Origin of the sequence: Cyanobium sp. Candia 9D4 (assembly GCF_024346155.1) — a bacterium.
GTDB lineage: Bacteria > Cyanobacteriota > Cyanobacteriia > PCC-6307 > Cyanobiaceae > Cyanobium > Cyanobium minutissimum.
On sequence record NZ_JAGQCK010000004.1, the window covers coordinates 162,456 to 207,513 of the forward strand.

The 45,058-nt window shown below is 64.0% G+C and carries 31 protein-coding genes (1 of these 31 running past the window's edge); 21 read left to right on the plus strand and 10 right to left on the minus strand.

The genetic code is table 11. From position 1 onward, the window contains the following. Positions 1-2,077, minus strand: the 5' portion of a protein-coding gene (locus KBZ08_RS11045) for a transglycosylase domain-containing protein (protein ID WP_254972933.1). Its footprint begins 266 nt before the window's first position; only the first 2,077 of its 2,343 coding nucleotides appear in the window; the start codon lies at positions 2,075-2,077; the stop codon falls past the left edge of the window. 59 nt (positions 2,078-2,136) lie between these two features. On the opposite strand from KBZ08_RS11045, the gene KBZ08_RS11050 reads away from it, so the two are divergent. From KBZ08_RS11050 to KBZ08_RS11075, 6 genes are read left to right on the plus strand one after another with little or no spacing between them, the layout of a single operon-like run. Beyond that, positions 2,137-2,421: a hypothetical protein gene (locus tag KBZ08_RS11050; protein WP_254972935.1), complete on the plus strand. Its 285-nt coding sequence runs from the start codon at positions 2,137-2,139 to the stop codon at positions 2,419-2,421. Continuing rightward, positions 2,418-3,161, plus strand: a complete 744-nt coding sequence (locus tag KBZ08_RS11055; protein ID WP_254972937.1) for an FHA domain-containing protein — start codon at positions 2,418-2,420, stop codon at positions 3,159-3,161. Before KBZ08_RS11050 ends, KBZ08_RS11055 begins: the two co-directional genes overlap by 4 nt. Further along, the gene (locus KBZ08_RS11060) at positions 3,158-4,513 is read left to right on the plus strand and encodes a protein kinase domain-containing protein (RefSeq protein WP_254972939.1); all 1,356 of its coding nucleotides are present in this window, start codon (positions 3,158-3,160) and stop codon (positions 4,511-4,513) included. Before KBZ08_RS11055 ends, KBZ08_RS11060 begins: the two co-directional genes overlap by 4 nt. A 3-nt stretch (positions 4,514-4,516) precedes the next feature. Further along, on the plus strand, positions 4,517-5,254 hold the full coding sequence (locus tag KBZ08_RS11065; protein ID WP_254972941.1) for a VWA domain-containing protein: 738 nt from the start codon (positions 4,517-4,519) through the stop codon (positions 5,252-5,254). Beyond that, a complete protein-coding gene (locus KBZ08_RS11070; protein WP_254972943.1) occupies positions 5,248-6,648 on the plus strand; it encodes a protein phosphatase 2C domain-containing protein in 1,401 nt (466 codons plus the stop codon). Before KBZ08_RS11065 ends, KBZ08_RS11070 begins: the two co-directional genes overlap by 7 nt. Before the next feature lie 5 nt (positions 6,649-6,653). Then, entirely contained in the window at positions 6,654-7,316 is a 663-nt protein-coding gene (locus KBZ08_RS11075) for a transaldolase family protein (protein ID WP_254972944.1), read from the plus strand. An 11-nt stretch (positions 7,317-7,327) separates the two neighbouring features. On the opposite strand, the gene KBZ08_RS11080 is transcribed toward KBZ08_RS11075, so the two are convergent. Further along, the gene (locus tag KBZ08_RS11080) at positions 7,328-7,810 is read right to left on the minus strand and encodes a 30S ribosomal protein PSRP-3 (RefSeq protein WP_094585638.1); all 483 of its coding nucleotides are present in this window, start codon (positions 7,808-7,810) and stop codon (positions 7,328-7,330) included. Between the two features lie 48 nt (positions 7,811-7,858). On the opposite strand from KBZ08_RS11080, the gene KBZ08_RS11085 reads away from it, so the two are divergent. After that, complete coding sequence (locus tag KBZ08_RS11085; protein WP_254973001.1) at positions 7,859-8,656, plus strand: TIGR01548 family HAD-type hydrolase; 798 nt, start codon at positions 7,859-7,861, stop codon at positions 8,654-8,656. Here the strand turns inward: KBZ08_RS11085 and KBZ08_RS11090 are convergent. Beyond that, positions 8,628-9,959, minus strand: coding sequence for an aminopeptidase P N-terminal domain-containing protein (locus tag KBZ08_RS11090; RefSeq protein WP_106220371.1), 1,332 nt, complete (start codon positions 9,957-9,959; stop codon positions 8,628-8,630). The genes KBZ08_RS11085 and KBZ08_RS11090 overlap by 29 nt on opposite strands. Positions 9,960-10,062: 103 nt before the next feature. Here KBZ08_RS11090 and KBZ08_RS11095 point away from each other — a divergent pair, with 103 nt between their 5' ends. From KBZ08_RS11095 to ald, 5 genes are read left to right on the plus strand one after another with little or no spacing between them, the layout of a single operon-like run. Further along, positions 10,063-11,076 (plus strand): CNNM domain-containing protein, encoded by a 1,014-nt coding sequence (locus tag KBZ08_RS11095; protein WP_254972947.1) that lies wholly within the window; start codon positions 10,063-10,065, stop codon positions 11,074-11,076. After that, positions 11,073-12,410: a DUF697 domain-containing protein gene (locus tag KBZ08_RS11100; protein ID WP_254972949.1), complete on the plus strand. Its 1,338-nt coding sequence runs from the start codon at positions 11,073-11,075 to the stop codon at positions 12,408-12,410. Before KBZ08_RS11095 ends, KBZ08_RS11100 begins: the two co-directional genes overlap by 4 nt. After that, positions 12,407-13,003 (plus strand): nicotinate-nucleotide adenylyltransferase, encoded by a 597-nt coding sequence (locus KBZ08_RS11105; protein ID WP_254972951.1) that lies wholly within the window; start codon positions 12,407-12,409, stop codon positions 13,001-13,003. Before KBZ08_RS11100 ends, KBZ08_RS11105 begins: the two co-directional genes overlap by 4 nt. Next, positions 13,003-14,706 (plus strand): NAD+ synthase, encoded by a 1,704-nt coding sequence (locus KBZ08_RS11110; RefSeq protein WP_254972953.1) that lies wholly within the window; start codon positions 13,003-13,005, stop codon positions 14,704-14,706. Before KBZ08_RS11105 ends, KBZ08_RS11110 begins: the two co-directional genes overlap by 1 nt. Positions 14,707-14,749: 43 nt before the next feature. Beyond that, positions 14,750-15,898, plus strand: coding sequence for an alanine dehydrogenase (gene ald, locus KBZ08_RS11115; protein WP_254972955.1), 1,149 nt, complete (start codon positions 14,750-14,752; stop codon positions 15,896-15,898). A gap of 48 nt (positions 15,899-15,946) precedes the next feature. On the opposite strand, the gene KBZ08_RS11120 is transcribed toward ald, so the two are convergent. Continuing rightward, positions 15,947-16,675, minus strand: a complete 729-nt coding sequence (locus KBZ08_RS11120; protein ID WP_254972957.1) for a bifunctional 2-polyprenyl-6-hydroxyphenol methylase/3-demethylubiquinol 3-O-methyltransferase UbiG — start codon at positions 16,673-16,675, stop codon at positions 15,947-15,949. Between the two features lie 408 nt (positions 16,676-17,083). Then, a complete protein-coding gene (locus KBZ08_RS11125; RefSeq protein WP_254972958.1) occupies positions 17,084-17,815 on the minus strand; it encodes a YdcF family protein in 732 nt (243 codons plus the stop codon). 902 nt (positions 17,816-18,717) lie between these two features. Between KBZ08_RS11125 and KBZ08_RS11130 the strand changes: the two genes are divergently transcribed. The 6 genes from KBZ08_RS11130 (at position 18,718) to KBZ08_RS11155 (ending at position 33,241) form a co-directional block, all read left to right on the plus strand. Continuing rightward, the gene (locus tag KBZ08_RS11130; protein WP_254972960.1) at positions 18,718-19,896 is read left to right on the plus strand and encodes a glycosyltransferase family 2 protein; all 1,179 of its coding nucleotides are present in this window, start codon (positions 18,718-18,720) and stop codon (positions 19,894-19,896) included. Then, complete coding sequence (locus KBZ08_RS11135) at positions 19,883-22,915, plus strand: trifunctional glycosyltransferase/class I SAM-dependent methyltransferase/polysaccharide deacetylase (protein ID WP_254972962.1); 3,033 nt, start codon at positions 19,883-19,885, stop codon at positions 22,913-22,915. The genes KBZ08_RS11130 and KBZ08_RS11135 overlap by 14 nt, the downstream gene beginning before the upstream one ends. Next, a complete protein-coding gene (locus tag KBZ08_RS11140; RefSeq protein WP_254972965.1) occupies positions 22,912-23,904 on the plus strand; it encodes a glycosyltransferase family 2 protein in 993 nt (330 codons plus the stop codon). The genes KBZ08_RS11135 and KBZ08_RS11140 overlap by 4 nt, the downstream gene beginning before the upstream one ends. A 27-nt stretch (positions 23,905-23,931) precedes the next feature. Continuing rightward, positions 23,932-25,671, plus strand: coding sequence for an ABC transporter ATP-binding protein (locus tag KBZ08_RS11145; RefSeq protein ID WP_254972967.1), 1,740 nt, complete (start codon positions 23,932-23,934; stop codon positions 25,669-25,671). Between the two features lie 956 nt (positions 25,672-26,627). Continuing rightward, positions 26,628-27,293 (plus strand): hypothetical protein, encoded by a 666-nt coding sequence (locus tag KBZ08_RS11150; protein ID WP_254972968.1) that lies wholly within the window; start codon positions 26,628-26,630, stop codon positions 27,291-27,293. A gap of 704 nt (positions 27,294-27,997) precedes the next feature. Next, on the plus strand, positions 27,998-33,241 hold the full coding sequence (locus tag KBZ08_RS11155; protein ID WP_254972970.1) for an NPCBM/NEW2 domain-containing protein: 5,244 nt from the start codon (positions 27,998-28,000) through the stop codon (positions 33,239-33,241). 1,146 nt (positions 33,242-34,387) lie between these two features. Here the strand turns inward: KBZ08_RS11155 and KBZ08_RS16655 are convergent. Then, entirely contained in the window at positions 34,388-35,308 is a 921-nt protein-coding gene (locus tag KBZ08_RS16655) for a DUF6492 family protein (protein ID WP_396122410.1), read from the minus strand. Positions 35,309-36,166: 858 nt separating this feature from the next. Next, the gene (locus KBZ08_RS11160; protein ID WP_254972971.1) at positions 36,167-37,915 is read right to left on the minus strand and encodes a glycosyltransferase family 2 protein; all 1,749 of its coding nucleotides are present in this window, start codon (positions 37,913-37,915) and stop codon (positions 36,167-36,169) included. A 343-nt stretch (positions 37,916-38,258) separates the two neighbouring features. On the opposite strand from KBZ08_RS11160, the gene KBZ08_RS11165 reads away from it, so the two are divergent. Further along, entirely contained in the window at positions 38,259-39,059 is an 801-nt protein-coding gene (locus tag KBZ08_RS11165) for a WecB/TagA/CpsF family glycosyltransferase (protein ID WP_254972973.1), read from the plus strand. A 52-nt stretch (positions 39,060-39,111) separates the two neighbouring features. On the opposite strand, the gene KBZ08_RS11170 is transcribed toward KBZ08_RS11165, so the two are convergent. The 3 genes from KBZ08_RS11170 to KBZ08_RS11180 all read right to left on the minus strand — a co-directional run bounded on the left by KBZ08_RS11170 (position 39,112) and on the right by KBZ08_RS11180 (position 42,727). Continuing rightward, positions 39,112-40,221 carry a glycosyltransferase gene (locus KBZ08_RS11170; RefSeq protein WP_254972975.1) on the minus strand — a complete coding sequence of 370 codons (1,110 nt, stop codon included), beginning with the start codon at positions 40,219-40,221 and terminating at the stop codon, positions 39,112-39,114. Between the two features lie 273 nt (positions 40,222-40,494). Continuing rightward, a complete protein-coding gene (locus KBZ08_RS11175) occupies positions 40,495-41,748 on the minus strand; it encodes an O-antigen ligase (protein WP_254972976.1) in 1,254 nt (417 codons plus the stop codon). Between the two features lie 592 nt (positions 41,749-42,340). Then, positions 42,341-42,727, minus strand: coding sequence for a hypothetical protein (locus KBZ08_RS11180; RefSeq protein WP_254972978.1), 387 nt, complete (start codon positions 42,725-42,727; stop codon positions 42,341-42,343). 485 nt (positions 42,728-43,212) lie between these two features. On the opposite strand from KBZ08_RS11180, the gene KBZ08_RS11185 reads away from it, so the two are divergent. Together KBZ08_RS11185 and KBZ08_RS16660 are read left to right on the plus strand one after the other, a co-directional pair. After that, positions 43,213-44,346: a DegT/DnrJ/EryC1/StrS family aminotransferase gene (locus KBZ08_RS11185; RefSeq protein ID WP_315861257.1), complete on the plus strand. Its 1,134-nt coding sequence runs from the start codon at positions 43,213-43,215 to the stop codon at positions 44,344-44,346. A gap of 555 nt (positions 44,347-44,901) precedes the next feature. Beyond that, positions 44,902-45,058 (plus strand): NPCBM/NEW2 domain-containing protein (locus KBZ08_RS16660; protein ID WP_396122414.1); only part of this gene is annotated, 157 nt, incomplete at its 3' end.

The following is a 45,058-nucleotide window of genomic DNA, read 5'->3' on the forward strand; positions in this document are numbered from 1 at the left end:
GGTCGATCAGCTGCTGGGGCTTCTCGCCGATCGGCGTGGTGACGCCGGCGGCCGGACAGCTGGCCAGGGAGCGCACCGAGCCGCAGATGCCCAGGTCGTAGATGCGCGTCACCCCGTGCAGGGGCACCGAGCGGCCGCCGTTGGCCACCACGGCGTAGGCCCGGGCCAGCTCGTAGAGGAAGGTCTCCTTGCCGCCCAGCACCATCGAGAAGCTCTCCTCCATCGGCGTGCTGATGCCGAGCTGGCGCGCCTTGGCCACCACCTTGTTCAGGCCGGCCTGCTGGGCCAGCCGCAGGGCCACCACGTTCTCGGAGCTGGCAAAGCCCGCCGCCACGCTGGTGCTGCCACCCCCGCTCCGGCAGCCGGCCACGTAGGAGAGGGGGGCGCAGGAGACGGCATCGCCGGGCTTCGCCCCGGCCTCCAGGGCCGCGAGGAAGGCGAACAACTTGAAGGTGGATCCGGGCTGACGCAGGGCCTGCACCCGATCGAAGCTTGAGCGGCTGTAGTCGCCGCCGCCGACGTAGGCCAGGATCACGCCGGTAGCGTAGTCGATCGAAATCAGGGCGCCCTGGGTGAGCCCGGCCCTCGCCCCCGGCCCCTCGAGGAACGCCTTCAGCTGTTTCTGGGCGATGGCCTGCAGGCGCGGATCGATGCTGCTGATCACCGCGTAGTTGCCCCGAGCCTCCGGACTGCTGAGGTCGAGGGCGAAGCGCCGACCCTCCAGCTCGCCGATCACGTAGTCGCTGAAGAAGGGGTAGCTGGAATAGGTGGATGCGCGGCAGGCGGAGGGGTCGATGTTGAGCGGCCGGCGGCGGGCGTCGATCAACGCCTGGTCGGAGAGGTAGCCCTCGGCGTGCATCCGCCCGAGCACCAGGTCGCGGCGTTCGCGGCCCCAGGTGGGGTTCTCCCGGTTGCAGGGGCTGTAGCTGTTGGGGCTCGGCAGCAGGCCCACCAGGAAGGCCGATTCCGCCACGTCGAGGGCGCTGGCCGACTTGCGGAAATACAGCTGGGCCGCCTGCTCGAAGCCCTCCGCCCCCAGCCCCAGGTAGGCCCGGTCGAGGTACATCTTGAGGATGCGGTTCTTGCTGAACCCCGCCTCCAGCTGCCAGGCCACCCACAGCTCCCGCAGCTTGCGGGCCACCGACACGTCGGTGCCCACGGCCGGGTAGACCATGCGGGCCACCTGCTGGGTGAGGCCGCTGCCGCCGCCGGTGCCCTGCACCAGGGAGCGCAGGGTGCCGAACAGGTCGATGCCGCTGTTCCAGCCGAAGCGCGAATCCTCCGAGGCGATCAGGGCCTGGCGCAGGTGCAGGGGGTAGTCGGCCAGGGTCGGCAGGGCCGTCGAGGAGCCCTCGGCCGCATCGATCTGGCGGCCGTCGGTGGAGAACACCTTCACCGGTCCGCTCACCGAGCGGATCGAGGAGCCGCCGGCGACGGTGGTGGCCAGCAGCAGGCCCCCCAGGGCGACGCCCGAGCCCACCAGGGCGCCGATGGCACCCCAGTGCACCCATTGCCCCAGGGGGCTGCGGGGATGGCGGTACACCAGGGTGGGCGCCTCGCCCTTGAGCGGCGAGCCGAGCTGGAGCCGGTCCCCGTCCCGCAGGCGGATGGTGCGGATGCGGCGATCCCGGTGGAACAGGCCATTGGCGGAGCCGAAGTCCTCGCCCATATAGTCCCGGTCACCGGGCCTCTCCTGCTCGACGATGGCGTGCACCCGGCTGACGCCCGTGGCGTCGGCCTGCAGCTCGCAGAGGGGATCCCGGCCGATGCGGTAGCGGCCCCCCTCCAGCGCCAGCCGCCGGCGGCACTGGCCGCCGATCCAGAGTTCCAGCCAGGCGTCGTGGTGCCTCAGCCCCCCCAGGGCTGCCGCCAGGTCCCGGCGGCGGCCGCCCGCCGAGGGGGCTCTCAGGGCCCGCCAGAGGCCGGCCCAGCCGGCGGGTCCGGCCGGTGCGCCGGGGGATTGGGAGGCCGGTGAGGCCTCAGCAGAGGTGGCAGGGGCGGTGCTGGCTGCGGTGCTGGATGCGGTACTGGCTGGGGTACTGGCGCCAGCCGACGCCTGCTCCGTCGTCCCCCCCATCCCCGGCCCGTCCGCCTTGCTCCCATACGCTACCCGCAGCGATCGGAGCGGCCGGCCAGGTGGAGCAACGGCGGGATCCATGGGCACCCTTCCGCATCTGGACCGCCCTGACCATCGGGGTGTACGCGGTGCGGGCCAGCTTCGCTGCCACCTGGGTGGGGGCGATCCCTGGCTGGGTGCTGCTGCTCCTGCTGCTGGTGGCCCTGGCCCTGGCCACCTGGGCGCTCCTCTTCCCCGGGCGGATCGTCCCCTTCCGGGAGGGGGAACCGGTGGGCTGGTGGGGTCGGTTCCTGGCCGATCGCCGTCTCGGCCGCCGCGGCGGTGCGCTGGACGATCCGCCATGAGCGCCCTGCCCCGCCTGGTGCTGCGGGACGATCCCGGCCGGAGCGTGCCGCTGGATCCCCGCACGCCCCTCTCCATCGGCCGCGATCCGGCCTGTGGCCTCTGCCTGGCCGAGGCCCGGGGCGTTTCCCGCCACCATGCCGTGGTGCGGATGTCCCGCACCCGGCCGGGCCAGTGGCTCCTCTGCGACACGGGCAGCGCCAACGGCACCTATCTCGAGGGGGCCCGACTCAAGGACTGCCGCCCCCTCTCCGACGGCGATGAGATCCGCCTCGGCCTGAACGGGCCGGTGCTCCAGTTCCGCGCTGACGGCAGCCCGCCCCCCAGCGCCCCCCCCGCCGCCACGGCCGCCGCCACCCGCGGCCGACCGGCACCGGCGCCGGTGCCGACGGCGGTGGCTGGCCGGCTGGATTTCGCCGGCCGTTCCCTGCCCCTCGATCGGATCCGCTCGGCCTACGTGCGTAGCCGCCGGCGCCACCCCCAGGCCTTCAGCTGGTGGCTGCTGCTCTGCCTGGGCGGGCTGCTGCTGCTCCCCTTTCCCTGGCTGTTCTGGCCGCTGCAGGTGGGGGCGCTGGCGGGCTGGATCGTGCTGGGCTCCCGCTGGGAGCATCTGCTGGAGGTGACGCTCCAGGACGGCCTGGCCTACCGGCACCGCTTCGACAGCCTGGCGACGGCCCTGGCCCACCGCAACGGCATCCGCCGGGCGATGGCGGCGGCTGCCCCGGCCGGGAGGCGGCCATGACCTGGATCCTGCCGGAGGGGGCCAGCCTCGGTTTCGAGGGGCTGGCCGCCCCGCTGCGGATCGTGCGTGGCCTCGGGGGCGGCACCCAGGGCCAGGTGTACGAAGTGGAGCTGGAGGGGGAACGGCTGGCCCTGAAGTGGTACCTGCCGGCCTGCATCGCCCGCGACGCCGGCCTGGAGCGGCGCCTGGCGGCCAGCATCCGGGCGACGGCGCCGAACGACGCCTTCCTCTGGCCGATCGCCCTGCTGCGGGCCAGCTCCGCCAGCCGACCCCTGATCCGCATCCGCGAGGAGAGCTTCGGCTACCTGATGCCCCTGCGGCCCGCCGCCTACGTGGGCGCCAGCGAGCATGCCGCCGGCCGGCTGGCGATCGGCCTGCGCCAGGTGCTGCGGGCCTGCTTCGGTCTGGCTGACGCCTTCCACGCCCTGCACCTGGCGGGCCTCTGTTACAAGGACGTCTCCCTGGGCAACCTCTTCCTGGAGCCCGCCAGCGGCGGCATCCTCATCTGCGACAACGACAACGTCGCCGTGGACGGGGCCGACCAGGGCGCGGTGCTGGGCACCCCGGGCTTCATGGCCCCCGAGGTCCTGCTGGGGCAGGCCCGGCCGGGGGCCGACAGTGACCTCTTCTCCCTGGCGGTGCTGCTGTTCCGGCTGCTCACCCGCCACGACCCCCTCAAGGGCCAGATGGAGCTGGCGATCCGCTGCCTCGACGAGCCGGCCCGCCGGCGGCTCTACGGCGAGGACCCGGTGTTCATCTTCGATCCGGTGGACGTCCGCAACCGGCCCGACCCGATCGAGCACGCCGCTGCCCTGATCACCTGGCCCATCTATCCCCGCCCCCTCCAGGCCCTGTTCGAGCAGACCTTCTGCCGCGGCATGACGCAGCCCTCCCGCCGGACCCTCACCGGCCAGTGGAAGCAGGAGCTGGCCCGCACCCTCGATCAACGCAGCCTCTGCCCCGCCTGCGGCCAGGAGAACTTCCAGGCCGCCGGCGCGCCGGCGCTGTGCTGGAGCTGCGGCAGCCCCCTGCCGCAGCCGATCACGCTGGCCCTGCCCCGGGGCCCGCTGCTGGCCGCCCCGGACAACGAGCTGCACCCCCACCACTTCGATGCCCTGGTCGGGGAGGATCTGCGCCGGCCGCTCGCCCGGGTGGTGGCCCATCCCCGGGAGCCCCGTCGGCTGGGGCTGTGCAATCTCTCGGCCGCCGCCTGGAGCGCCGAGGCCGCCGATGGCCGCAGCTGGCCGGTGGGGCCTGGCGAGAGCTGTAGCCTCGCGGCACTCACCCGGATCCTCACCCCGGCGGGTCCGATCGCCGTGCAGCGCCCCCTCCCGCCAGCCCCCGCCGCCTGAGAGATGCCGTTCCCCGACGTCAAGCTGGCCAACCGGCCGCTCCATTTCCTCTACCTCTGCGACTGCTCCGGCTCCATGGCCGCCTCGGGCAAGATGCAGGCCCTCAACCAGGCCATCCGCCAGTCGCTGCCGGGCATGGCGGCGGTGGCCCGCGACAACCCGGAGGCCCGGGTGCTGGTGCGGGCCGTGAGTTTCGCTGACCGCGCCGCCTGGCACATCGCGACCCCCACGCCGGTGGAGCAGCTGGAGTGGCGGGATCTGCAGGCCGGTGGCATCACGGCCATGGGGGCCGCCCTGGAGCTGGTGGCGGCGGCGCTCCAGACCCCGCCGATGGAGGTGCGCGCCCTGCCGCCGGTGCTGGTGCTGATCTCCGACGGCCAGCCCACCGACGACTTCGCCGGCGGCCTCGAGGCCCTGCTGCGGGTGCCCTGGGCCCAGAAGGCGGTGCGGCTGGCGATCGCCCTCGGCCACGACGCCGACCTGGAGGTGCTGCAGCGCTTCATCGGCAGCGAGCCGGCGACGGCGGGCCGATCCCCCCGCCGTCCGCTGCAGGCGGGCAACGCCACCTCCCTGGCCCAGTACATCCAGTGGGCCTCCACGGCGGTGGTGGGGGCCGCCTCGATGCCCGCCAGCCGGGTGAGCGAGACGCCCCTGGAGCCCGCGGCGGGCAACATCCCCCTGCCGGACCTGCCCCCCACCGTGCTCGATCCCACCGACGACGTCGGTCCCGTGGTGTGGTGAACCGCTGGGTGGCGCCGATCGGTGCCAGCCGGACCGGGGCCGCCCACCGCCGCGCCGGCCGCCCCTGCCAGGACGCGGTGCTCTGCCGCGCGCTGCGGGGCCTGGAGGGCCAGCCGGTGATGGTGATGGCGGTGGCCGATGGCCATGGCGGCCGCCGCTACCGGCGCAGCGAGGTGGGCAGTCGCCTGGCCTGCGAAACGGCCCTGGCCGCCGTGCAGGGCGCCCTGGCCGCCAGGCCCCTGGACGGGGGAGAGGAGGGCTGGCGCCTTTGGCTGGAGCGGGAGCTGCCGGAGGCCATCCAGCAGGGCTGGCTGGAGGCGGTGGCGGCCCACTGGCAGAGCGACCCCGGGGAGGGCGGCTTCGAGGCCCTGCTCTACGGCAGCACCCTGGGGCTGGTGGTGATGACCCCCCGCTGGTGGGGGCACACCGGCCTGGGCGACTGGGATCTGGTGCGGGTGGAGGCGGACGGCCAGGCCCGGCTGCTGGAGGAGGAGAACGAGCCCACCGCCCTCGGGGAGGCCACCTGCAGCCTCTGCCAGCCCCGGGCGGCCTCCCTGTTCGCCCGCCGGTCGGGCCTGCATCGGCTCGATGGCGACGCCGGCGAGTTTGCCCTGGTGCTCTGCACCGACGGCATCCGCAAGTCCTGTGCCACCGATGGCGACTTCCTCACCCTGGCGGCCTGGCTGGCCCGCGGCGACGGCGAGGCAGACCCCGATTCGGCCGGCAGCCTGGCGGCGGCGCTGGACCGGATCAGCCGCGAGGGCAGCGGCGACGACGTGACCGTGGCGGTTGGCCGTGTCTGGAGTCCGGGCGGCGGGGTGCCGCCGACGCTCCCATCGGACCCGCCCGTCGCCGATGCTCCGCCGGCTCCCCAGGCCGCGCCACGCCCGCCGGCGCCCCCTGCACCGGGGCCCGCCCCGGCGACCCCTCCCCGGCGACGACGTCCGGCGATCGGCCGGGCGGTGGCGATCGGCCTGGCCCTGGCCGGGGTCGGCGGGAGCTGGCTGGCCCTGAACTGGCCCCGCCTCCCGCCAACCCCGGCGGCGACGCCCGGGTCCCCGGGGCTGCAGGCCGCCCTCAGTGAAGTGGAACGCCTCTGCGGCCAGCCGGCCGCCATTCCCCTGGAGCTGCGCCGCCGCCGTGAGCTGTTCGTCGCCCTGCGCCAGGGCCGGCGGGATCCCGCCCCGCTGAAGGCCGCGGCCGCCGGCGATCCCCTCGCTGCCCTGATCGCCGCCGATCTCCCGGCGCTCGATCAGGGCGGCGGGAAGCTCCCGGCGGCCCAGCCTGCTGCCGCCCGACCCCGCCGCCTCCTGCGGGCGCTGGGTGCCTGCCCCGCCCTGCTGGAGGCCCTCGACCGGCAGTGGGCCCTCACCCCGGCCTCCCCCACCCCCTGAATCCCATGGCCCTGCGTCTGCTGCTCGACTGCGCCGATCCCCTGGAGTGGGAGCGCTGGCTGCCCAGCGGCCTGTTCCAGGGCGTCACCACCAACCCGACCCTGCTGCGGCGGGCCGGCCAGCCCTGCACCCTCGACCACCTGGCCCAGCTGAGCGCGCGGGCGGCGGACCTCGGCTGCCGGGAGATCCATCTGCAGACCTGGGGCGGCGATGCCAAGCAGCAGCTGGCCAACGGCCGGGCCCTGGCCGCGATCGATCGCCAGCGGGTGTACGTGAAGGTGCCGATCACCCGCCAGGGGGCGGCGGTGGCGCGCGACCTGATCGCCGAGGGCGTGCCCGTCACCTTCACGGCCTGCTACGAGGTGGCCCAGGTGCTGGTGGCCGCCGCCCTCGGGGCCGATGGCATCGCCGCCTATCTGGGGCGGATCAGCGATCTGGGCCGTGATGGCCATGGCGAGCTGATCGCCATGCAGCGGGCTCTGGAGGGGGTGGGATCCGGCACGCGGCTGCTCGTGGCCAGCCTGCGCCAGCCGCAGGATCTGGCCCGGCTGGCCGCCGCAGGTCTGGCCCACCACACGATCAGTCCGGCGATCGCCGCGGCCCTCTTCGGCAGCCCGGACACGGCCGCGGCCGCCGAGGGCTTTGAGCGTGACGCGGCCGGGACCTGAGGCCCCGGGGATCAGGCGGTCCCGCAGAAGGTGACGTCGGGGAACTTGAGCTTGGCTTCCTCGAGGGATTTGCCGCGCCCTTCCTCCTGCCAGTAGTTGATCACCTCGGTGGCCTTGTTGAGGATCTCGACCCGCTCGTTGTCGGTGATCCAGCTCTTGGCCTCCAGCTCACCCTTGAGGGTTTCCCAGGCATCTTCCCGGGGCCAGAAGAAGTAGGCGGTGAGGGGGCTGGGCCCGCCACCGACGATCTGATCCACCGCCAGGGCGACGTTGTCGGGCAGCCAGAGGATCTTCACCAGGAAGCGGCCCTCATCGGCCTTGGGGGTGTAGCCCGAAGGCACCCCGTCCTCGTCGATGGTGGCGGTGGCCAGGGCGGCACTGCCGCCGCGCAGCACCGGACGCCCTTCGGTCGTGTCGGCTGCGATGGCCGCCGGGATGGCGCTCAGGGCAGCGGCCTCGGCACTCTCAGGGGCTGTCACGGTTTCGGCGCTCAAGGAGAAACGGCAATTGCCTAACCTACCAGCCGATTCGCAGCAACCCCACTGGCCGCCTCCGCCGCCCCCCGCGCCGTCCTGCTCTTCGACATCGACGGCGTGATCAGGGATGTGGCGGGCAGCTACCGGCGCGCCATCGTCGAGACCGTGCGCCATTTCAGCGGCTGGGTCCCGGAGAGCGCCGTGATCGACGCGCTCAAGGGGGAGGGCCGCTGGAACAACGACTGGCACGCCTCGATGGAGCTGCTGCGCCGCCACGGCACCGACCCCCTGCCCGCCTGGGACCGGCTGGTGGCGGTGTTCAGCGACAACTACTTCGGCGGCGATCCGGAGGGGGATCCCGCCCTCTGGCGCGGCTTCATCGGCAGCGAGCCCCTGCTGGTGGACACCCCCTTCTTCGCGGCCCTGAGCGCCCGGGGGATCGCCTGGGGCTTCGTCAGCGGCGCCGAGCCCCCCTCCGCCCGCTTCGTGCTGGAGCAGCGGCTGCAGCTGGTGGCGCCGCCCCTGGTGGCCATGGGCCAGGCCCCCGACAAGCCCGACCCCACCGGTCTGCTGGCCCTGGCGGCCACCCTGGCCCGCGTGCCACTGGGGGCCGGGGCCCCGCCCGTGGCCTACCTGGGCGACACCGTCGCTGACGTGGAGACCGTGCGCCGGGCCCGCTCCGAGGTACCCGGCCAGCGCTTCGAAGCCCTCGCCGTGGCGCCCCCCCACCTGCAGCAGGCCGGCCGGGAGACCGAGCGCCGGCGCTATGAGGACCAGCTGCGCCAGGCGGGGGCCGACCGCGTGCTGGATGCGACCCGCCAGGTGCTGGAGCTGTTCAGCGCTCCATCGCCGCCGGCGCCTTGAGGGCGGCGGCCGTGAGCACCTCATGGCCGTGGTCGGTCACCGCCACGTCATCCTCGATGCGGATGCCGATCCCCTTCCAGCGCTCCTCGATGGCGGGCTGGCCCTCCGGCACCGCCAGCCGGTCGCTGATGTACAGGCCGGGTTCCACCGTCAGCACCATGCCCGGCTCGAGGGCCACGTGGTGCTCCCCCAGCCGGTAGGCACCCACGTCGTGGACGTCGAGCCCCAGCCAGTGGCCGGTGCGGTGCATGTAGAGATGGCGATAGGCCCCCTGCTCGATCAGCCCGTCCACCGTGCCGTTCAGCAGGCCCAGCTCCACCAGCCCCTCCACCAGCACCCGCACGGCCGTGTCGTGGACCCCTTCGGCGGTCTGGCCCGGGGCCACCGCCGCCACCGCCGCCTCCTGGGCGGCCAGCACCAGCTCGTAGAGGGCCCGCTGCTCGCCGCTGAAGCGCCCGTTGACGGGGAAGGTGCGCGTGATGTCGCCGTTGTAGTAATCGCTGAGGCTGCAGCCCGCGTCGATCAGCAGCAGGTCACCGTCCCGCAGCCGGTCGCTGTTGGCGGTGTAGTGGAGGACGCAGGCGTTGTCGCCGCCGGCCACGATGGACCCATAGGCGGGCCCGCGCGCTCCCTGCTCAAGAAAGTGCTGCTCGATCACGGCCTGCACCTGCCGCTCGCTGAGGCCGGGCCGGGCCACCTGCCGGGCCAGCTCATGGGCTTCGGCGGAGATGCGGGCCGCCTCCCGCAGGCGGGCCAGTTCCTCCGGTTCCTTGCGCAGCCGCAGCTCGTGCAGCAGCGGGCAGGGGGCCACCAGCCCCAGGGCGGCCTTGCCGCTGCGGGGGGCCCGGTCCAGCTGGCGCCCCCAGGCGGCCAGCACTAGGGGCTCCACCCCGGGATGGCGGCCCACCCGGAAGGCGATCCCCTCGGCCCCCTCGAGGTACTCCGCCAGCCGTTCAGCCAGCTCGCCGCGGGGATGGGCCACATCGGCGCCGAAGTGGCTGACGGCCCCCTCACAGCCCCAGCGGAAGCCGTTCCAGACCTCGGCCCCCGGATCCTTGGCCTCGACGAACAGCACGAAGGGGGTCTCGGGCCGGTGGGGCAGGAACAGGGCCACGGCACCGGGCTCGTCGAAGCCGGTGAGGTACCAGAAATCGCTGTTCTGGCGGAAGCTGTGCTCCACGTCGGCGTGGTGGGTCACCAGCGCCGCCCCCGGGATCACCGCGGCCGCGCCGCCCAGCTGCTGCAGAAACCGCTGGCGACGGCGGGCCAGCAGGGCGGGGTCGATCGGGGGGGACGGGGGCATCGAAGCGAAGGGACGGACAGCGAGAAGATGGCACAGCCGATTAAATACACGTGATCCCCCCGAACCTGCCCGTGCCGATCCTGTCTGTCTCGATCAGCTGCGGATGAACGATCTCCTGCTCCTGGTGCTGGCGGTGGTCGGGATGCTGATGGGGTCCTTTCTGTGCTCGGGGGTGGAGGCGGCCCTGCTCACCGTCAATCCGGTGAAGGTTCAGGAACTGGCGAGCCGCCCCAGGCCGGTGGCGGGGGCCCGGCGGCTGGCGGCCCTGCGTCAGCGGCTCGGCCGCACCCTGGCGGTGCTGGTGATCGCCAACAACATCTTCAACATTTTCGGCAGCCTGATGGTGGGCGGCTTCGCCAGCGTCGTCTTCTCCCGCCTCGGCATCAGCGGCCCTGCCCTGCCCCTGTTCTCCGTCGTGCTCACGGTGCTGGTGATCCTGCTGGGGGAGATCCTGCCCAAGGCGATCGGCAGCAAGCTGGCCCTGCCGGTCGCCCTTGCCAGCGCCCCGGCCCTGGGCGTGTTCACCACGTTGATGCTGCCCCTGGTGCTGCTGCTGGAGCGGATCCTGCCGGCGATCACGGCCGAGAACGAGATCAGCACCGACGAGAACGAGATCCGCCTGCTGGCCCGGCTGGGGTCCCAGAAGGGCCAGATCGAGGCCGATGAGGCCGCCATGATCGCCAAGGTGTTCCAGCTCAACGACCTCACCGCCCGCGACCTGATGCTGCCCCGGGTGTCGGCCCCCACCCTGGCGGGCCACCAGAGCCTCGATGAGCAGCGCTCCACCCTGCTGCGCCACACCACCGCCTGGTGGGTGGTGCTGGGGGAGGAGGTGGACGAGGTGCTGGGGGTGGCCAGCCGCGAGCAGCTGCTCACCGCCCTGGTGGAGGGCCGCGGCGCCAGCCAGGCCGCCGACCTCTGCGAACCGGTGGAGTTCGTGCCGGAGATGATCCGGGCCGACCGCCTGCTCACCAGCTTCCGCCGCAACGGCTCCGGGGTGCGGGTGGTGGTGGACGAGTTCGGCGGCTTCGTGGGGGTGATCGGGCCTGAGGCGGTGCTGGCGGTGCTGGCGGGCTGGTGGCGCCGGCCCGCCTCCGCCGCGGAGAGCAGCCCGTGACGGCGTCGGCCCCGCCAGCGGCGATCGCCCCCCCCGCCGCAGAGCGCTGCCGCCAGCTGCTGGCCCGCTGGCGTGCGGGGCTGGTGCTCAGCGGCCGGGAGCAGGCGGCCCTGGCGCCGGAGCTGGCCAGCCTCGACCGCCAGCTGGAGCGCCTGCACCGCCGGCGGCCGCGGGTGGCGGTGTTCGGCCGGGTGGGGGTGGGCAAGTCGAGCCTGCTCAATGCCCTGCTCGGCGAGGACCACTTCGCCACCGACGTGGCCCATGGCTGCACCCGTCGCCAGCAGCAGCGGGCCTGGGGCCAGCCCGTGGCCGGCCTGGAGGGGGTCGACCTGGTGGACACCCCGGGCATCGATGAGATCGCCGCCGCCGCCCGCTCCCGCCTGGCGTCCCGGGTGGCGGTGGGCGCCGACCTGGTGCTGCTGGTGATCGACAGCGACCTCACGGTGATGGACGCCCAGGCCCTCGACGACCTGCTGGCCTCCGGCAAGCCCCTGTTGCTGGTGCTGAACCGCAGTGACTGCTGGCCGGAGGCCGAACGGGACGCCCTGCTCGCCAGCATCGGACGGCGCCTGCCGCCGGGGGCCCGACAGCTGCGGCCGCTGCCGGTGGCGGCCGCCCCCCGGACGGCCCGCCTGCGCCCCGATGGCCGGGTGCGCAGCGAGGCGGCTCCGCCCCGGGTGGAGCCCCTGCGCTGGGAGCTCACCGGCCTGCTGGAGCGCCACGGCGAGCTGCTGCTGGCCCTGAACGCCCTGCGGGCCGCCGACCGCTTCAGCCAGTCGCTGCACCGCTGCCGGCTGCGCCACGGCCGCCGCCAGGCCCAGGGCCTGATCGGCCGCTTCGCCGCCCTCAAGGCCACGGGCGTGGCGGCGAACCCATTGCTGCTGCTCGATCTGGCCGGTGGTCTGGCCTGCGACAGCGCCCTGGTGGTGCAGCTCTGCCAGCTCTACGGCCTGCCGATGACCCGCAGCGGTGCCCGCGCCCTGCTGGCCCGTCTGGGTGGCCACAACGCCCTGCTGGGGGGCGCCCAGCTGGGCCTGCAGCTGCTGCTGGGTGGCCTGCGCCAGCTGCTGCTGGTGGCGGCGCCCCTGAGCGGCGGCCTGAGCCTGGCGCCGGCGGCGCCGGTGGCCCTGGCCCAGGCGGCCCTGGCGGTGCACACCACCCGCCGCACGGGCCGGCTCGCCGCCGCCGAGCTGCTGCGCACCGCCACCGCCGCGGGCCAGCCGGGGGCCCTGCTGCGCCGGCTGGTGCGGCAGGATCCCGAGACCCGCCGCTGGCTGAGCGAATGGCAGCAGCAGGGGGGCCAGGGCAGCGCCGGCGGCGGTCTGCAGCCGTGACGACCGCCGGCACGGCCGCCCCGTTGACCCGTCTCGCCCTGTTCGGCACCAGCGCCGATCCCCCCACCCGTGGCCACCGGGCCCTGCTGGAGGGGCTGCTGGGCCTCTTCCCCCAGGTGCTCACCTGGGCCAGCGACAACCCGCTCAAGCAGCACGGCGCCCCCCTGGAGGTGCGCTCGGCCCTGCTGGCCGCCCTGGTGGCCGCCATCGGCGACCCCCGGCTCAGCCTGCAGCAGGAGCTCAGCAGCCCCTGGGCGGTGGAGACCCTGGAGCGGGCCCGGGCCAGCTGGCCCGACCGGGAGCTGGTCTTCGTGGTGGGCAGCGACCTGGCCGGCCAGATCCACCGCTGGCGGCGGGCCGAGGAGCTGCTGCGCGGCTGCCGGCTCGGCATCGCCCGCCGCCAGGGCTGGCCGCTGCAGCCGTCGGATCTGGAGCGGCTGCGGGGGCTGGGGGCCAGCCTCGACCTGCTGCCCCTGGCCATTCCCCCCAGCGCCAGCTCCCGGATCCGGGAGCGGCCCGATCCGGCCCAGGTACCGTCCGAACTCTGGCCGGTGCTGCTGCAGCACAATCTCTACGGCCTCTCCGAGCCCTGATGCGCCTCGCCCTGGCCCAGCTCAATCCCCTGGTGGGCGACCTGGAGGGCAACGGCCGCCGGATCCTGGCGGCCGCCGAGCGGGCCCGTGCCGGCGCGGCCGACCTGCTGCTCACCCCCGAGCTGTCCCTGTGGGGCTACCCGCCCCGGGACCTGCTGCTGCGGCCCGCCCTGATCCAGCGCCAGGAGGGGGTTCTCGAGACCCTGGCGGCGGCCTGCCCAGGCGGACTGGCCCTGCTGGTGGGGGTGGCCGAGCCGGTGGCCGGCCGGCGCCAGCCGGGGCTGCACAACGCCCTGGCCCTGGTGGAGCGGGGCGGCTGGCGGATCGTCTGCCGCAAGCGCCTGCTGCCCAGCTACGACGTCTTCGACGAACGCCGCTACTTCCTGCCCGGCGACGCCCCGGCGGTGCTGGAGCTGAAGGCGGGCGGCCGCCCCTGGCGCCTGGGGCTGACCATCTGCGAGGACCTCTGGGTGGAGGAGAACCTGCGCAGCCGCTGGCCGGATGCGGTGGATCCGATCGCCGACCTGGCACCGCAGCGGATCGACCTGCTGCTCAACCTCTCGGCCTCCCCCTTCGGCCGCGGCAAGGGGGAGGTGCGCCAGGGGCTGGCGGCCCGGGCGGCGGCCCGGCTGGGGGTGCCGGTGGTCTACCTCAACCAGGTGGGCGGCAACGACGAGCTGGTCTTCGACGGGGCCAGCTTCGTGGTGGACCGCACCGGCCGGCCCCTGCTGCGCCTGGCCTGCGCCGCCGAGGACCTGGCCGTCTGGCCGGCGGCCCCTGCGGATGCCCACGCGGAAGACCCCGCCCCCGCCCCGGCAGCGCCGCCGGACCCCTGGGAGCAGCTGCTGCGGGTGCTGGTGCTTGGGGTGCGCGACTACGCCGCCAAGTGCGGATTCCAGCGGGCCCTGCTGGGGCTGAGCGGCGGCATCGATTCGGCCCTGGTGGCGGTGATCGCCGCCGCGGCCCTCGGCCCCGACCGGGTGGAGGTGCTGCGCATGCCCTCCCCCTTCAGTTCGGCCGGTTCCCTCGACGATGCCGAGGGTCTCGCCCGCCGGCTCGGGCTGACCACCGCCACCCTGCCGATCGCGCCCCTGATGGAGGCCTTCGCCGCCACCCTTCCCCCCGCCCTGGGGGCGCCCCCGGCGGGGGTCACCGAAGAGAACCTGCAGTCGCGCATCCGGGGCACCCTGCTGATGGCGGTGGCCAACCAGAAGGGGGGGCTGCTGCTCTCCACCGGCAACAAATCGGAGCTGGCGGTGGGCTACTGCACCCTCTACGGCGACATGAACGGCGGACTGTCGGTGATCGGCGATCTCTACAAGACCACCGTCTTCGGCCTCTGCGAGTGGCTCGATGGCGAAGCCTCCGGCCCCTGCCGGGCCGCCCTGGGCCTGCCGCCGGCCGGTGAGCTGATCGGCGCGGCGATCCGCACCAAGCCCCCCAGCGCCGAGCTGCGTCCCGACCAGCGCGACAGCGATTCCCTGCCCGACTACGGGGTGCTCGACCCCCTGCTGAAGGCCTCGATCGAGGAGCTGCGCACCCCGGAACAACTGGTGGCCGGAGGGGCCGATCCGGCCCTGGTGGCCCGGGTGGCCGGCCTGCTGCGGCGGGCCGAGTTCAAGCGGCGCCAGGCGGCACCGGTGCTCAAGGTGAGCGACCGGGCCTTCGGCAGCGGCTGGCGGATGCCCATCGCCTCGGCCTAGGGTTCAGCGACGAACGCCTCCGGGCGGCAATCCTTCCTGCCCCATGCCAGCTCCCGGCCCGGCACCCCTGGCCTCTCCGATGGCGAGCATCGGTGTGCCCACGGAGATCAAGCGCGACGAACAGCGGGTGGCCCTCACCCCCGACGGCGTCCATGAACTGGTGTCCCAGGGCATGGAAGTGCGCGTCCAGGAGGGGGCGGGCCTGGGGGCCGGCATCAGCGACGACGACTACCGCGCCTCCGGGGCCCGCATCGTCAGCTGCGAGGAGGCCTGGGCGGCCCACCTCGTGGTGAAGGTGAAGGAACCGCAGCCGCAGGAGTTCGGCTTCCTGCGCAGCGACCTGGTGCTGTTCACCTACCTGCACCTGGCGGCCTACCCCGAGGTGGGCAAGGCCCTGCTGGAGGCGGGCACCACGGCGGTGGCCTACGAGACGGTGCAGCTCGAGGACGGCAGCCTGCCGCTGCTGGCCCCGATGAGCGAGGTGGCCGGCCGGCTGGCGGCCCAGGTGGGGGCCCATCTGCTGGAGAAGCCCCACGGTGGGCGGGGCGTGCTGATGGGGGGCTGCACCGGCGTGCGGCCGGCCCGGGTGGTGGTGCTGGGGGCCGGCACCGTGGGCTGGAATGCGGCCCGCATCGCCGCGGCCATGGATGCGGAGGTGTTCCTGCTCGACCGCTCTCCCCACCGCCTGCGGGGCCTGGAATCCGACCGCCGCGGCCGGATGACCAGCCTGGTGAGCAGCCGCAGCCTGATCGAGCGGCTGGTGCCGGGAACCGACCTGCTGATCGGCGCGGTGCTCCTGCCCGGCGGCCGTGCCCCCACCCTGGTGAGCGAGGACCTGGTGCAGCGCATGCGGCCCGGGTCGGTGATCGTGGATGTGGCCATCGACCAGGGCGGCTGCATCGCCACCAGCCGCGAGACCACCCACACCGATCCGGTGGTCACCATCCACGGGGTGCAGCACTACGCCGTGGGCAACATGCCCGGCGCCGTGCCCTTCACCTCCACCGAAGCCCTGGTGAGCGTCACCCTGCCCTACATCCTGGTGATGGCCGGACGGGGCCTGCTGGAAGCGGTCACCGACCGCCCCGAACTCCTCTCCGGCCTGAACACCGTGGATGGGGCCGTGTGCCACCCGGGCGTGGCCAAGGCCCTGGGGGTGTCGCCGCGCCATCCGATGGCCTGCCTGCGCTGAGCCGGCGGCCGGCGACGGGTCGGGCAGCGGTTCAGACGGTGGCCCGGCTCAAACGGTGGCGCGCAAGATCACTGAGGCGGGCTGGCCGCTGAGGGGATCAATCGGTTCGCGCAGTTCTCGTACGATCAGACCGTGGCTCTGGAACAGCCGCACCCAGGATTCCAGGGTCCGGAAGAACCAGGGCGCCGGCGTGCGGAAGGCCGGGGAGAAGCCGGCCCAGGAGCCTTCCCGCCAGCCGTCCTCGTAGGGATGGTCGGCGCAGGCCAGCAGTGGGTGCAGGGTCTGGACCAGCACGGATCCGCCGGGGGAGAGCAGCCCTGAGAAGGTGGTGAACAGCTCGTCAAGGCTGTGATCGCCGAGCAGGGAGAAGTTGGCCACCACCATGTCGAAACGCTGCTGGAGGGCACCGGCGGCGATTTGCTGGTAGGAGAGCGTACGGAAGCTAGCGCCGGCCGGGGCGCCCTCGGCGGCGATCGCGGTGAGATCGGCCACCGCGTCGATGCCGAGCACCACGATGCCCTGACGGGCGCAGTGGTGGGACAACCAGCCCTCGCCACAGCCCAGATCCAGCAGGGTGGCCGGAGCGCAGTCGGTGATCGCCTGCAGGATCGCCCCGTTGGTGACCCTTACGCGGCTGAGGATCTCGCCGCGGCGCACGGCCCGGGTCCAGGTGGCAGCATTGACGACCCAGGACGCCAGGATCTGCTCTTCCATGTACGGTGGCACGGCTCTTGGAAGGTAGGCCGTGCCATCGGCGGTGTCTTGGGGGAGGAGCATAGGAGAAGGTGAGGAATGGGACAGAGAAGGATCGGCCTCAGCCTTTCGAGGCGAAAGCAAGACACCCGGCTGTTGAGATCAGAACAGACCAGCAAATAGCGACATGTTGCGTCCGATTCTAGGGAGAGTTCCCCATGGTCTGGGAACGAGTCTGACATGGGAACCTCGGCAGACGGTGACGACCTCCCCGCCGATTGAGCCGGTCAAGAGAGGGTGGCCCCAGTCACATAGTGGAGCCACGAGACTCCCGAAGCGGCAACACTTCTGGCTGAATGGTCGGAAGTCACAGACCCATTACTCTTTGGATGCAGTGGTGTCTCGGCCACGACGCTATCGGCTGCATATTCACTTCATTTACGCAGCCGATGTTGACATGCGGCCATTCCAGCCCATTCTCCTGGCCAGCCTTCAGGTGCGCCGTTGCAATCGGTAGAGGAGGAGGGCGGCTGTTTCGCGCAGGGCAAGTCGGTTCTGGTCTCTGGCAGAGAGGTGATCGATGGGAGCGACCAGAGGCTTCACGGCAACACCTTGGCGCTGAAAGGCAAGGGCGGCCCGCGGCAGCTGCCAGGGGTCGGTGATCAGGGTGATGGCCGGGAGCGGGGCGCCAGGGTTTTCCTTTCGCAACCAGGCCGTGGTGAGCGTGGCGTTCTCCCAGGTGGTGCGAGCACAGGTGTCACCCGCCACATTCTCTGGGGGCACGCCTAGGGCGACGAGCCGCTCGGCGGTGGCCCGCCCATCCCCCGACACGTAAATCGTGTGAATGAGCCCCTGGCGCTCGAGATCAGCCGCCAGGGTGGTGGTGCTTTGGGAAATCTCGGCTCTGCGGCCGACCAAAACGGCCACGGATGACTGAGCCGTGTCTGGCTGGGGCACCTGAAAGAGGAGCCAGGAGCTGAGAAGTCGGGTGCTGAGAGGAGTATAGAGAAGAAAAACGCACACCAGTAAGGTCCCCAGCAGGCCGGCCCGCAGGGAACGGGTGATCGGCAGCAGGCCTGAGGCGATCCAGAGCAGACCCGCCGACAGCGGCAGGAGCAGCCAGGGGGTGGCAACGAGTTGGAAGACAACATCGCGTATGCCGAACCAGATCAGCGGACGCTGGGGGCAACTGGACCAACGGATCAGCGCGGAGGGGTCACTCAAGAGCGGGAAAGGCAAGTTTCGGTGCGTTCCATCCAACTGCCCAGACCTCGGCCTGTTCCACCACAAGGTCGGGACAAGAGGAGCGCAACGCCCCGACATTCCCCCGGGCCATGGGACGGCTGGGTCAGCGGCTGCACAAGCGTCATGGAACGAGCAGCTAGAAACCATTACGGTAAGGGCAGCTCATGCGCAAGGAGCGTTGACGGGATTGCTGGGGTGACAGGCCTGACACGCTGGCCCCTGCTTCGCAAGGAACAGAGCAAAGGGCGATTCCATTGCAGCGTATCCAAACGAACCGGCACGGTGGATGGATCGCTTCGGCTGAAGAGTCGTTGAAGCCCAGCCGTCACAGTATGACCGTCAGTCGCCAAGGCGGGCTGCAAATGGATCCAATGCAGCATCAGAACGTTAAACGCCTCCCAATGGAGTTGAAGAAAAAGATAACGGAACCAGAGATCGGAACGATGGTTGTCAAACTCCAGAGCTAAATTCTCGTTGAGCAAGGCACGAAGGTGCATGCGGAGCCTTCTCTCAAGGGCTCTTGCTCCATTCCTGCCCAACCTGCCTGCCCATCCAGGATAACCACCAATCGTTTCTTGCAGCGGTTCAACGTAGACTGTCTGGCAATCAGCTCGGCAGCAGCGTCATGCTTGCCAGGCTCAAGCGAGCCAGACATGGAGAAGGCCCTTCAGTTTGGCCGAGTCCCATACAGAGCGGCTCTGACCGGACAACTGGGATTCCTTTCCAGGGTCTTGGCGTGATCTGACCTTGTGGATCAGGGGCGTGAGATGCGTTAGCGCTGCGATTCAACGATTCGGTACCCCCGCCCGATTGAAGGCGAGCCATGGTTCATCGCTGTCGCTAAACTGCCTACCCCGGCGCCATGATCGTTGCCGAAACAGTTGGAGGAATCCAAGTCAGTGTCGACCGACACATGGCAAAACCAATCAGGCGTGTGTCATGTCGTGTTGGCCGATGACGGCAGCTATGCGCTGCCCGACACACCCAAGGGCTTGATCGTCTTCTGGTGGGATGGCCGGCCCGTCGCGCACCGCTGGTCGGTCGAGCCCGCACCGGCACCACTCATCGGCCAGGTTGATGCCCAAATGCTGGAGACCATTGCCGACGAAGAGCGGCGAGGCTTTTCTGCGCAGCTGGATGTGAGCGTCGTCATCTGCACTAGGGACCGTCCCCAAGAGCTGCAGCGCTGCCTTGCCACCTTGCCCCAACAGACCTATCCACCTCGCGAAATCATCGTTGTTGACAATGCCTCCAAGCATCAACGAACCCGAGCGGTAGCCATGGAAGCGGGAGTGATCTATCTTCGTGAAGATCGACCTGGACTCGACTTCGCTCGAAACACCGGCGCTAGCTACGCCACCTCGCAGATCGTGGCCTACACTGACGATGACGTTATATTGCATCCGAATTGGTTGGAAGGGTTGGTTTCGGCATTCGATGATCCGCGCATCGGGGCAGTGACTGGTCTAGTGCTCCCCGCTGAGCTGGCCACTGAAGCCCAACTTCATTTCGAGACCTACTGGAGCTTTGGTCAAGGATATAACCGGAAAGATTTTCACCCAAATGCTTTCGCGGCCTGTGATATCGAAATATTCCCCGCCTGGAAAGTCGGTGCAGGTGCCAGCATGGCGTTTCGGCGCGATATGTTTGATCGTGTTGGCTACTTTGACACGCGTTTAGACGCTGGCCAGGCTGGGTGTTCTGGGGACTCTGAGTTCTGGTATCGGCTCCTCGCCAAGGGCTTTTCCTGCCGCTATGAGCCAAGTTCAGTTGCCTTCCACTTCCATCGCAGGACTATGGAAGGGTTGTCCAGCCAGATCTTCCAATACATGCGGGGCCATGCAACTGCACTGCTCGTTCAATACGAACGTACCGGTATTGCTTCTAATCGATCTCAAGCATTTCTGCGAATGCCATGGTGGTACTGCCAAAGGATAGTGAAGCGTCTACGCGGGAGAGCATCAGCCCAGGATCGGTTTCTGAAGGAAGAAATACTAGGCTATCTTGCTGGAATAGTCTATTATTATCTTGCTGGAAAGAGTGACGATGAGCTCCGCTAGCCATCCACGGACATCAGTCATCATACCGGCCAGGAATGCCGGCAAGACTCTCGCAGAGACGCTGGACAGTCTGCTCGCGCAGACTGACCCCGACTGGGAGGCGTTGATCATCAACGATGGTTCAACTGATGAGACGGCGGACCTCATTGAATGCTATGTGCAGCGGGATCACCGCTTCGTTGGTCTTCATGGGTCAGGGCTTGGGGCCTCTGGTGCTCGAAACATCGGTTTAGCCAGTGCAACCGGACAGCGTGTGCTCTTTCTGGACAGCGACGACTGGATCGACCATCGTTTCCTCATGCTCATGAACTCGGCATTGGACGCTGCTCCAGGCGCTGATCTGGCCTATTGCGGCTATGCCCGGATCATGCCAGATGGCCACCAGCAATTTGTAGACGCTGATCCCCTCATTGCAGAAGCACCTTTCGAGAAGTTGTCCAAGCACTGCGCTCCTGCGATTCATGCAGTGCTTCTCAATCGTCACGCCCTTTCCCGCGTTGGCGGTTTCGATACGGATCTGCAAACTTGTGAAGACTGGGATCTTTGGCAGCGCATTGCCCGTCTTGGAGGGAGGTGGATTCCCGTCGAGGGTTTGTTCAGTTATTACCGGGCGAGCGTCGACTCCCTATCCTGTGATGTCGGTCAAATGCTCACCGATGCCCGCATTGTGATCGGGCGATGCTTCTCTGGGGATGCGCGCCTATCGGACACAAACGACCACTATCCCTTCGGAGCCTCCACTGCGGATGGTTGGACAGCAGACCTCGTTTATTATTACTTTGTTGTTTCGTGTGCGGCCTTTGAAATAGGACGTGGTGCCAACGGTATCGGCACCTTGGACGTCCTGAGAAACTTTCATCTTTCAGAAGATTATTCAAAATACATTGTCGAAACTCTTTTTGATGGCGTCATGTTGGGCCTGCGGGCCATCCCAGCACAGCTCGCCGCACGCTGGTCAGACTTCGGCTCCTCGATAACGGAATTGATCGCCGAGCTTGGCAGACTCTGGAATGATCCAGTCGCCGCTCGCAGGGTTCAATACGGATTCGAGCGACTTGTGCTGGACTACGACGATCTCGCCCAGCCCCGCCATCTTTATCTGACTCTTGGCCTGCGCGTGGATTTGCGCCATCCAGCACCGCTTTCTCCGCCATTGGGGATCGATCGTCTTTATGTCTACCTCTGTGATGGTCGCGATGTGCTGGCGCTGCTGGATCTCGGGATCCTTGGCACCATCACGTCCCGCCACTGGCTTGACATAGCGGTCGCGCAGCTTGGCTTTCCCACCGCTCTCGCTATCGCCCCTCTCTCTCTCGGACTCTCTTCGCTGACATGGCAAATTATTCTGCAAGGCTTACGCGCGGCCAAGCATGCGCCGCGCGAGCTCTTTCGGCGTTCTGGCTGGCGGCGTATTCGGCAAGCGGCCGCTCAAAGGGCGCTGAGCAGCACCTCAGCACCTTCCCGACCGGCGACAAGCCATAGGGAACAGCTCCTTCATCTGCAGAAGCAGGCTGAGCAATCCACCGATGCATTAGGCACCTATCTGTATACGCCTGTTGATCGTGCTGTGAGGAAACCTAAGCAGGAGACTTACGCTGATCGCAAGGCCTACTGGGAGAACGTGTTCCAGGAGCCCGATCCCTGGAACTATGGCTCTCCCTATGAGCAGGAAAAATACTCCCGTCAGCTCCTGTTGCTACCCGATCGCCCGATCGCCAGGGCGATCGAGATCGCTTGTGCCGAAGGTCGCTTTACCGAGATTCTGGCACCCCATGTTGAACGGTTGATCGCAACCGATATCTCGCCTACAGCTCTTGATCGGGCACGTCACCGCTGCCGCGCTCAGAACAACATTGATTTCCGGCAGCTGGATCTCGCCATTGATCCCTTGCCCGAAGATCTGGATCTGATCATCTGTTCGGAAGTGCTTTACTATCTCTATAGTGACGTTGAATTGAAGCGTGTCGCAGAAAAATTTGCGGCTGCTTTAAGGCCGGGTGGTCATCTTCTGGCAGCCCATGCCTTCGAGCTCAAAGAAGATACTTCCAGGACTGGTTTCGACTGGGGCAATCCCTGGGGAGCCAAGACGATTCATCGCGTCTTCAGTGAGGTATCTGGGCTTTATCTCGATCGATCGATTTGTACGGATCTTTATCGCATCGATCGGTTTTCTCGCCTCGTGGATGGTGCGCCGAGCTACGACGCGATGATCGAGTCGCTGCCCATCAACGCTGAGATCGATGTCGAGCTGGACCGCCAGATCGTTTGGGGCGGCGCCATCGCTCGTCGGGCGGACTTGGCCGTGACAGAGCGGCACCGACAGGTCCCAGTGCTGATGTACCACCGAATTGCCGACCAGGGCCCCCTGGAGCTTGCGCCCTATCGCGTTTCCCTAAAGATGTTCCAAGCCCAGATGCGGTGGCTGCGGCGGAACGGCTATCACACGATTGTGTCTGATGAGCTTGCCTGGTTTCTGGCCTACAACCATCCGTTCGTAGGCCGGCCGGTGATGATCACCTTTGATGATGGTTACCAGGATTTTGCCGACACGGCATGGCCACTGCTCCGTCGTCATGATTTTCGTGCCGAGGTCTTCGTCGTCACCGATCTCGTCGGCGGAAGGGCCGACTGGGACTGCCGCTTCGGAGATCCGGCGTCGTTGATGGCCCCCGATACGATCGCGACCCTGGCGTCCCAGGGCGCTCGCTTCGGCAGCCATCTGGCCAGCCACTGCGGTGCCGATGGACTGTCGACCCGCGATCTGGCCGAGGAGCTCCTGCGCTCGCGGCACTGCCTCTCACAGTGGACAGGACTGCAGCCCTGCGCGCTGGCCGCACCCTTCGGCCTCACTGATCAGCGGCTGCAGCGCCTTGCGGCCGAATGCGGCTACAGCATCGGCTTCAGCACGGAATCCGCAGCGGCGTCGTTGTCAGACGATCCCATGCGACTGCCGCGCATGGAAGTCCGGGGTGACATGGAGCTTGAGGAGTTTGTGAGTGTGTTGGAGGCGTCCCAGTGAGCGACGATCAACTCGTGAGCGTTGTTATCCCGGCCTACAACGCCGAGGAGACGCTTGACGAGACGTTGCGCAGCGTTCGTGCCCAGACCCATGGCAACCTGGAGATCATCGTCATTGATGATGGATCGACCGATAACACCCGTGCACTGGCCGAGCGGCATGCCGCAGTCGATCAGCGCGTTCAGGTCCTTCACCAACCAAACGCGGGCGTCGCCGCCGCACGCAACGCCGGTTGGCAACAGGCGCGATCCGGATTCATCGCCTTTGTCGATGCCGATGACCTGTGGGCGCCGACGAAGATCGAGCGCCAACTACGAGCCTTGCAGGCTGCAGGCCCTCGAGCCGGCCTGGCCTACGTCTGGACCGTCCGCATCGACGCCAACGGCATTGCCGGGCGCTCTTACGGAGGAACAGACTTCGAAGGAGATGTCCTTTCCACCATCCTTCGCACTAACTTCATCTGCTGCGGCAGCAATGTACTGGTCCGCCGTGAGGCCTTGATCGATGCCGAAGGCTTCAGCAGTCGGCTACGAGCCGCAGGGTTCGAGGGTTGTGAAGACTGGTCGCTCACTTGTCGTATCGCTGAGAACTATCTCTTCGTGAGAGTTCCTGAGTTCCTGGTCGGCTATCGCGATCTCCCCAACAGCATGTCCAGCCAGCATCAACGCATGTTCCGTTCACACATGCTGGCGTGCCGTGAGTTCGCTGCTAGACGTCCCGACCAGTTCGGACCGGCAATGGATGGCTTGATCAACTACTGCATCTGGCTCGTTGAAGAGGCCATCGGCAGGCGCGACCGACGTCAAGTGTGGATTCTTTGGTGGATGATGTGGCAGGAGCACCGCCCCGGGGCGTTGAGGGTGTTGGGGCACTTGTTGTTGAATCCAGTCCGGGTGGTTCGTGACCGGCTTCGCCGCTCAAAGGGATTGATTGGGTCCGAACCTGCTTTTCCACCGGGTCGATCTTTTCTTGAGATGGCGCGACGCTAGGGTCTGCGTGGAGGCATTTCTTACCGCTTGGACTCGGAACATTCAAGGCGTGCAGCGCTGAAACACCTGGCCGCGCTGCTTCGTCTCACTCCCAAGCCCGCCTGGGGCACGCCGGTTTTGATCAGCATCGGCCTGGCGACATCGCTTGCTGAAACGCTGGGCATCACGCTGATCGTCGCCTTCGTGTTCGTGGCGCTGGGTCAGACCGGGGAGGCCACCGAGGCTGTGGGTGGCCTGCTGGGACAAGCGCTGGATCGTGCACTCGCTGTTTTTGGCTCGCCCACCCTGATGGCACTGGGCATCCTGCTGCTGATCCTGGGAAGGGCGATCATGTCCTACGCCAACCAGGCCCTCAGCGCCACGATCAGCGAGCGCATCAGCGAGGCTTTGCGCAACCGCATTCACGGGCTCTACCTCACCGCGCCCTACGCCTTCATGCAACACCATGAGCAGGCACAGTTGATGGAGGTGCTGGGCTCCGAGTCGTGGCTGGTCGCCGATGCCTATCGCAGTTTCACCAGCATTCTGATCGGGGCCTGCTCGATCCTGATCTTTGGTGTCTTCCTGCTGGCCCTGTCATGGCAGATCACCTTCACCGCCTGCGTTGGGTCGCTCATGATGTCGATGCTGTTGCGACGGCTGTCACGTCCGGCTCAGGCGTTAGGTCGCACGGTCAAGCAGGTCCACCAGGACCTGGCGGAGCAGATGCTGATGACGATCGAGGGCCTGCGAACCATCCGAGCCTACGGACAGGAGCGCGCCCACCAGGAGCGCTTTCTGCGCTCGTCGTCTGAGGCGCGCAGAACCTCGCTGGCGCTGACGCGCCTGTCGGCGTTGCTTGATCCGATCACCGAGGTTGGCTTTCTTTTGATCCTGTTCGGGATCGCTGCCGCCGCGGTGCATGGGGGCACGAGCCTGGCGACCGTTCTCGCTGCGGCGGCACTGCTCTACCGACTGCAGCCCCATGCGCGCGAAATCGAGGGCCACCTGCTGTATTTGGCACAAATCGAGCCACGGTTGCGCTCGGTGCGATCGATGCTGAAGGTCGAAGGCAAGGCCGCTGGAAGCCAAGGGCACCTGCCCATGGAGTCGCTGCGCCATGGCATTCGCTTCGAAGGCGTCAGCTTCCGCTACGCCGACGGCTTGCCGCTTGCGCTTGACAACGTCAGCTTCGAGATTCCAGCCGGCCGCACCACCGCGCTGGTGGGGGCGAGTGGTGCCGGCAAGACGACCGTGATCCACCTGTTGCTGCGGTTGTACGTGCCCGCGGCCGGCACGATCCAGGTCGACCGAATGCCGTTGCAGGACCTGCGGCGCACGGAGTGGCTGGGCCAGCTGGCCGTGGCCGGACAGGATGTCGACCTGATCGAGGGCACCGTCATCGACAACATCCTCATGGCCGATGCCAAGGCGTCGCGAGACGACGTGCTGGACGCGGCGCGCATGGCCGGTGTGGCCGATTTCGTCGACTCCCTGCCCGAAGGGTACGAAACCTGGATCGGCCAGCAAGGGCATCGCTTTTCAGGCGGCCAGCGCCAGCGCCTCGGTCTAGCCCGCGCACTGTTGCGAAAACCGCAACTGCTGATACTCGACGAAGCCATGAACGCCCTCGACAACGAACTTGAGCACCGTATCAACCAAGCCATTGCAGAGCGGTTTCACAACTGCACCGTGCTGATCATCAGCCACCACTCTGACACCGTGCGCCACGCCGACCACTTGATTCATCTTCATGGCGGGCGTGTTGCGACATCAATGTCAACGTGACCGAAGAGCTTCGTCCCTTTGCGTAACGGCAAAGTGTCAAGTCCGACTCCCCTGCCTTGATCTGCTCGTGAACTGGGTGTCATGACGCGACCCTGAATCAGTGTTCCGGTTTCTGGATTAGTCGAATGCGGCAAGCATGTGTTGTACTCTATTCTGAACTTCTTTGCCAAGGCTATGGAATCTCTCAATGTGAACATGTCGTGATCTTTCCCGTGATCGATCTTTCGGAATCACCACAACCTTTCAAGCTCACACCCCTTTTCTGGCTTTGATGGTTACGCTCGCATGATCAGCCGCTGTGGTTGCCATGGTGATTCGGGAGACACGGGGATCGCTGGCGGCACCAGCGGGATGCTTCAGTTGTTGCAGAATTCCCAGCGACCCCAGTCGCTCCACCGCCGATCAGGTTGCCGACCGGCTCAAGGACCCATTCATTTCCTTCGAGTCTGGCGACCGCTGCAGTAAGGCCCAGTTCACCCTTGGCTTCCAGAACGTAAAGACAGCCGGTGGAAGAACAGAGAGAGGTCGAGAAACACTCCTAGGTACTGCCTTCTGGCGACTTCCTGATCAGAGCCTCGCAGGCGAAGTCCACTGGTCCGCTGCCCGTCCTGGGAGGCGCGGCAGCCTTCGGAGGGAGCGCCAGGCTAAGGCTCCATCTCACACCGACGTTTGTCAACCAGTTCATGTTCATGTCTGCTTCATCGATGGAGCTCCGCAAGGTTTCAGGGTCGTGTTCTGGCCATTACCATTATCCTAATCCCTTTTGCGTTGCCTCTAAGATCATATTGTCCTCATCTTCTGAGCATTTAGTTGATGACCAATCATGGACGCCTCACTGCTCCTGGTCATATTCAGTCACACCTTAATAGCCCAGTCGGTTGGAGGACTGGCAACTTGCATTGTCACGGGATGATGCCATCACGGGAGACTTTAGTGGCCCGAATGCCCCCGATTCCGTGGCGCTCGCGATCCATCCCATTGACATCCACGTTGGCATCCAACGCTGGCAAGCCACTGGTCCGCCGGGTTCAACTCTGGTCGTCCTGATGGCCAGCACCAAGGATCACAGAGCGTTCCAAGCGTTCAATTCGGCCCTCCTGGCCGAACGGCTTGCCATTATGGCAGTCGCGTTATTTGTGATCCAGCGCATTTCTCTGGTGGTCAGCAGCCTTCCCTTTCGCCTGCTGGAAACCGTCTGGCAACAGCGCTTCATCTCCGCCTGTCTTGATTCGGCCACCATCACCCTTATCGCCCTTGGACTGATCCACCTTTCCATCGCTTTTGCCGTGGGCGCCCGGCACAAGGGAAAGGATGTGCCTCTGCTGGTGGGACGGCACACCATGCTGATCATCCGAGCCCCTCGGGCATGGATCCTCACTGCCGGGGGCCTGCGTGGCCTGCCCCTTCCCGGCCCTCTTTCCCTTCTGAGGAAGCGTGTTGTCCCCGGTTCCTGCCCGGCGGACGACAGCACCTCGGAAACGGGGGTACCCCCTCCTCCCCCCTGGGACCTTGCCTGTCGGCCTCCTGGATGGCACCCTCCAGGCAAAGGCATGGTTGCAGCGCTTTACAGCCAGTGGCTGCAGATAGGTTGCAGATTTGCTGAAATGCTGAATGTTGCTTAAGCCATTGATGCCCTGAGTTTCAGCCCAAAGGCAGCCTTTACAAAGCCTTACATTGGACGGGCTCGGTATGGTCAGACTCCTTGGTGCTACAGCGTTTCTCCACTCCTTTCCCCTCTTGCCGTCCCTGTCCAAAGCCCGCAACGGCCCGGCGGAAGGCTTGGCACGAGCGTTTTGGGGAGGCAGCACAGTGGCCGTTACAAAGATTCTTGAGCCTGAACGCATGGGACCACCGGTGAAAACCTAAGCCCTTGCTCAGCCTTGGCCATCAAACTCTTCTCCTGCATTGGCCCGAGCACAAAGACAGCATGGTTGCTGCACAACGATGATGAGTGCGGGGGAGAAGGTTCCCTTCCATCCCCACACCCCCCCCACAGCAATGTCATTTCCCCCAGCGTTTTGGGCGCAATGACTTTTGACTGGCTCGGAGATTCCATCTGGCAACAGTTGGAAGTTCTTGACGCGGATGGACTTCGTCTTTAGTTTTCCCTCGTTTCGCCATGATTTACACAACTAAGGCAGGGGGCAATCCATCTCCTTACTCCCTCATCCAAGAGTCCTCCTGTGAGCCCTGGTTCTTATCGGTATTCAACAGCTTGTACTCATTGATATCGAGCTCAGCACGCTACGGCCAAGCCCGACATCTTTGTCCTAGCCCTATTCGGCTCTTTACAGTTTTACGTGTGATCTAAACCCAAGATCATTGGATGTTATTTAGGATTTCACAAACGTTCTTTCTGGTCTTTTTCCTGATGGAATCAACTAGTAGCTCCACTCTTCCGTTTTCGGATTTTCTTGCCACAGGTGGCAGCTTTAAAGACCAGTCCAGTTTGTTTTCAGTCATTGGAGATCTATCAAGTCATCCCGCGTCGATTGCTTTCATCGATTCCAGAGTTGATGATCCTTTGGCGCTGATGGCAGGGTTTGAGGCAGATCTACGGGTTCTTCTGGATCCTGCAAAGGACGGTATCTCCCAGATCTCGGAAATTCTCAGAGGCTATCAAGATCTGAGCAGAATTGATATCCTCACTCACGGCGGATTGGGAGAGCTTCAAGTCGGTAGTGGATTTCTGAGCGCTGAATCGCTTCCGGGTTATTCTGCCATGCTTTCAGAATGGCAAAGCCACCTTGCGGATGATGCAGACATCCTGATCTATGGATGTAATGTTGCGTCAGGAGAAAAAGGAAAGGCCTTTGTCAATGAAATCAGTGTGCTGACTGGCGCTGATGTCGCTGCTTCAATTAACCTGACAGGCTCCTCGTCCCGTGGCGGAGATTGGATCCTTGAGCATGCAACGGGTACGGTTGATCGAGCGACACTTCTCGCGCCTTCATTTCTTGAATCTTACAATGGGATTCTTGACGTGATGGGTAGCATCACCTTGGATCAGAAATTGGCCAGTAACTTGGCAAATTCAATTACCAAAGTCGAGCGCCTACTTGTTGCCAATCTGAACGTAAGCAACGGTGAGAAGTTTACTTTAATGGGCACAGAGATCAATTCTGAGCATGCTCGGTTCGATTATATCCGCTTCGTTCCGGTAGCCAGCCTGTCTTCTGTGACTATCGAGGCTGAAAGCATCGCGAACCGCAGCGGGTACCGGCTTGAGAGTATTCGCGCCGCTTCCGGTAGATCGGTGTTGAGCCTGATGGGTGGTGCTGCCAACGAAACCGGCTCCGCCACCTTTGCTTTTTCTGGTGCCACGGGCTTCTACAACGTGATCCTGGGCACCTTCGATGAAAACGATGGAAGTTCAACCTTCTCGCTAAATCGAAATGACTCCGGTGTGGTAACGATCAGCGGCACGTCTACCCAGGGTCAGACCCTGACGGCCATGGTCGCGGATGCGGATGGGCTGCCGGCGACGATCAACTATCAGTGGCAGCAGAGCAACGATGGCACCAACTGGAGTGCGATTTCTGGGGCCACTGCACGCACCCTGACCCTTCAGCAGGCGCAGGTTGGACAGCGGGTACGGGCGATTGCTTCCTATCGGGATCTGCTGGGTGCGAGTGAATCAATCACCAGCACGCCCACCACAGTCGCTGCTCTCCATGTGAATGCTCCAGGTCTGGTATCGATCAGCGGCACGCCGACCCAGGGCCAGATCCTGACGGCCACGGTTGCGGATGCGGATGGGCTTCCGGCGACGATCAACTACCAATGGCAGCAGAGCAGCGATGGCACCACCTGGAGCGCGATCACGGGGGCCACGGCACGCACCCTGACCCTGCAGCAGGCCCAGGTCGGCCAGCGGGTCAGAGCGATCGCGTCCTATGTGGATCAGCGGGGTGGCAGCGAAACGCTCACCAGTGCGCCGACAACGGCGGCTGTTCTTAATCGCAATGATCCGGGTGTGGTGTCCATCAGCGGGACGCCGACCCAGGGTCAGGTCCTGACGGCCTCGGTCGCGGATGCGGATGGGTTGCCGGGGACGATCAACTACCAATGGCAGCGGAGCAGCGATGGCACCACCTGGAGCGCGATTGCCGGGGCGACGGGCCGTACCCTGACCCTGCAGCAGGAGCAGGTTGGCCAGCGCGTGAGGGCGATTGCGTCCTACGTGGATCTGCTGGGTTCCAGCGAAGCGCTCACCAGTGCGCCGACAACAGCGGCTGTTCTGAATGTTAATGATACGGGTGTGGTGTCCATCAGCGGCACGCCGACCCAGGGTCAGCTCCTGACGGCCACGGTCGCGGATCCGGATGGTCTGCCAGCAACGATCGACTACCAATGGCAGCAGAGCAGCAATGGCAGCACCTGGTCGAATATCATCGGTGCCGTGGGACGAACCCTGACCCTGCAGCAGGCGCAGGGCGGACAACAGGTGAGGGTAAATGTAACTTACACTGATGCATTGGGTACGCCGGAAAGCAATAGAGTTTCGACTCCATTGCTCATTTCCTCCACGGTTGCCCCGCAGCCAGTCTATCTTTCCGACCTCACACCTACCGTCAGCATCAACGGCTGGGGTCCTTATGAACGCGACATCAGCAACGGCGAGAACGCCCCCAACGACGGGCGCACCCTCACCATCAACGGCACGACCTACGCCAAGGGTCTCGGCGTTCACGCCAGCTCCAGCCTCACCTACTCCCTCGGCGGCCTCTACAGCCGCTTCCAGTCTTTCATCGGGATCGACGATGAAGTTCTAAGCACCAGGGGATCCGTGATCTTCCGCGTTCTCGCAGATGGTGCTGAGATCTTCCGATCAGGCATCCTCACTGGCGCCTCCGACCCTCAGTTCGTCAATCTTGATGTCACAGGAAGGCAGACACTCCAGTTGATCGTCGACACGGCCGATGGCTCCGCTTCCTGGGATAAGGCCAACTGGGCTGACGCCAAGCTGCTCTTCAGTGGCTCGCCGGCCACTCCCCTCCCTTCCATCACTCTCGGCGTCTCTCCTGCTTCCGTCACAGAAGATGGCACACCCAACCTTATCTATACCTTCACACGCACTGGCAGCACCACCACAGCGCTGAGCGTTAACTACACCGTCGCCGGCACGGCCACCAACGGCACCGACTACACCGGCATCGCCAGCACCGGAACGATCTACACCGTTTCCTTCGCGGCGGGATCCGCCACCGCGACCGTCACCGTCAATCCCACCGCCGATAGCACTGGTGAGGCCGACGAAACCGTCGTCCTCACCCTCGCTGCTGGCTCCGGCTACCGCATTGGCACCAGCTCCGCCGTCACCGGCACCATCACCAACGACGATCAGGCCGTCATCACACCGCCGCCACCATCGAGCACGGCCTACCTTTCCGACCTCACACCCACCGTCAGCATCAACGGCTGGGGTCCCTATGAACGCGACCTCAGCAACGGCGAGAGCGCTCCCAACGACGGGCGCACCCTCACCATCAACGGCATCACCTACGCCAAGGGTCTCGGCGTTCACGCCAGCTCTAGCCTCACGTATACCATCGGCGGCCTGTACAGCCGCTTCCAGTCCTTCATCGGGATCGACGACGAAGTTGCAAGCACCAATGGATCCGTGATCTTCCGCGTTCTCGCCGACGGCGTTGAGGTCTTCCGATCGGGCACCCTCACTGGCGCCACCGACCCTCAGTACGTCGATCTTGATATCGCAGGACGCCAGTCACTCCAGTTGATCGTTGACACTGCTGATGGCTCCGCCTCCTGGGACAAAGCTGACTGGGCTGACGCCAAGCTGATTCGCATCGGGACAACCGGCGTCAATCGACCTGGCACAATCAGCCTTACCGGGACGCCGACCCAGGGCCAAGCCCTGACGGCCACGGTCGCGGATGGGGATGGGCTGCCTGCGACAATCAATTACCAATGGCAGCAGAGCAGCAATGGCACGACCTGGAGCGTGATCGCTGGGGCGACGGGTCGTACCCTGACCCTGCAGCAGGCGCAGGTTGGCCAGCGAGTGAGGGCGATCGCTTCCTACGTGGATCCGTTGGGTGCCAGCGAAGCGCTCACCAGTGCGCCGACAACAGCGGCTGTTCTGAATGTTAATGATCCTGGTGTGGTGTCCATCAGTGGCACGCCGACCCAGGGTCAGCTCCTTACGGCCACGGTCGCGGATGCGGATGGTCTGCCAGCGACAATCAACTACCAATGGCAGCAGAGCAGCAATGGCACCACTTGGAGCGCGATTGCCGGGGCGACGGGCCGTACCCTGACCCTGCAGCAGGCGCAGGTTGGCCAGCGCGTGAGAGCGATTTCGTCCTACGTGGATCAGCTGGGTTCCAGCGAATCGCTTACCAGCATGCCGACAACAGCGGTTGTCGTTGGAGGAACTCTCCCTCCGTCTGGTGGGAAGTTGAGCTTACCGCTTGAGGCATGGTGGGGTGGCCCTGCGTACTATGCAAACTTCCCAACGGCTGCGGCTGCGGGGTGGACAGATCCATCGTTCTTCCCTATCGGAGTGTTCTACGGCAAACCAAGCCATGCCGCACAGTTGAGGCAGGTAGGGATAAACACCTACATGCGTGCAGAGTACGACGGATCTAGTGTGACAAGCATGACGGATACTGGCATGTTCCTGATTCTGCAACCTGAATGGACTGCGGCACAGGTTGGCAATAACCCTCGCGTCGTCGGTTGGCACGTTTCCGAGGAAGTCGACATGGCGCCTGGTACAGAGGCCGAAAGGCTTGCAATTCACACCGCAGAAGTTGCAAGGCGCAGGGCGCTGAATGATGGGCGTTTCATGCAGGCCAACTTCGGCAACGGAGTCTTGGGGACATGGTGGTCGCCAAACATCATGGACGACCTCATTGCCTCGACAGATGTTACCACCGTAGACAAGTACGCCTACACGAGCCCTGATGTTCGATTCGAATACGGGAGGACTCCCTACTGGCCGTCTGGTCAGAATCCAGACTCTGCATCCGCTTATGGCTGGCAACAGGATCGCATGGAATTACTGGGATCCCAGCTCAACGGGGTAGCCACAGGAGTCCAGAAACCCAACTGGGTGTTTGTCGAGACCGCCAGGCCGTTCCTCACCGAAGCCGGAGCCGAAACGATCAGACCGGAAGAAATTGAAGGAGCTGTATGGAACTCCCTCATTAATGGCGCATCAGGTGTTGCGTATTTCCAACACAATAATGACGCGACAAATGGCACCTATTCACTTGTCACAGGTGATCCGGATAGATTGGCGAAGGTCACCGAAATCAATGCACAAGTTCAGCGGATGGCGCCAGTCCTCAACAGCCAGCCGTATCAATGGAACTTCGGCACTGGGCTCGACACATCCCTGCGGGTTTACAATGGTGACGTTTACATTCTCGCCATGACCGATGGCGGAACCGGTGTCCGTACTTTTACTCTTCCCCCTGGCGTTTCCGGGGCGCAGGTTGAGGTGGTTGACGAAGGACGCACCCTCACCGTGACCAACGGCACCTTCACCGATACATTCGCCGCCGAGCACACCCACCACATCTACCGGATCTCGCTCCGCTAACTCCCACCGATCTACAACACACGAAAGCCTGTCCGGTGAACACCGGGCAGGCTTCTATCTTGCCCAGATTCCATCTAGCTGCTCAGCTGCGTCGAGGTCAGATGAGAGATTCAATTGGCGGCCCCGCCGCTCACGATTGGCCGAGTAGGCAACAGCAGTGTACGAGTTGCCGTGATCAATGGGTTTGTCGGTTTCCTGCTGAGCCCACATGTGCCTTGTCATCTGCCGATCGTCGTTGGACCCATTAATGTAGAAAAGGGAAGTTACAACAGCATCTTTAGGGTTTCGCCCAAAGCTAGTCGTTGTTGAGGTTACACGGCTCGAGCCCGATGAATTTCATAAACTGGCTTTTGCAGAGTGTATTGCAGGCCTGCAATGACCACAGTTGCTGAGGTAACTCCCAAGGTTGGTCCAGTTCCTGAGAGCTGGCGCGTTGTCGGGCCGCCTTCCACTGCTGGATGGCCTCCAGGGGCGTCGCCTTTCGAGTGCCGACTCGCTCTGTAGGTGCTGGACTCCATCCGGTTCGGCTTTGCCAATGGCCTGGCTTCCGGCACCGGGGCGAACAGCTCCATTGTCAGGAATCCACCGCCAGACAGGTTGTTGACTGATCCCACGAATTGCTTCTCCCATGGTGTCCCTGACTTGATGAATGCCGTGTCGGAAGCGCTGACCGTGCGCCACTCCTGTAGTCCATTCGCAATGAAATCAGGCCCATTTTCCATGGGCAGGAGAATGGGTGGTGCAGTTCTGGCCCAGCAGAAGGCAGGCACGGCGCTGGGAAGACTGGACCCATTCCTGCACAACTACGACAGATCAGCCGCTTGCGGCTGATCTGCTCGGGGTTGTGGCGCTTGCCCTTCATGGGGCTTCCCGATGCCACGTCTGACCGGTAGGGAAGCTCTCATCAGGGCTGGTTCAGATTCTGGTGTCCATGTCCTGGGTGCTTCAGCGACTGTGGAGCCAACGTCAGGACAATCTCAAGCAACACGGTCCAACTCCATGGCGATCACCGGGCTCTAATGCCACCACCGAGTTCGATGCACCCCCGACACTTGGCCATGGTCGCTTAGTGTTCAATCGGCGTTCAAAGATGATCGCCCAAGTTTGTGAAATAGGGGAGCTTAGGATTGAGAGGACCAAATTCCATCATTCCTTTCGTCGTGCAGTGCCTAGGGCTTGGCGCCGCACCTCGAGCGGCGTCCCTGACTTGGCTGAGATCATGACTGCGACGTCCGACTCATGTAGTGAGTCCATGAACGCCGCCGCAGAAGTGCTGCTAAGTGGCTTGGTGTCCCAATAGAAGTGGCAAAGCGATTGACTCGTTGCCCCTGGATACCCTTTCGGTGAGATCTCATCGCGGAACACCCCATAGAGGATGAACTCTGAGAAGTGTGTTTGGCGACAGATACAGTCGATCCAACTCCGCCCGGTGACTTCCTCTATTCTTGACCGTAACCTCATGACCAATCTCCGGTCCCAGGGTGTCATGGCACTGATGTAATCTGGCAGAGGAAGTGAGGACATGTTGGGTATGCCGAGGAGCTTGCGTGCTACCCGATGCCATTCAATATGGCGAGGCATGCTTGCATCAATGGCCTCAGGTACTTGATAAAACTGCACCACACCCTGATGGATGAATGTGTCCGCCGAGAAGGATCGGACAAAAGCCACATCTGAGTCCACGAGGAGCAGTGCGTCAGTGCTGATATACTCAGCGACCGATAGCTTGACAAGTTGCTGTGCAATCCAGCCCCTCACAGGCGGCCACGGGGACCGGAGATTCACCCAGGCATTGACTCCTGGAACTGATCGAATGCTCCTTGGAAATATGTCATCAACGGCGACCACTTCGCAGCGAGGACCAGCGAATCGCGAACGAAACTGTTTGACGTCGCGGGAAGGAGTAACGATCAGGTGAGTAACCTGTTCTGATGCGTAAAACTCAAACGACGTGCGGAGTTCGGAAAGCAACTCCAGATCGGGTGCGTAGCTGGGTGTTACCACCGTCAGACCCTGAGCCTGGTTGGGCAACTGGCCGAAGATATCGTTTTGGGGAGAATTACCCATGGTTCGACGCAGGTGAGTTCTTTGCTGGGGGTGCGCTCAAGGGCTCAGGAGCAACGGAGAGGTAAAGCTTCGGCGCATGCGCTTTCCAGTTGACTTCACATTCCACTCATGGTCACTGCCAGGGTTGGAATACTCATTGATTGTCACTGGAAGACCATTTTCCATGGAATGCAGCGAGATCTGACGCAGGGGAAGCCCAAGTGAACCTTTTGAACCTTACCATGATTGCCTCGATCCAGCCAGACTGGCGTTCTGGCGATGAGAGCTTGTTGCTGGGGTATACCCATAGCGGTTAACTGAATCGGCTGCAAAGATCGTGAGACCATCTCAGTGAGTCGTTTGCTAATCCTAGACATTCCTAGCGAAGAGCAAGGGATCTGTTGCCTGCGCTTTGAATCTCTGGCCATCCCCATGTTTGTTGACTCGACAGCCCTCCAGCGCAGACCCCAGCCGAATGATTGATCGCAATGGCCGACCCGACGATCCAGCGCCGTCGGCAGTCTGTGGACGAAGCGAGTCATTGGATTCATGTTCGCAGAGGGACGCCAGCCCAGTGAGCCCGACAGCTGGCGCGCCTCCAATCCGTCTACCTGGTACGCCGTCCCTCCCGGAACATTGGAATACAAGCAGCAGCCATGTCTTTCCATGCGAGACGGCAAAGCAGCCAGCGGGCGAGCTTTGGGAGGCGAAGGAATGATCTCTTCAAAGTCCGAATGCGGCCTCTCAGCCGAGGGAAGCGCACCGATTGTCTGTGGAAGAGATCGACTCGGTGCTTTCAGCAGCTGTCCTAAGCGTGGATCAAGCTATCCAGGTTCCAAATAAGCGCGTTGAAGCGGGGAGTCAGGACAAGGTGCTTGGTCAGTGCTCTCTTCTTGTGGACAGATCGCGTTCCCACCTGAGGGTGGTGTGATTGGCGCGCCTGCGAGCTGCAGCGGCGAGGAGGGCGTAACAAACGGCGTCCACTGCACTCCCCGGACCTGCCACCGTGCGTAGCAGCTCGCGCACGCTGGCTCTGCCGGTGTCGAGGGACTGTTCCGCAGGGCCCCGCCGTGATCGTGAAAGCACAGCCATCAGGTCTCGCACCGTTCGCGGGGTCCGCACCACCACCGCCGGGCCGGAGGCGACGTACTTGCGACCTGGCGGAAAGCTGCGCTCGACCAGCAGATCGTCAGCGATCACCCGGGGGAACTTACCGAGGATCCGGTGACCTGCCTCGCTCAGGCCGTAGACGCCCGCGCCCCACATTGACCCTGACATCGAAGGCATCCGTCCGCGCGCTCGGTAGTACGCGATCACCACGGGTTCGGCACCCTGCAGATCCCAGCGGAACGCTGGTCGGGCGGCGAGGATGCCGTCCCCGGCGAGTGCCCGCACCGCCTGCGCCAGCGCTTCCGCTGGAGCCTCGATATCTGCGTCGAGGTAGAGCCGGGGCCAGCGGCTGGCATGGGCATCGCCGGCATTCAGCGCGGCAGTCTTGGAACCCTCGGCGAGTTCCACCACCCGCACCCCCGCGTGGGCACGCGCCCGCTCGGCCGTGTCGTCGGTGCAGCCGTTTGGCACCACGATCACCTCCGCGGTGCCCGCGGCGACCAGAGGATCCAGCGCGGCGAGCGTGCGGTCGATCACCGCGCCCTCGTTATGCGCCGGGATGATGATCGACGCCGAGGGAAATTCCTCGGCCGGCACCGGCGCGTACTCGGCGCAGGGTATGTCTGCCGGGAGCCTTCGGCGGCGCAGAGTACTTCGGGCCAGCTCGTGGCTGCTACCCCCGCGGCGCAGTTCCTCTCCGAGGATGAGGAACAGCCGGTACAACTCCACACTCAAGGGGCGGTGCTTGCGGAAGTAGTTGACCTTATTGACGATCAGCAGTGTGTTCAACTGTGGTGAGGAGCCACTGCCCCCCCCTCGGTGCGTCACTTCGGCTCCCGGCTCGAACCACACCGAGAATCCTGCGGCGCGGACTCGGCGGAAGAAGTCGGTCTCTTCCGAGTACAGGAAGAAGCGTTCGTCCCACTGTCCCACCGCGTCCCACGCCGGTCGCGCCACCATTAGCGCGGCTCCCGTCGCCCAGTCGATGCGCTGTGCCCTGCAATACGCCCGATCATCGCGGATGAACTCCGAGAGCCACGGCGGCCGGGTTCGCCAGAACCGCCCGAGCACTGCATCGGATAAGGCCCGGACAAGCCCTGGTTCATTGCGGAGTGAGTGGGCAAGCTTCCCTCGGCCGTCGCGGATGACGGGAACCACGGCTCCAACATCCCCGTCCAAGCGCTTCAGCAGCGCAACGATGCAACCGGGTTGCACGACGAGATCAGGGTTAAGCACCAGGACGGCAGGGCAATCACCTGCGTACGCCATGGCCCTGTTGATCCCGGCGGAGTAGCCGAGGTTTCCGCCGGTGTCGACCGCTACCACATCTGGGTAGGCTCGGGCCAATTCCAACGTGGCGTCGCTGGAGCGATTGTCTGCCACGATCAATCGCAGCGCGGTGTGTTCGGCCTCGGCTCGCAGCGACTCAATCAGCGCGGGCAGGTCGTGCGCGGAACAGTAGGTGACCACGATGACGGCAACCTCTGCCGCCTCCCCCACCAGACGAAAGCTGCTCACCGCACTGTCGGCACATTCCACGCTTGACCCATGAAACCCTGACAAAGGAAACATGCTGGCCGACAGCAGGAATGATCTTCGCTCTCCACCAAAGGGCCCATTGAGGCAGCATCCATCACCAAGTTTAACAATAGCTCAAATCTGCGGAAAGCAAAACTCGATTCCCGGCATTGGGTTGTGCATTGCCGAGACTCCACTGGTCCGTCGGCCAAGACTGGGGGGTCTACCATCAAGCCGCGCCCACCATGAGCAACAGCTCATTGCTGGACGTAAGCTCATCTCGGCGCAGCCCAGACCGGGCTCTACGACATCAGGGAAACCCCACAAACTAACGACTGGGAAGGTGACGACTGAAATGGTATCGAATCCTCGCTCGCAACGGCCTAAAGTTGACCTGCAAGGCATAGCCTTTGATGCGATTACTGAATACGAAACCAGTGCCCACATCATCGATGCCTTGCGTCGGCATCAAGGTGGCTACATTGTCACCGCTAACCTTGATCATCTGCTTCGCTGCAAGCGTTATCCCAGATACAAAGCCCTCGTCAATAAGGCTGATCTCGTCATCGCTGATGGTATGCCTCTGATCTGGGCAAGCCAACTCCAAGGGACTCCTCTCCCCGAGCGGGTCGCTGGATCCACCCTTTGCATCAGCCTTGCCCGAGCGCTTGCCGATCACGGCAAATCCCTCTTCCTGCTTGGTGGTAACCCCGGGTCCGCCGAACAAGCTGCCATAGCCATGAAGCAACGCACTCCAGGCCTGCGTATCGCGGGAACGTTTTGTCCAGAGTTCGGCTTTGAAAGTGATCCGGCGCAACTCGAAGCCATTCACCATCTCCTCCAGGCTGCAAAACCCGACATGGTCTATGTGGCCCTCGGGTCTCCCAAGCAAGAAAATCTCATCGATCGCTTGCGATTGGAGTTCCCAGGCATGTGGTGGATGGGGGTCGGCATCAGCCTGAGCTTCATCTCCGGCGAAGTCCAACGTGCTCCGCTTTGGATGCAACGACTCGGTCTCGAATGGATCCATCGCCTCACTCAGGAACCCGGTCGACTCGCGAAACGCTACCTCGTGGATGGCATCCCCTTCGCCATCGTGCTCCTGACCGAGAGCGCATTTCGACGCCTGAACAGGAGACGCTAGTTGCAGCCCGTCGATCCCTCACAGTGTCCATGGTGTTCCTTCTGCAGTCCGGTCAGTCCGTGGCGATGCCTGCCAGCCGGAGCATCTGTGCTGCGCGCTCCGGCCAACCATGCTCACCGGCTAGCCGCTGCAGATCCTGCGACTCTGCCCGCGATGGCGGTTTCGCGATGCACTCCACCACGAGCTGGGCGAACGCCTCTGGTCCGTCGGCAATGCGGATGTGTTCGGACCCCAGCCAGCGCGAGGCGTCCAGGTCGGTGGAGACCACTGGCAGTCCCGCAGCGATGTAATCGAGAGTCTTGAGCGGGAAACTCGCCTGGTTGAAGGCGTTGATGAGGTAAGGGGTCAGCCCTACCCGAACCGCGGCGAGTTCACGCACCACCTGCTCAGGTTTCACCAGCCGCCCGAGCCACTCCACGCCGGGGCGCCCTAACAACGCGTCCAGCCGCCGCGCGTAGTCCGGGTCCCGATCCACTCGGGGGCCCAAGATCCGTAACCGCACACCGGCGTCCACGACCGCATTCAGGCATGCCAGGTCGAGACGTTCGTTGAGGTGACCGACAAGGATGGCGACCGCCTCAGAGCCATGGGGTGGTGTACCGGGCGGTGGAGCCCCGTTAGGCAACACCTCTGCCGTCACACCCTCTGCCGCCAGGGAGAGCAGTTGCTGGAGGAGCACTGGGGCGACCGCCGCCACGGCGTCCGCTTCGCGGGCGTTGGCCGACACCACTCGACGCACCCAGCGTGGCGACAGTCCCATCAGGCCCGACCCGGCCAGCCAGTCGTCGGTGGCGAACAGGATCCGCCTGCCGCCAAAGCTCTGCGGAAACCGCGTCACAGGGTTGGCGACCACCACCGCCGCCGGCACGAGCCCGGCGGGAAGGTTGCGGCGCAATGTCCACCGCTGTAACAGCCTGGTCATCAAGCGGCTCACAGGCTTTGTAGCCAGCGGCAGAGCGGGGACACGCAGCCGGCGAACCCGCGGCAGTGTCTGCTCGACAGCAGGAGGTTGCCCCCGCAGCCAGCCGGCCCATTGGCCGCGGCTAGGCGCATCGACGAAGATGACATCGTGGTACTCGGCGATCGCTTCGACCATGCGTCGATCGGTGTGGAACACGTTGTCCCAATCGACGCCAGAGAACCAGACGATAGGGCCGCTCATCGCGAGGACACGAGCATCTGGTCAACGTACAACGGTTTCAATGATTTCAATGTCTTCGTGGTGGAATCATAGGTGTGACCGCTCCCGTCGAGTTGAAGAAGCCGGCCGCCCATATAATGTCGAGCCCCCCGGGTTGCTGCTGTTGCCATGCCGGCGAATGCCCCACACGTGGTGATGGGGGCTGTGGTCCTGACTCATCGCCTACTCCACCATCATGACAAAGCCGTTAGGCCTACGGGGCCATAATTCAAGACGGTGGGCAGTCAGCATCAGCTAGGTTGACTTAGTGGAGTTTTGATGTGATGTTCGATGAACTCGCACAACCATCCAGCCGAGCGGCGGCAGACTACTCCGATTCGTAGAATTAACGAATTGAGGCGCGCCAAAAACTGCTATCGCAGCGATCGTGACGTAGAGGAAGACGATCGATTGGTCGAAATAGGCAACTGAGATGAAGGTGGTCGCATGGGCGAAAAGGGAGGCGCCTAAAGCCCAGCAGAAAAAGGCATGCTCAGGCTGTGATCTTTGTGTAACGGAAACCGAACGCCCGACGATCGAAAAGGCCTTGGCGATCAAAAAGATGAACATCAGCATGAGCGGCAGCCCGCCTACCACTCCCATCTGCAAGTATTGGTTTGTGATGTCAGCATGGTTAGGGCTCCATGCGACTCCATAGGGCATCCAGTGGCGTGTGTAGTCGGTGCCGGCTAACCACCACTCCCCGAGGTGTTCCAATGACGACTCGATTAACCTGGCGCGGTGCCATCCGGTGCTACCTCCTGCGAGGTCAATGCGTCCTATCAGATAGTAGGGCGGTGACTTCATGACGACCATCAGAAACACATAGAGGCAGATCAGCGTCCAACGCAACGTTCGCAAGTGGCTACGCACGTGCCAAAGCAGCAGGCCGATGGTCGCAAAGAGCGTGCTCATCAAGGGGCCACTGGAGGCGCTTGCGACAACCATCGTTGCCGATGCCATCGCTCCAACGATTGCGGTGAAGCGATGGCGACTCCAAAGCCCGATGCACATTGGTAGCATGACAGCCCCGACCGTTCCGGCCAGGATTGAGTGTGCAAACGGACCCTGGGCGCGGATGCGACCCTGACGAATCTCAGGAATTTCGGCTACGCCGCCAAGAAGAGAAAACAGGTTGCTCGCTGCAAGCCTCTCGTAAACCATCTCCAGCGCGACCGGCACAAGGATCCAGGCGACGACGCGACAGAGGAAGACGACGTCTCCTGGAGTGCGACAGAAAACCCTCAATAGGATGTACGTCCCAAAAGCGTTGAAAACGATGCCGCCATTTCCGATGAGTGTGGCGCCTGGATCGCTGCGAAACGCGCTGGCAGCTAATGCGCAGATGGACCACACCAGCATCAGCATGTCCAGCGGGCTGCGCGGTAGCCCGCGGTACTCGCCGCGCATGAAGATGCGGATCAGGCCTGCCAAGATGAGGAGCCGAATCGCGTAGAAGCTCAGCGGACCTAGCATCACCCCCTGAGCCAGCGGAAAGTAGCAGGTCACGACCAGCACAGGGACAGGTGCCCATCGACGTGGGGCGACCAGCAAGGCCAGAAGTGCCACTGTCAGAAGCGCGAGACCAACAGGCGATAGGGGGATCACGGCGGGCTTACCTGTGCGAAATAATGCTAGACAATGGTTCGGGACCTTTCTTGCACCGGCAATCGGCAACTTGTCTATCCATGCATCTCGCCGCCGTCACTGACCATGTGTGAATGTCCCCGTCTCCACGCCGAATGTGGTGGCGATGATCCGCCGTCGCGATGTCACCATGCCCAGTGCCGACCACGTGATTCACCTTCGGGACGTGCGAGTGACGCACGCGGAAGCCTTCTTGATTCTGGCCCAAGCGAGAAGCGTATGGCGCATCAATCAGCACCTTCCCCATCCACAGAGGCCATCAGATCTGTCAAGAACGCTGTGAATGCAATGGATCTGCTCAAATGACCTTAACATTCACAAGCCCAAGTTCCTCCGTGATTTGATGCAGAAGGCTGAGATTCTGGATGCCCAGGTATGGAGTGTCCAGGTTGTTCCTGCTGACAATGGGTTATGGGGCCTACAGGTTTGTGGTGCGACCCAGCAGCGCCAGACCTCACGCCCCATGCCTACGCACCCCACCCGCCCGCAATCGGCTGGCGCGCCTTTGTTGAGGTGGGCCAACGGCCCTTGCGGATCGACGCAACAACAGCAGCAGGCCTTGGAGTTCATGCAGCAGAGTCCCAGCCTGAGGCGGATTGCTCGGCTGGCGACTGGTACCAATCAGCATCCTGGCCAGGGCGATGCTGAGCCATGGGCTGAACTGCCTGAGGACCCTCGACCCCAGCTGCTCGAGCAGCAAACGAAACCAGCGGGTGCAGCCCGGCGACTGAACCATTTCGACATCAACCAGCAGGCCCGGTTCCATCGTGATGGCGTCCGGATCGCCGGTGATCGAACGGTTGGCTTTCTGAGTCATGCGGCGTCCTGGTTCACCGGCCATGGGACCGAGTGCCCATGGTTGCGCAGCGACAACGGCTCTGCTTGCCAGTGGCATGGGTGGCGAAACGCCTGTCATGCCTTGGCATTTAAGTTCAACAGGACCAGGCCCTACACCCTTCCAAGCAAAGGTAAGGTTGAGCGATTCTTCGAGCCGGAGCTTCTGCGAGGTTGTGGACTCTGCTGGAGGAGTGGACTCGTGTGACTCTCTAGGGCTCGTCAGCCTCCAGAACCGAGAGGTTGCCGTTCTACCAGCTCTTCTCTTGCGGCCGCACGTCATACTTGGTCTTAGGCGGCCCAATCGGCAGCGGCTCGCTCAGCTACAAGCATGAATCACCTTGTGGCAAAGCATAGTTACCTAATTGGACAGGTTATGCTATGGTATTGGGTAGCGTGAATAGCTGAGCTCAAGACTGCTGCAATTTTTGTACGCGTCCTCCCTTGGCCGATGATCGAGTGACTATTGCACCGTCAGCTCCTCGTTGATCAATGTTCTCGATGGAAAATAATCGATCAAGCGACGATCAGAAGATCTACGTGACGCGGCCATTTTTGCCACCTTTGGAAGAGTTTATGCCCTTCCTCCGTCAGATCTGGGACAGCAAATCTCTAACAAACTTCGGGCCTTTCCATCGTCAACTAGAGGAAAGGCTTTGTGAGTATTTAGGGGTTGAATACATTTCGCTACTCAATAATGGTACCAATGCGCTGATAGTCGCATTAAAGGCTCTGGATGTATCAGGGGAGGTTATTACCACCCCTTATTCTTTCGCGGCCACCACGCATGCACTGGCATGGTGTAACATTAAGCCAGTATTTGTAGATATTGATCCTTGCACCTTGAATTTAGATCCAAGCAAGTTAGAAGAGGTAATTACGCCACAGACTTCCGCCATTCTTCCTGTTCACTGTTATGGCAACCCATGTGATGTGGATTCGATTCAGGCAATTGCCGATGCATTCAACCTCAAGGTGATTTATGACGCCGCACATGCTTTCGGCGTAAAGTGTCACTGTGGCAGTCTGCTTAATCATGGTGATCTTTCGGTGCTAAGCTTCCACGCCACAAAAGTCTTCAATACCTTTGAGGGAGGAGCCATAATCAGCAGGGACTCAAAGACTAAGGAGCGTATTGATCTTCTGACAAACTTCGGGTTTGATCATGAAGACAATGTCGTCGCGAGTGGCACCAATGCGAAGCTAAATGAGTTTCAAGCAGCACTTGGTCTTCTCCAGCTAGACTATATAGATCAAGTCCTATCTCGCCGTGCAGAAATTGATGCTCGTTACCGGGAGGCAATTCATGAGATTGCAGGCCTGACATGCATTTCGAAGCGTCACCAGGAGGTAGCCAACTATTCCTACTTCCCAATACTTGTTGAAGACGACTATCCACTGAGCCGAAACGATCTTTGCCTGAGGCTCAAAAATGACGGAATAATTGCTAGAAAATACTTTTTTCCGCTGATCTCCCAATACCCTGTCTATCGTGACCTTCCATCGGCATCTGATTCCCGCTTGACTGTTTCTGCTGAGGCGGCAAGTCGGGTGTTATGCTTGCCAATTTATCCAGAGCTAACCTCTTCAGATCAAGCACGTGTCATTAGGCTTTTGTGTTATTAAACGAATGCTTAAATGTTGTCTAGAGCAGTTACATCAGTGTTCAATGTGCCATGTGCCGGTCACATCTATTCAGAACCTAAAGCTCTTTGTTCGAAGCGGATCTAATCCAGCGAATGGCGTAAGTCGAGCGTCATCCTCTTATGGGGAATCTTCACTTCCATTGGCCTGATTTAGATGATGCTGCGAAAGCGATGCATTTCGTGCAGCACCTCCTGCTTCCAAGGATTTGAACGTGTGAACCAGTCCTGCAGTAGATCGAACCGCGCCTTCGCCAGCATTGGAATCGGCCGGCAACCTCCTCTGCTTGAAGAGATGTGATACACAGTCTATCGTTCATCTTCTTTAAGAAGTGCCGGCACCACGTCCTACTTCTGGTGTCGATCCATTTGCTTTCTGGCATGTTCAGGTGAAGAGGGATCGCCATCCGCTCCAGCGCCAGCCTTGGATTCGAGCAGCCTCTCTCTATATCTTACCTGAACTCTAATGAGAATCTCATGAACTATCGACTTTCTTAAGCTAGAGTGGGGGAAGAGTGAAGTCTGACCCAGGTTCTGAATGCCTGAGCCCATTGCCGTTTATCTCTCCGACCTGACGCCCACTGCGAGCGTGAACGGTTGGGGTCCTTATGAGCGCGACCGCAGCAACGGGGAAGACGGGGCGACAGACGGGGGCACCCTCACCATCAACGGCACCACCTACGCCAAAGGTCTCG

Coding starts and splice junctions, on each gene's coding strand:
- KBZ08_RS11170 (WP_254972975.1), bottom strand. CDS start 40,221: ATGAGCGGCCCTATCGTCTGGTTCTCTGGCGTCGATTGGGACAACGTG.
- KBZ08_RS11065 (WP_254972941.1), top strand. CDS start 4,517: ATGCCGTTCCCCGACGTCAAGCTGGCCAACCGGCCGCTCCATTTCCTC.
- KBZ08_RS11180 (WP_254972978.1), bottom strand. CDS start 42,727: ATGGCCGGTGAACCAGGACGCCGCATGACTCAGAAAGCCAACCGTTCG.
- KBZ08_RS11110 (WP_254972953.1), top strand. CDS start 13,003: ATGCGCCTCGCCCTGGCCCAGCTCAATCCCCTGGTGGGCGACCTGGAG.
- KBZ08_RS11185 (WP_315861257.1), top strand. CDS start 43,213: ATGTTCTCGATGGAAAATAATCGATCAAGCGACGATCAGAAGATCTAC.
- KBZ08_RS16655 (WP_396122410.1), bottom strand. CDS start 35,308: ATGGGTAATTCTCCCCAAAACGATATCTTCGGCCAGTTGCCCAACCAG.
- KBZ08_RS11075 (WP_254972944.1), top strand. CDS start 6,654: ATGGCCCTGCGTCTGCTGCTCGACTGCGCCGATCCCCTGGAGTGGGAG.
- KBZ08_RS11120 (WP_254972957.1), bottom strand. CDS start 16,675: ATGCTCCTCCCCCAAGACACCGCCGATGGCACGGCCTACCTTCCAAGA.
- KBZ08_RS11095 (WP_254972947.1), top strand. CDS start 10,063: ATGAACGATCTCCTGCTCCTGGTGCTGGCGGTGGTCGGGATGCTGATG.
- KBZ08_RS11135 (WP_254972962.1), top strand. CDS start 19,883: ATGAGCTCCGCTAGCCATCCACGGACATCAGTCATCATACCGGCCAGG.
- ald (WP_254972955.1), top strand. CDS start 14,750: ATGCCAGCTCCCGGCCCGGCACCCCTGGCCTCTCCGATGGCGAGCATC.
- KBZ08_RS11155 (WP_254972970.1), top strand. CDS start 27,998: ATGTTATTTAGGATTTCACAAACGTTCTTTCTGGTCTTTTTCCTGATG.
- KBZ08_RS11055 (WP_254972937.1), top strand. CDS start 2,418: ATGAGCGCCCTGCCCCGCCTGGTGCTGCGGGACGATCCCGGCCGGAGC.
- KBZ08_RS11060 (WP_254972939.1), top strand. CDS start 3,158: ATGACCTGGATCCTGCCGGAGGGGGCCAGCCTCGGTTTCGAGGGGCTG.
- KBZ08_RS11090 (WP_106220371.1), bottom strand. CDS start 9,959: ATGCCCCCGTCCCCCCCGATCGACCCCGCCCTGCTGGCCCGCCGTCGC.